The sequence below is a fragment of the Erwinia sp. Leaf53 genome, assembly GCF_001422605.1.
Classification (GTDB): Bacteria; Pseudomonadota; Gammaproteobacteria; order Enterobacterales; family Enterobacteriaceae; genus Erwinia.
The window spans coordinates 400,308-457,978 of the sequence record NZ_LMLK01000023.1 but is presented as its reverse complement, the minus strand read 5'-3'; the positions used below and the strand labels follow the sequence as shown (position 1 = coordinate 457,978).

At 60.4% G+C, this 57,671-nt stretch carries 44 protein-coding genes (2 of these 44 cut by a window edge); 23 read left to right on the top strand and 21 right to left on the bottom strand.

Annotation, left to right across the window (positions count from 1 at the left end; genetic code table 11):
- Window positions 1-18 carry the 3' end of an amino acid ABC transporter permease gene (locus ASF13_RS18295; RefSeq protein WP_056239636.1) on the top strand. The gene continues 891 nt to the left of window position 1, outside the view, so the window shows 18 of its 909 coding nt (coding positions 892-909); its start codon lies beyond the left edge, outside the window; its stop codon occupies window positions 16-18.
- A gap of 2 nt (window positions 19-20) precedes the next feature.
- Window positions 21-815 carry an amino acid ABC transporter ATP-binding protein gene (locus ASF13_RS18290; protein WP_056239634.1) on the top strand — a complete coding sequence of 265 codons (795 nt, stop codon included), beginning with the start codon at window positions 21-23 and terminating at the stop codon, window positions 813-815.
- 381 nt (window positions 816-1,196) lie between these two features.
- Here ASF13_RS18290 and ASF13_RS18285 read toward each other — a convergent pair whose 3' ends face one another.
- From ASF13_RS18285 to ASF13_RS18265, 5 genes are all read right to left on the bottom strand, one after another.
- Complete coding sequence (locus ASF13_RS18285; protein WP_056239631.1) at window positions 1,197-2,849, bottom strand: multidrug ABC transporter permease/ATP-binding protein; 1,653 nt, start codon at window positions 2,847-2,849, stop codon at window positions 1,197-1,199.
- A 93-nt stretch (window positions 2,850-2,942) separates the two neighbouring features.
- On the bottom strand, window positions 2,943-3,581 hold the full coding sequence (gene alkB, locus ASF13_RS18280) for a DNA oxidative demethylase AlkB (RefSeq protein WP_056239628.1): 639 nt from the start codon (window positions 3,579-3,581) through the stop codon (window positions 2,943-2,945).
- 9 nt (window positions 3,582-3,590) lie between these two features.
- Window positions 3,591-4,637: an FAD:protein FMN transferase ApbE gene (apbE, locus tag ASF13_RS18275; protein ID WP_056239624.1), complete on the bottom strand. Its 1,047-nt coding sequence runs from the start codon at window positions 4,635-4,637 to the stop codon at window positions 3,591-3,593.
- Between the two features lie 323 nt (window positions 4,638-4,960).
- The gene (locus ASF13_RS18270; protein WP_056239620.1) at window positions 4,961-5,692 is read right to left on the bottom strand and encodes a hypothetical protein; all 732 of its coding nucleotides are present in this window, start codon (window positions 5,690-5,692) and stop codon (window positions 4,961-4,963) included.
- Window positions 5,677-6,096, bottom strand: coding sequence for a hypothetical protein (locus tag ASF13_RS18265; protein ID WP_056239616.1), 420 nt, complete (start codon window positions 6,094-6,096; stop codon window positions 5,677-5,679). The genes ASF13_RS18270 and ASF13_RS18265 overlap by 16 nt, the downstream gene beginning before the upstream one ends.
- Before the next feature lie 533 nt (window positions 6,097-6,629).
- Here ASF13_RS18265 and ASF13_RS24500 point away from each other — a divergent pair.
- The 4 genes from ASF13_RS24500 to glgX all read left to right on the top strand — a co-directional run bounded on the left by ASF13_RS24500 (window position 6,630) and on the right by glgX (window position 14,339).
- Window positions 6,630-6,782 carry a hypothetical protein gene (locus ASF13_RS24500; RefSeq protein ID WP_156365619.1) on the top strand — a complete coding sequence of 51 codons (153 nt, stop codon included), beginning with the start codon at window positions 6,630-6,632 and terminating at the stop codon, window positions 6,780-6,782.
- 587 nt (window positions 6,783-7,369) lie between these two features.
- Window positions 7,370-9,265: a malto-oligosyltrehalose trehalohydrolase gene (gene treZ, locus ASF13_RS18255; RefSeq protein WP_082502380.1), complete on the top strand. Its 1,896-nt coding sequence runs from the start codon at window positions 7,370-7,372 to the stop codon at window positions 9,263-9,265.
- Window positions 9,262-12,078, top strand: a complete 2,817-nt coding sequence (gene treY, locus ASF13_RS18250; RefSeq protein ID WP_072166429.1) for a malto-oligosyltrehalose synthase — start codon at window positions 9,262-9,264, stop codon at window positions 12,076-12,078. Before treZ ends, treY begins: the two co-directional genes overlap by 4 nt.
- Before the next feature lie 185 nt (window positions 12,079-12,263).
- Window positions 12,264-14,339, top strand: a complete 2,076-nt coding sequence (gene glgX / locus ASF13_RS18245) for a glycogen debranching protein GlgX (RefSeq protein ID WP_056239610.1) — start codon at window positions 12,264-12,266, stop codon at window positions 14,337-14,339.
- Between the two features lie 314 nt (window positions 14,340-14,653).
- On the opposite strand, the gene ompC is transcribed toward glgX, so the two are convergent.
- On the bottom strand, window positions 14,654-15,760 hold the full coding sequence (gene ompC, locus ASF13_RS18240; protein ID WP_056239606.1) for a porin OmpC: 1,107 nt from the start codon (window positions 15,758-15,760) through the stop codon (window positions 14,654-14,656).
- 918 nt (window positions 15,761-16,678) lie between these two features.
- Here ompC and ASF13_RS18235 point away from each other — a divergent pair.
- Genes ASF13_RS18235 through rcsB form a run of 3 tightly spaced genes read left to right on the top strand, consistent with a single transcriptional unit; the run spans window position 16,679 to window position 21,162 of the window.
- On the top strand, window positions 16,679-17,833 hold the full coding sequence (locus ASF13_RS18235) for an MFS transporter (RefSeq protein ID WP_056239603.1): 1,155 nt from the start codon (window positions 16,679-16,681) through the stop codon (window positions 17,831-17,833).
- 16 nt (window positions 17,834-17,849) lie between these two features.
- Entirely contained in the window at window positions 17,850-20,510 is a 2,661-nt protein-coding gene (rcsD, locus tag ASF13_RS18230; RefSeq protein WP_056239601.1) for a phosphotransferase RcsD, read from the top strand.
- Between the two features lies 1 nt (window position 20,511).
- Window positions 20,512-21,162 carry a response regulator transcription factor RcsB gene (rcsB, locus tag ASF13_RS18225; protein ID WP_056239598.1) on the top strand — a complete coding sequence of 217 codons (651 nt, stop codon included), beginning with the start codon at window positions 20,512-20,514 and terminating at the stop codon, window positions 21,160-21,162.
- Window positions 21,163-21,232: 70 nt separating this feature from the next.
- Here the strand turns inward: rcsB and rcsC are convergent, their stop codons facing one another.
- Window positions 21,233-24,079 (bottom strand): two-component system sensor histidine kinase RcsC, encoded by a 2,847-nt coding sequence (rcsC, locus tag ASF13_RS18220; protein WP_056239595.1) that lies wholly within the window; start codon window positions 24,077-24,079, stop codon window positions 21,233-21,235.
- Window positions 24,080-24,176: 97 nt separating this feature from the next.
- Entirely contained in the window at window positions 24,177-25,400 is a 1,224-nt protein-coding gene (locus tag ASF13_RS18215; RefSeq protein WP_056239592.1) for an AraC family transcriptional regulator, read from the bottom strand.
- An 80-nt stretch (window positions 25,401-25,480) separates the two neighbouring features.
- Here ASF13_RS18215 and ASF13_RS18210 point away from each other — a divergent pair, with 80 nt between their 5' ends.
- On the top strand, window positions 25,481-26,491 hold the full coding sequence (locus ASF13_RS18210; RefSeq protein ID WP_056239590.1) for an alpha/beta fold hydrolase: 1,011 nt from the start codon (window positions 25,481-25,483) through the stop codon (window positions 26,489-26,491).
- Window positions 26,492-26,552: 61 nt separating this feature from the next.
- Here ASF13_RS18210 and gyrA read toward each other — a convergent pair whose 3' ends face one another.
- Window positions 26,553-29,210 (bottom strand): DNA topoisomerase (ATP-hydrolyzing) subunit A, encoded by a 2,658-nt coding sequence (gene gyrA / locus ASF13_RS18205; RefSeq protein WP_056239588.1) that lies wholly within the window; start codon window positions 29,208-29,210, stop codon window positions 26,553-26,555.
- 192 nt (window positions 29,211-29,402) lie between these two features.
- Between gyrA and ubiG the strand changes: the two genes are divergently transcribed.
- The 4 genes from ubiG (at window position 29,403) to yfaE (ending at window position 34,384) form a co-directional block, all read left to right on the top strand.
- A complete protein-coding gene (ubiG, locus tag ASF13_RS18200) occupies window positions 29,403-30,134 on the top strand; it encodes a bifunctional 2-polyprenyl-6-hydroxyphenol methylase/3-demethylubiquinol 3-O-methyltransferase UbiG (protein ID WP_056239587.1) in 732 nt (243 codons plus the stop codon).
- A 440-nt stretch (window positions 30,135-30,574) separates the two neighbouring features.
- On the top strand, window positions 30,575-32,860 hold the full coding sequence (nrdA, locus tag ASF13_RS18195; RefSeq protein ID WP_056239584.1) for a class 1a ribonucleoside-diphosphate reductase subunit alpha: 2,286 nt from the start codon (window positions 30,575-30,577) through the stop codon (window positions 32,858-32,860).
- A 120-nt stretch (window positions 32,861-32,980) separates the two neighbouring features.
- Window positions 32,981-34,111 (top strand): class Ia ribonucleoside-diphosphate reductase subunit beta, encoded by a 1,131-nt coding sequence (nrdB, locus tag ASF13_RS18190; protein ID WP_056239582.1) that lies wholly within the window; start codon window positions 32,981-32,983, stop codon window positions 34,109-34,111.
- A 12-nt stretch (window positions 34,112-34,123) separates the two neighbouring features.
- The gene (yfaE, locus tag ASF13_RS18185; RefSeq protein ID WP_056239579.1) at window positions 34,124-34,384 is read left to right on the top strand and encodes a class I ribonucleotide reductase maintenance protein YfaE; all 261 of its coding nucleotides are present in this window, start codon (window positions 34,124-34,126) and stop codon (window positions 34,382-34,384) included.
- A gap of 443 nt (window positions 34,385-34,827) precedes the next feature.
- Here the strand turns inward: yfaE and ASF13_RS18180 are convergent, their stop codons facing one another.
- Together ASF13_RS18180 and paaZ are read right to left on the bottom strand one after the other, a co-directional pair.
- Window positions 34,828-36,021, bottom strand: a complete 1,194-nt coding sequence (locus ASF13_RS18180; RefSeq protein ID WP_056239576.1) for a nicotinamide mononucleotide deamidase-related protein YfaY — start codon at window positions 36,019-36,021, stop codon at window positions 34,828-34,830.
- An 81-nt stretch (window positions 36,022-36,102) separates the two neighbouring features.
- The gene (gene paaZ, locus ASF13_RS18175) at window positions 36,103-38,160 is read right to left on the bottom strand and encodes a phenylacetic acid degradation bifunctional protein PaaZ (RefSeq protein WP_056239572.1); all 2,058 of its coding nucleotides are present in this window, start codon (window positions 38,158-38,160) and stop codon (window positions 36,103-36,105) included.
- Between the two features lie 293 nt (window positions 38,161-38,453).
- Here paaZ and paaA point away from each other — a divergent pair, with 293 nt between their 5' ends.
- Genes paaA through paaX form a run of 8 tightly spaced genes read left to right on the top strand, consistent with a single transcriptional unit; the run spans window position 38,454 to window position 45,244 of the window.
- Entirely contained in the window at window positions 38,454-39,422 is a 969-nt protein-coding gene (gene paaA / locus ASF13_RS18170) for a 1,2-phenylacetyl-CoA epoxidase subunit PaaA (protein WP_056239568.1), read from the top strand.
- Window positions 39,397-39,681: a 1,2-phenylacetyl-CoA epoxidase subunit PaaB gene (gene paaB / locus ASF13_RS18165; protein WP_056239566.1), complete on the top strand. Its 285-nt coding sequence runs from the start codon at window positions 39,397-39,399 to the stop codon at window positions 39,679-39,681. Before paaA ends, paaB begins: the two co-directional genes overlap by 26 nt.
- A 6-nt stretch (window positions 39,682-39,687) precedes the next feature.
- Window positions 39,688-40,449: a 1,2-phenylacetyl-CoA epoxidase subunit PaaC gene (gene paaC, locus ASF13_RS18160; RefSeq protein ID WP_056239563.1), complete on the top strand. Its 762-nt coding sequence runs from the start codon at window positions 39,688-39,690 to the stop codon at window positions 40,447-40,449.
- Between the two features lie 9 nt (window positions 40,450-40,458).
- Window positions 40,459-40,953, top strand: a complete 495-nt coding sequence (gene paaD, locus ASF13_RS18155) for a 1,2-phenylacetyl-CoA epoxidase subunit PaaD (protein WP_056239560.1) — start codon at window positions 40,459-40,461, stop codon at window positions 40,951-40,953.
- Window positions 40,954-40,963: 10 nt separating this feature from the next.
- Entirely contained in the window at window positions 40,964-42,019 is a 1,056-nt protein-coding gene (paaE, locus tag ASF13_RS18150; RefSeq protein WP_056239557.1) for a 1,2-phenylacetyl-CoA epoxidase subunit PaaE, read from the top strand.
- An 8-nt stretch (window positions 42,020-42,027) separates the two neighbouring features.
- Window positions 42,028-42,876, top strand: coding sequence for a 2-(1,2-epoxy-1,2-dihydrophenyl)acetyl-CoA isomerase PaaG (gene paaG / locus ASF13_RS18145; RefSeq protein ID WP_082502384.1), 849 nt, complete (start codon window positions 42,028-42,030; stop codon window positions 42,874-42,876).
- Window positions 42,877-42,936: 60 nt separating this feature from the next.
- A complete protein-coding gene (locus ASF13_RS18140; protein ID WP_056239554.1) occupies window positions 42,937-44,253 on the top strand; it encodes an AMP-binding protein in 1,317 nt (438 codons plus the stop codon).
- Between the two features lie 43 nt (window positions 44,254-44,296).
- Entirely contained in the window at window positions 44,297-45,244 is a 948-nt protein-coding gene (gene paaX / locus ASF13_RS18135) for a phenylacetic acid degradation operon negative regulatory protein PaaX (protein WP_056239552.1), read from the top strand.
- A gap of 65 nt (window positions 45,245-45,309) precedes the next feature.
- On the opposite strand, the gene elaB is transcribed toward paaX, so the two are convergent.
- Complete coding sequence (gene elaB / locus ASF13_RS18130) at window positions 45,310-45,621, bottom strand: stress response protein ElaB (RefSeq protein ID WP_056239550.1); 312 nt, start codon at window positions 45,619-45,621, stop codon at window positions 45,310-45,312.
- A 236-nt stretch (window positions 45,622-45,857) separates the two neighbouring features.
- On the opposite strand from elaB, the gene ASF13_RS18125 reads away from it, so the two are divergent.
- On the top strand, window positions 45,858-47,513 hold the full coding sequence (locus ASF13_RS18125) for a glucan biosynthesis protein D (protein ID WP_056239548.1): 1,656 nt from the start codon (window positions 45,858-45,860) through the stop codon (window positions 47,511-47,513).
- A gap of 33 nt (window positions 47,514-47,546) precedes the next feature.
- On the opposite strand, the gene ASF13_RS18120 is transcribed toward ASF13_RS18125, so the two are convergent.
- The 9 genes from ASF13_RS18120 to nuoG all read right to left on the bottom strand — a co-directional run.
- Window positions 47,547-47,999: a GNAT family N-acetyltransferase gene (locus ASF13_RS18120; RefSeq protein WP_056239545.1), complete on the bottom strand. Its 453-nt coding sequence runs from the start codon at window positions 47,997-47,999 to the stop codon at window positions 47,547-47,549.
- 65 nt (window positions 48,000-48,064) lie between these two features.
- Window positions 48,065-49,516, bottom strand: coding sequence for an NADH-quinone oxidoreductase subunit NuoN (gene nuoN, locus ASF13_RS18115; protein WP_056239542.1), 1,452 nt, complete (start codon window positions 49,514-49,516; stop codon window positions 48,065-48,067).
- Between the two features lie 6 nt (window positions 49,517-49,522).
- On the bottom strand, window positions 49,523-51,043 hold the full coding sequence (gene nuoM / locus ASF13_RS18110) for an NADH-quinone oxidoreductase subunit M (RefSeq protein ID WP_056239539.1): 1,521 nt from the start codon (window positions 51,041-51,043) through the stop codon (window positions 49,523-49,525).
- A gap of 106 nt (window positions 51,044-51,149) precedes the next feature.
- A complete protein-coding gene (gene nuoL, locus ASF13_RS18105; RefSeq protein WP_056239534.1) occupies window positions 51,150-52,988 on the bottom strand; it encodes an NADH-quinone oxidoreductase subunit L in 1,839 nt (612 codons plus the stop codon).
- Window positions 52,985-53,287 (bottom strand): NADH-quinone oxidoreductase subunit NuoK, encoded by a 303-nt coding sequence (gene nuoK / locus ASF13_RS18100; RefSeq protein ID WP_056239530.1) that lies wholly within the window; start codon window positions 53,285-53,287, stop codon window positions 52,985-52,987. Before nuoK ends, nuoL begins: the two co-directional genes overlap by 4 nt.
- Window positions 53,284-53,838, bottom strand: a complete 555-nt coding sequence (nuoJ, locus tag ASF13_RS18095; RefSeq protein ID WP_056239527.1) for an NADH-quinone oxidoreductase subunit J — start codon at window positions 53,836-53,838, stop codon at window positions 53,284-53,286. The genes nuoK and nuoJ overlap by 4 nt, the downstream gene beginning before the upstream one ends.
- A 10-nt stretch (window positions 53,839-53,848) precedes the next feature.
- Window positions 53,849-54,391 carry an NADH-quinone oxidoreductase subunit NuoI gene (gene nuoI, locus ASF13_RS18090; RefSeq protein ID WP_056239524.1) on the bottom strand — a complete coding sequence of 181 codons (543 nt, stop codon included), beginning with the start codon at window positions 54,389-54,391 and terminating at the stop codon, window positions 53,849-53,851.
- Between the two features lie 12 nt (window positions 54,392-54,403).
- A complete protein-coding gene (nuoH, locus tag ASF13_RS18085; protein ID WP_056239521.1) occupies window positions 54,404-55,381 on the bottom strand; it encodes an NADH-quinone oxidoreductase subunit NuoH in 978 nt (325 codons plus the stop codon).
- Window positions 55,378-57,671, bottom strand: the 3' portion of a protein-coding gene (nuoG, locus tag ASF13_RS18080; RefSeq protein ID WP_056239518.1) for an NADH-quinone oxidoreductase subunit NuoG. Its footprint extends 433 nt past the window's final position; the window shows 2,294 of its 2,727 coding nt (coding positions 434-2,727); its start codon lies off the right edge, out of view; it ends in the stop codon at window positions 55,378-55,380. The genes nuoH and nuoG overlap by 4 nt, the downstream gene beginning before the upstream one ends.

Sequence of the window (57,671 nt, the reverse complement as noted above, 5' to 3'; positions counted from 1 at the left end):
ACCCCGTTGAGGAGCTAACCATGTCAGAAGCTATTGCCATTCAGCCGCAGACGACGCGTGGTCATATTTCCATCACCAACGTCAGCAAACACTTCGGCCGCTTTAAGGCGCTGGACGACGTATCGCTGGAGCTGCCGCCGGGTTCGGTGACGGTGATCCTCGGCCCGTCCGGCTCCGGCAAATCCACCCTGTTACGGGCGATTAATCACCTGGAACGGGTGGATGAGGGCTTTATCCGCATCGACGGCGAGTACATCGGCTACCGCCGCAAGGGTGACAGGCTTTACGAGCTGAAGGAAAAAGCGATCCTGAAGCAGCGCACCGAGGTTGGCTACGTATTCCAGAACTTCAACCTGTTCCCGCACCTGACGGTGCTGGAAAACATTATTGAAGCGCCGCTGGTGCACAAAAAGATGAACCGCGCTCAGGCGATTGAACGCGCCGGTGAACTGCTGGACGCGGTCGGCCTGCGCCATAAGGCGGACGCCTGGCCGCGCCACCTCTCCGGCGGCCAGCAGCAGCGTATCGCCATCGCCCGCGCGCTGGCGCTCGACCCACGGGTGATCCTGTTTGATGAACCCACCTCCGCGCTGGATCCGGAGCTGGTGGGTGAAGTGCTGGATACCATCAAAAAGCTGGCCCGCTCCGGCACCACGCTGGTGGTGGTCACCCACGAAATCGGCTTTGCCCGCGAAGTGGCCGACCACGTGGTGTTTATGGTCGACGGCCAGATCGTCGAGCAGGGCAACGCCCGCCAGGTGCTGAACCAGCCGCAGCACCCGCGCACGCGGCGCTTTCTGGATAAAGTGCTGTAACTCCAGTCCCGGCGGCCTCGCCGGGATTTTTTTATTTCCCTCGCGCATAAAAAAACCGGCGGTTCAAAGTGAACAGCCGGTTATAACCATTTGGCAAGACGACGAGAAAGTTCAGGGAAGTTAACGGCGTTTGCAGCGCCGTTAAAAACAGCATACTCCCCTGCTAACCCGCTGACTAATAACAATAGTGGCTGAGGTTATGCGCTCAGCCGCTAGCGCCATTGTGCGCCGTTTACCCGCCCGGTTCCCCCCTGCGGCAGAACGCGTAACGCACTGGTCCAGGTCTGCGGAGCCGCTCGGTTAGCGGGTTAGCAGATTCACGCTTATTCCGGTCTCCGGGTCCGTTCCGTTACCAGCCTGGCAGCCCAGGCAGGTTCACGTTTATTCGCCGGTATCGGTACGCTGTACCGCGTCCAGCGTCGCCAGCTCACGCTCGGCACCGGTCAGCTCGCTGAGCTGGCCGTCGCGCATCTCCAGCAGGCGGTCGGCGTGCTGGAAGTAGTGATCATCGTGGCTGATGGCGATAATGGTTTTTCCCAGCCCCTGCAGCCACGGCAGCAGTTCACGATAGAAGATGCGGCGGAAGTGCGGATCCTGATCGGCGGCCCACTCGTCCAGCAGCAGGATATCGCGCTGTTCGGCGGTGGCCAGCAGCAGCGCCAGGCGCTTGGTCTGCCCCTTCGACAGCTTAAGGTCGAGGATACGGTTGCCGTCCAGCTGGATCTTGTCCTGCATCTTCAGCCGTTCCAGCCACGCCTGCACCTGCTGCGGGTCGGCCGCTTCGCCCTGCTGGCCAATCAGCCGGTCAAACAGGTGCACGTCGGTAAACACCGCCGAGAAGCGGCGGCGATAGTTGTCCAGGTCGTTCAGGTCGACGGGATGCCCGTCGATCAGGATCTGGCCGGAAACCGGCTGGTAGAGGCCGGTCAGCAGCATCGCCAGCGTCGATTTACCGCTGCCGTTGCCGCCGATCAGAAACACCAGCTCGCCGCGGTGCAGGGTCATATCGATCGGACCGATGGCAAAACCGTTGTCACCGTAATGGAACACAATATCGCGCAGCTCAAGCGTCTGCCAAGGCTGTGCCGCCGTTGCCGGCGGGAAGGCCGCGTTATAGGGTTCCAGTCTGAACGTCTCCAGCTTATTAAACGCCACCTGGGCGGTCAGCAGGGTCGGCAGCGCGCCCACCGCAGACAGCATCGGCGTACGCAGGAACAGCAGGGTCAGCGAGTAGGTGGCCGCGACGGCGGTATCCGCCCAGCCCAGGGTATTCGCCAGGAAGAATGCGAGGCCGATCGCCCCCAGCATCATGATGTTCGACCAGTTTACCGCGCTGAGGTGATAGGTGTCGGCGCGGATAATATTGTGGCGGTAGGTGCGCGCGTCTTCGCCGTAGACGTCGTCAAAAATCTGCTGCGCGCGCTGACGGTTCAGCGCCAGCTCTTTGCGGCCTTCAATAATGGTCTGATAGTCGGTGTAGAGGCGGTCTTCGGTCTCGCGCAGCGTGGCCAGGTGGCGGTAGACGCGCGCCACCAGCAGCCAGCCGCCGATGATGGTGATTGCCACCCACACCGAGGTCACCAGCAGCATTTTCGACGACAGCCAGCCCAGATAAGCGGCACAGCCGACGGTCAGGATAATGCCCTGAATCAGCTCCGGCAGGCGCACAAAGGCGATGGTTATCGCCCGCACGTCGCTGGTCAGCGCCGCCAGCAGCTGCGCGCTGCCGATCTGCTCAATACGCTCCACCCGGGTATCGAGGATCCGCTTGATAAACTCGCCGCGCAGTCGATAAACAAAGTGGTGGCCGAGCATGGTCAGCGCCAGCTGCGAGGCCAGCGTCACCGCCAGCAGCAGCAGCAGCAGTCCGAGGAATTTCGGCAGCACGCTGAGCGAGGTGTTCAGATTGACGATCAGTTCGCGGTTGATAAAGGCGATCATACCGATCCCTAACGCCGCACTGAGCAGGCTCAGCACGATGACCGCAATAAACGGCCAGCGATACTGTTTATAAACGACGTGCAGCAACTCCATAAAAACATCCCGGCTGGTAAAAAGCAGCCTGCAGTTTAATGAGATGCTTTTCGATAGCAATAACTATTCGTATTCCAGGAAATCCTGCCGCGGTTAACGGGCGCGGCGGAAGGTCAGATTGTAGCGAAACGCCCCGGCGTCAGGGTGGCTGCCCGGCTTGAGCGGCAGGATGCCGTGGAAGCGCAGCCGCGACGGCCCGCCCCACACCACCACGTCGCCATGCTCCAGCAGCAGCCGCTGCGTGGCATCCGTGCGCTCAAAGCCACCAAAAAGAAACACCGCCGGCAGCCCCAGCGACACCGAGACGATCGGCTGGCGCAGATCGCGTTCATCCTTATCCTGATGCAGCCCCATCTTCGCCCCCGGCTCATAGCGGTTTACCAGGCAGAAGTCCGGGTTAAAGCCGCTGAATCCCGCCTCCCGGGCGCAGCTTACCGCCAGCTCGCGGAACGGCACCGGCATCGGCGGGCAGCGCCCGGCATCGCTGCGCGGCTCAGCGTAGCCATAGCCCCGGCTTTCGGAGGCCCAGCCAAAATCACCGCAGTGGGTCATCGCCGCCGACATCCGCTGGCCGCCCGGCGTAAAGCGGTGCACGAACGGGTTCTGCGCGGCAATCTGCTGCACCTGCGCCAGTATCGCCCCCGCCTGCTCGCGGGCGCGACGGCGCAGCAGCACCGCCCCCTCCGCCAGCGGCTCGGCCCAGGGCTCTTCGTCACCAAACAGATCGAGCATTACCCCTCCTCACTGCCGCGCCGGCGGCTGAATAAATGCGCTGAACTGTGGCGACATCCAGCTGGCAAACTGGTCGCCCTGCTTATAGATCAGATACACCGCCAGCTTCTCGCGCAGCGCCAGCGCCTTTGCCCGCTCGGTGCCCAGCACCATCAGCCCGGTGTCCCAGCCGTCCGCCTCCAGCGCGGTAGTGGCGATCACCGTCGCCGACACCAGCTTATGCTGGATCGGCTGGCCGGTGGCCGGGTCGATCACGTGCGAAATACGCCTGCCGTCCAGCTCATAATAGTTGCGATAACTGCCGGAGGTGCTGATGCCGTGCCCCTGCAGATCCACCACCGCCTGCACCGCGTTCTCCTGGTCAGTGGGTTTCTGGATCGCCACCTGCCAGCCGCGCCCCTGCCCGTTCACGCCCCGGGTCAGCACCGCACCGCCCACCGACACCAGATAGTTATTGATCCCCTCCTGCTCCATCAGCCGCGCCAGATGATCGGTGGCAAACCCCTCGCCAACGGTAGAGAGATCGACATACAGCTGCGGCAGATCCTTCTGCAGATACGCCTGCCCGGCACGGTTAATCACCTGCAGATGCGCCAGCCCGGTCAGCGCCTTCGCCGCCGCAATCTGCGCCGCATCCGGCGTCTTCACCGGCTGCTTATCCGGCCCGAACCCCCACAGATTAACCAGCGGCCCAACGGTAATATCCATCGCGCCCGCCGTCTGCTGGCCGATACGCAGCGCCACCGTCACGATATCCGCCATATTATTGCTTACCGGCCACGGCTCGCTGCCGCGATACTGATTAAACCGGGACAGCAGCGAATCGCTCTTCCACGTCGACAGCTCGCGGTCATCCGCATCAAGCTGCTGCTGCACCGCCTTTTGCAGCGCCTCGCGCCGCTGCGCATCCACCCCGGCCACGCTCACCCGCCAGAAGGTACCCATGGTTTTGCCTTCCAGCACCCAGGATTTCGATTCGGCTTTCTGCTGAGGATAATCACAGCCCGCCAGTAAACACAACACCGCCGCGGCGGCTATCACTACGCCAATACGCATCTTACATACCTTAAAACTGTAGCGAAAATTGACCCGAAGAGAGCCTGAATAACGCGAAAATAAGCAGCATCAACCCATTTGAGCGCGGTTGACATCCCCTGCCATTTTTAGCGCGGCCACTCTGCCATAAATCAGCTGTAACAGTTGTCGATCCGTGCCTTTACACGGTCATACCCGGCATCCGGCGTCATAAGTCAGCCACTATCAGACGTGAAAGACCCGGCATCTAAATGCATGATAACTATAGTTCTTTAGTCGTGTAGAAATTTCCCGTTAACTGATTAAGGAAAAATTGAAAGGTGGAAAAAACCACTGAAGCGGGTTCAGGCAGAGATAATCAGTACGAGATAGTAACAATGGTGTATCGTTCCACTGAACGGATAGGAAGCCCATTTTCCCAAACTGGCCGGATTGAGTTTTCCGATATCCCACGGTACACAACCCCTTACACCAACAGCACCCGGGCCGAGCTCTTCGACATAGCTCTGCTGAGCAACATTGTAAGTATCAACCCGACCAACAACGTTTCTTACGGTAACTGCCCACAGAACGGCACCAAAAGGCGTCTGGCTGTTATCACAAGCCAGGTGACTGTGCAGCAGAGTCAGTTGTCTGTAAACCTGTCCCGCAAGACCTTCACCCGCTTTTTGAGGAGTGACAAATGCCCCCCTGATCTGCTTACCTTCAGCCACCACACCGTCACGAAGTAGGAAAGAAAAATTATCGTAGGCAAAACGAGCTATCGTAATGCTACGCGTTTCATCAATCATTCCCAGATCAAGTATCTGCCTGACAATCTCATCATCATCTTTGCCATCATCTCTGAGTTCATCAATGTACGAAGCGATGAAATCCACAGAGTGAAAACCGACCTCTTCAACCGCAGCAATATGATCAAAGTCTGCACCGTCATAAGTCGTTTCGGTCAATTTGCAAACAATGACATCATCAGGGATTAGGAAGTAGAGGGTATTTGAAACAAAACTCCCGCCATGGAAAGACGGGAGCGTTGAGAGGTCTTTAGCGTAAGTATCGCCGATTAAAGAGGGTGACATTCCTTTTTGCTATCCTTAGCCTTTGTATCGCTGAAATAAATTTTCGTCGCGAAATAGTCCTTCATAAAAGAAGCGACCGACACCTCGATCTGGTGCAGAAGCTCATCACTTACCCACATCTCTGGGTACTGCTTCTTCGGCTTCACGGTAAAACGTAATCTGTCACCGCGAATGGCAACTTCTGCAAATGGTTTCACCACTTTAGTGTCATTCGCACGCTTCATATCGCTTAACAATGTCACAATGAAGTGTTGCGAATCTCTGTGCGTACGGCTGAGCATTCTGCGAACTTCAATAGTGTCAGAAAACAGTGGCCTCGGCTCAATAGTATCAATGACTCGCGTATTATCGCGTATCGTCTGAATTGAGCGCTCGCTCTTAGCCCTGGCTTCGCTATGTAACATACTTCCACCTTAGCCTGATACCCCTGTACCAGGCGAATGTCCTACCCATGTAAGACCCGTCACGCTCGCTGACGCCATCGTCAACTGTTCAATAAATCTACGCCGGGCAACCACACTTTTCAAGTTTTACCTGAAAAGCTCCGATGGTGCGAACTGGCACATTAAGGCGTTTCAACGCCCCCTGAGACGCCATTTAACCCTTTGTTTACCGTTCTTTTTCCCCCACTGGCAAAGGATCGCCCCCGGAACGTTGAGAAAAAGGATCTCATGCGTGGTCACCTGAATGACTGTGTCACTATGGCTGATGTAACTGGCGTTCGCAGCGTTGCAGAAAATCGCCACTTTGTCTGACCCGGCTTTTCCTGCCCGGACCCTGAATATTCTCCCCATTCTGGTGCATCTGCCCTGCCACTGGGCAACCACTTCACTCTGTGCCGCCAACAAACAAAGTCGTTGCCTGCCTACCCTCACCAAAACGCCCTGGCACATATCCTGCTTAATAAGATTATCGCCCACTCACGCCAAGGCCAGCCATGAAAACTCTCCCCCAGCAGAACAACGCCGCCAAAGAAAACCACGCCCGCAACCGCCTGTTGCGCTTCGCCCTCTTCACCCTCGGCGGCATGGCCATTGAAGGCACACCCCCTGCCCCCACAACAGACCACCCCCTCAAATACAAACCTTAATCATAGCCCCCTCATACCCCTGCCCTTCCCCCAGCCCACCCCAAAGCCGATTATCAGGGAGGGCAGCGGGATGAGCCCGGAGCGGGGTAACCCGCGCAGGGTCGCCCGCTGACAGGCCCTACAGGCGACCAGCCCTTGCTTTAGGCCGTAACCCTACCCCCCAGCCCACCCCGAAGCCAATTATCAGGGAGGGCAGYGGGATGAGCCCGGAGCGGGGTAACCCGCGCAGGGTCGCCCGCTGACAGGCCCGAAACTCTCGATCCYACAGGCGACCAGCCCTTGCCCTTGCCTTAGCCTTAGCCCTTGCCTCAAGCCCTTCCCCCAGCCCACCCCAAAGCCGATTATCAGGGAGGGCAGCGGGATGAGCCCGGAGCGGGGTAACCCGCGCAGGGTCGCCCGCTGACAGGCCCTGACAGGCCCGACACTCTCGATCCCACAGGCGACGAGCCCTTGCCCTGGCCTTTGCCCTGGCCCTTGCCCTTGCCCTTGCCCCGAAACGTTTCCCCCCCCTTCCCCCAACTGTACATTTCACCGTCTATCCTTAAATTTCGTCCTTTATCCACATCAGACAACCTCGAGGCCACCGCATGGAATCTGCAACCGTATCCACCAGCTGGGGCGCCGAAACCCTCGCCCCCGACACCGTCTGGTTCCGCCTCTGGGCACCCGGCCACGACCACATCACCCTGCAACTCAACGGTGAAAACAGTGAAATGAACCCGGCCGCCGACGGCTGGTTCGAACTGCAGGTTAGCGGCGTCTCCCCCGGTGCAGAATACCTCTACCTGCTGCCCGACGGCACAACCGTCCCGGACCCGGCCTCCCGCGCGCAAAAGCACGACGTCAACGGCCCCTCCGTGGTAACCGACCCAGACGGTTACAACTGGAAACACTCCGACTGGCGTGGCCGCCCGTGGCAGGAGATTGTCACCTACGAACTGCACATCGGCACCTTCACCCCTGAAGGCACCTTCCGCGCCGCCATCGACAAACTACCGTACCTGGCCGATCTCGGCATCACCGCCATCGAACTCCTGCCGCTATCGCAGTTCGGCGGCAACCGCGGCTGGGGTTACGACGGCGTCCTGCTCTACGCCCCGCACAGCGCCTACGGCACGCCGGATGACTTAAAAGCGCTGGTCGATGCCGCCCACGGCCACGGCATCTCGGTACTGCTGGATATCGTACTCAACCACTTTGGCCCGGAAGGCAACTACCTGCCGCTACTGGCCCCGGACTTCTTCGATAAACAGCGCCACACCCCCTGGGGAGCAGGCATCGCCTATCAGGCTGACGCCGCCCGCCGCTATATCGCCGAAGCCCCGCTCTACTGGCTGCGGGAGTACCGCCTCGACGGCCTGCGCTTCGACGCCATCGACCAGATCGAAGATGACTCGCAGCCGCATATCCTCGTGGAGATCGCCCGGCGCATCCGCGCGGAAATCACCGACCGGCCGATCCACCTGACCACCGAAGACTGCCGCAACATTATCGATCTGCACCCGCGCCACGCCGACGGCAGCGCGCCGCTGTTCACCGCCGAATGGAACGATGATTATCACAACGCCGTGCACGTGCTGGCCACCGATGAAACCCACGCCTACTACGAAGACTTCTCCCGCGAGCCGGAAGCCCAGCTGGCGCGATCGCTGGCCGAAGGCTTCGCTTATCAGGGCGAAGTCTCGCCGCAGAGCGGTGAAGCGCGCGGCGTGGACAGCGGCAGCCAGCCGCCGCTGGCCTTCGTCGATTTTATTCAGAATCACGATCAGGTGGGCAACCGCGCGCTGGGCGAACGGCTGTTAACGCTGGCCGGAGCGGAGCGTACCCGCGTGCTGCTGGCCGCGCTGCTGCTGTCGCCGCACAGCCCGCTGCTGTTTATGGGCGAAGAGTACGGCGAAACGCAGCCGTTCCTGTTCTTTACCGACTTCCACGGCGACCTGGCAGAGGCGGTGCGCAAAGGCCGGGCGAAGGAGTTTGCCGGCCACATCGGCTACGCGGGCGAAGCGGTTCCCGACCCGAATGCGCAGCAAACCTTCGATGATTCGAAGCTGAACTGGCAGCAGGCGGACAGTGAAGACGGCCGCGCCTGGCTGGCCTTCACCCGCCGGCTGCTGCAGTTGCGCCATCAGCATATCGTGCCGCTGCTGGCGCAGGCTGGCGGCAACGCTGGCAAGGTGGTTACCACCGCAGCGGGCCTGGTGGCGGTCAGCTGGACGCTGCCGCAGGGCACGCTGTCGCTGGCCTTTAATATCGGTAAAAAGCCGCAACCGCTGCCCGACCAGCCCGGTAAAACAATCTTCGCCTGGCCCGCCGGTGAAACCGCCAGCGGCAGTTCCGCTGCGCCAGAGCAGGCAGGAAAAGCCAGCGGCAGTTCCGCTGTGCCACAGCAGGCTGGAGAAGCGGCGCCGGCAGGCTCCAGGCCGGGCGGTGAGCTGCCGCCCAACAGCATCCTCGTGCGTTTGACAACAGGGAAGAAAAAATGACCATTCCTACAGCCACTTACCGCATCCAGTTCCGCAACGGCATGACCTTTGACCGCGCGGCGGGCCTGGTGCCCTATATTAAACGGCTGGGCGCCAGCCACCTCTACGCCTCGCCAGTCTTCACCGCGACCACCGACTCCACCCACGGCTACGACGTCACCGACGCCAACGAAATCGACCCGGCCATCGGCGGTCGTGAAGGCTTCGATCGCCTGGTTAAGGCGCTGAAGCAGGCCGGGCTGGGGCTGATTCTGGATATCGTCCCCAACCATATGGCCGCCTCGCTGGAGAACGCCTGGTGGCGCGACGTGATCGAACACGGCGCAGCCAGCCGCTACGCCGGCTACTTCGATATCGACTGGACGCAGCGCCTGACGCTGCCGTTTCTCGGCGACGATTTTGCCACGGTGCTGGAACAGGGCGACATCAGCGTCAAAGCCGATCCGCACAGCGGCCGCCCGGCGCTGGCGTATTTTGACAGTTTTTATCCGTTAACGCCGGCCAGCTGGCAGGGGCAGGAGGCGGCGGTGCTGGCGCTGACCGATAAGACGCAGATCGCCGCGCTGCACGATCGCCAGCCGTGGCGGCTGATGTCGTGGCGCGACGCCCCCGGTGAACTCTCCTACCGCCGCTTCTTCGAAATCACCGGGCTGGCCGGGGTGCGGGTGGAGGATCCTGCGGTATTTGCTGACAGCCACCGGCTGATCCTGGAGCTGGTGCATAGCGGCGCGGTGGACGGGCTGCGGGTCGATCACGTTGACGGGCTGGCCGATCCCAAAGGCTATCTGGAACAGCTGCGCGCGGCCGCCGGAGATGCTTGCTACATCACGGTTGAGAAGATCCTCAGCGCAGGCGAGCGGCTACCGGCGGACTGGCCGGTCTCCGGCACCACCGGCTACGAGTTTATTGAGGCGCTGGCCGACGTGCTGGTCAACGGCCAGCGCATTGACGCGCTGCGCGCCGCCTATCAGCAGCAGGTCGGCCAGCCGCTGAAGATGGAGCAGGAGCTGCGGGCGGCGCGAGCGCTGATGGTCGATCGCAACTTTGCCGGCGAGTTTGCCACGCTGCTCAGCCTGGCCGTGGAAATCGCCGCGGCGGAAGGGGAAGCGCCGGACGATGACGCGATCCGCCACGCGCTGCGCGAGCTGCTGCTGGCCTTCCCGGTCTACCGCACCTACGGCACCGCTGCCGGGCTGCCGCAGGCTGACCAGGCGCTGCTGGCGGGCGTGGTGGAACAGGTCAGTCACGGCACACACGCCGCCGACCCGCACGCGCTCGGCTTTATCGTGCGGCTGCTGCGCGGCGAAGCGGCCACCCGTGCCGAACGGGCGGACAGCTTCCGCACCCGCTTCCAGCAGCTCAGCGGCCCGCTGATGGCGAAATCGGTGGAGGACACGCTGTTCTTCCGCCACAGCATGAACCTGGCGCTGAACGAAGTGGGAGCCGAACCGCTGCCGCGTCGTTTCGATCCGCGGCAGTTTCATCAGGCGATGCGTGAACGTCTGCAGCAGCAGCCGGACGGCATCACCAGCACCTCGACCCACGATACCAAACGCGGCGAAGACGCCCGCGCCCGCCTGTACACGCTGAGTGAAGCCCCGGAAAGTTGGGCGGCGGCGGTGACGCGCTGGCAGCAGCTGAACCACAATGCGGTGCAACAGCTGGCCGACGGCCCGGCGCCGCGCCCGGCCGGCGAGTGGATGCTGTACCAGGCGCTGGCCGGGGTCTGGCCAGCGGAACTGCAGCCTGAAGATGCCGACGGGCTGCAGGCGCTGGAGGAGCGCTTCACCGCCTTCGTTGAAAAAGCGATGCGCGAAGCCAAGCTACGCACCGACTGGGCGGAAACCAACGACGCCTATGAACAGGCGGTGCTCGGCTACGCGCGGCAGTTGCTCAACCCGGCTAACCGGGCATTTCTGCAGGACTTTCACGCCACGCTGCAGCCGTTTATCCGCGCCGGGCTGCTGAACGGCCTGACGCAGACGGCGATCAAACTGACCGCGCCGGGCGTGCCGGATATCTACCAGGGCAGCGAAGGGCTGAACTTCAGCCTGGTCGACCCGGATAACCGTCGCGAACCGGACTTCGCCCGGCTGCAACAGCAGCTGGCAGAGAGCGACCGGGCAGACTTCAGCCCGCTGCAACGGCTGAACGCAGAGCGACAACCGGCAGCCGCCGGCGCTCAGCCCGGCTCAGCCCCGGCGGCCTTACTGAATGGCCAGCTCAAACAACAGCTGGTCGCCGCGCTGCTGGCGCTGCGCAATACTCACCCCGCCCTGTTCCGCCACGGCGACTACCTGCCGCTGACCGTCGACGGGCCAGCGGCAGATCGCTGGCTGGCCTTTGCCCGCAGCGAGGGCGAAACCCGGCTGGTGGTGATTGTGCCGCGGCTGAGGCTGGACGATATCTACCGGGCTGAAGCCGGCGATACCCGTTGCGCTGATGCAGACGATGCGGCGCGGCCCGGCGCTGGCGATACCAGCTGGGCGGATACAGATGAGCTGAGCTGGGCCGGCGCCGGTGACACCAGCTGGGCGGATAAAGACGACCTGAACTGGGCCGGGGCGGGCGATAAGCGCTGGGCCAGTGCAGAAAGCGCAAACGGAGATCAACAGGCGGCAGACGATGAAACAGCCGTTGCGGTTACCCGGCAGGCATCAGAAACACTCACGCTGCCGCCGCAACTGGCGCAGCGCCGCTATCAAAACGTGCTGACCGGCGAGACCAGCCAGCCGGGCAGCACGATTGCGCTGCCTGCCAGCGCAGAACCGGCCTTTATCGTGCTGGTGAGCCTTAACGGGAAGATTAAGTAATGACATTCGCTGGCTGAAAGAGCCTCCTTGTGATCCGACGCTGAGGCCTACGGCGTTGAACACGGGACACGGGCTTCGGGTTCAGCCAGCCTGTTGCTGTGTAGTGCTCGCGAATGGCTGACTCTCAGGAGTTAGCATTTTTATTCTGCTGTTAGCTGAAGTTCTGACCTTCTACGGAGAGAGTTATGTCACAGGGTACGCGTTTTGAAATTACAGCAGGACACGGGGAGCAGCTGGGTGCCAACTACGACGGCCAGGGCGTTAACTTCGCGCTGTTCTCCGCCTGCGCTGAGCGGGTGGAGCTGTGCCTGTTCGACCCCAGCGGCGAAAATGAGATTGCCCGGCTGGAACTGCCGGAGTATACCCACGAGGTGTGGCACGGCTACGTCCCTGGCCTCAAGCCCGGCACATTGTACGGCTATCGCGTTTACGGCCCCTACGATCCGGAAAACGGCCACCGCTTTAACCCTAACAAGCTGCTGCTTGATCCCTACGCCCGTGAACTGGCGGGTGACGTGCGCTGGAACGAGGCGCACTTCGCCTATGACCTGCACCACGAAGACAAAGACCTGACCTTTGATGAACGCGACAGCGCCCCCTTTACACCAAAATGCCGGGTCATCGACCCCAACGAATTTGACTGGCAGGATCACCAGCGGCCCACTATTCCCTGGCCGCAGGCCGTCGTCTATGAAACCCACGTCAAAGGCTTTACCCAGCTCAACCCGGCGCTGCCACCTGCGCTGCGCGGCACCTATGACGGCATGGGCCACAAAGCCTCCGTCGACTACATCAAAAGCCTCGGCGTTACCTCGGTAGAGCTGCTGCCGGTGCACTGGTTCCCGGACGACCAGCACCTGCTGGATAAAGGGCTGAAAAATTTCTGGGGCTACAACAGCCTCGGCTTCTTCGCCCCGGCCAGCCGCTACTTTGGCCCGCGCGGCATCCAGGGCTTCCGCGATATGGTGCGCGCCTACCACGATGCCGGCATTGAGGTGATCCTCGACGTGGTCTACAACCACACCGCCGAAGGCAACGAACTGGGCCCGACCCTGTCGTTCAAAGGCATCGACAACTTCTCCTACTACCGCACCCTGCCCGACCAGCACCGCTACTACATCAACGACACCGGCACCGGCAACACCGTCAACACCTCGCACCCCAGGGTACTGCAAATGATCATGGACTCGCTGCGCTACTGGGCAGAATCGATGCACGTCGACGGCTTCCGCTTCGATCTTGGCACCATTCTCGGCCGCGAACCGGACGGCTTCGACCCGCGCGGCGGCTTCTTCGACGCCATGCGTCAGGACCCGCTGCTCTCGCGCCTTAAGCTGATCGGTGAACCCTGGGACATCGGCCCCGGCGGCTACCAGGTCGGCAGCTTCCCGCCGGGCTGGGCCGAATGGAACGACAAATACCGCGACACCGTCCGCGAATACTGGAAAGGCGATAACGTCACCTCCGACTTCGCCGCCCGCCTGCTCGGCTCCGGCGATCTCTACGACCGCTTCGGCCGCCGACCGTGGGCCAGCGTTAACTTTATCACCGCCCACGACGGCTTCACCCTCAACGACCTGGTCTCTTACAACGACAAACACAACGACGCCAACGGCGAAGACAACAACGACGGCCACAACGACAACCGCTCATACAACTATGGCGCAGAAGGCCCCACCGATGATGACGACATCGTCGCGGTACGCGAACGCCAGAAACGCAACTTCCTCGCCACCCTGTTCTTCTCCCACGGCACGCCGATGCTGCTGGCCGGCGATGAATCTGGCCGCAGCCAGCTCGGCAACAACAACGGCTACTGCCAGGACAGCGAACTCTCCTGGCTTCACTGGGACAACCTCCCCGCCAGCGCCGACGCCCTGCGCGACTTCACCCGCCACCTGATCGCGCTGCGCGCCGCCCAGCCGCTGCTGCGCCGCGAAAGCTGGCGTGACGGCCTTGACATCAAATGGTTCAACGCCGGCGGCGGCTTACAGCAGGACGAACAGTGGGATGAAGGCTCCACCATCGGCGTATACCTCGGCCGCGCCGACCTGCAGCCCGATCCCGGCATCTGGCACGACGTGCTGATGCTCTTCAACCCCTTCGAAGGCAGCGTCCCCTTCCAAATCCCGCAGTTTGGCGAAGGCGGCTGGCTGCTCGAACTCTCCACCGGCGACCACACCCAATCCGGCCAGGCGATCACCAAAGAAAAAGACTTCGAACTGGAGGGCCGCAGCTTCGCACTGTTCAGAAGGCCATAAAATTGACAGCCAATAAAACCGTTAATTATCAGGGAGGGCAGCGGGATGAGCCCGGAGCGGGGTAACCCGCGCAGGGTCGCCCGCATGACCGCCAGACACTCTCGATCAAACAGGCGACATGCCCTAAAAACCACAGCCAAAACAGCCATCAACAATCAGGGAGGGCAGCGGGATGAGCCCGGAGCGGGGTAACCCGCGGAGGGTCGCCCGCTGACAGGCCCGGCACTCTCGATCACACAGGCAACGAGCCCTAAAAAAGGCAGGCGAAAAAAAACCGGGTTGCCCCGGTTTTCATCAAAACGACTGCTAACGCATCAGAACTGGTAAACCAGACCTACCGCTACCACATCGTCAGTATTCACACCGGCATCGCGGGTGAACTGATTCTCGTCCAGCAGGTTGATCTGATAATCAACATAGGTCGACATATTTTTGTTGAAGTAGTAAGTCGTACCCACATCAATGTATTTCTTCAGATTCTGCTTACCGTAACCCTCAACATCGGTACCACGAGAGTTAACAAACGCCAGCGACGGACGCAGACCGAAATCGAACTGATACTGAGCTACCAGCTCCCAGTTATCCGCCTTATCCGCGTAACCGTAAACATCGGCGCTGGTGCTGCTGCCGAAGCGGGTCGCATTGTAAGAACGGGTATACATTGCCGCCAGATAAACGTTGTTAGCGTCATACTTCAGACCACCGGTGTAAGCCGTGGCTTTATCACCGTGACCCAGCGCTGCCGGGCTGTTCTGATCGGTAGTACGGTCAGAAGAGAAGGTCGCCGCACCGATACCAAAGCCGGAACCGATGTCATAAGTGGTAGAAACACCCCAGCCGTCGCCGTTCTGACCCAGCACGTCACGGCCGTTATTCGACTCGGTGGCGCTGCTGTTCTTGCCCTGGTACTGCACGGCGAAGTTCCAGCCGTCAACCAGACCAAAGAAGTTGTTGTTACGGTAGGTCGCCATACCGTTACCACGGGAGAACATAAAGTTGTCTGCACCGTAGGTATCACCACCGAACTCAGGCAGTACGTCGGTCCATGCGCCGATATCGTAAGCCACGCCGTAATTACGACCGTAGTCGAATGAACCGGCTTCGCCAAATTTCAGGCCGGCAAAACCAACACGCGTATAGCTGTTCGCGGTGCCCTGGGACTCAGCGCTGTTCAGCGCAGCCTGATACTCCCACTGGCCGTAACCGGTCAGCTCGCTGGAGATCTGGGTTTCGCCCTTAAAGCCAAAACGCAGGTAGGACTGATCGCCGTCGGTACCGTTGTCATCAGAGAAGTAGTGCAGGCCATCCACTTTACCGTTCAGGTCCAGTTTGTTGCCGTCTTTATTATAGATTTCTGCTGCGCCTGCGGAACCGGCTACCAGCAACGCTGGAACCATCAGAGAAAGAACGCGTAATTTCATTTCATTACCCTCTTGTTATCTGCTTATTTGCCACTGCGTGCTGAAGAGTAAAATTCAGCCTGAAATGTCATGTTAAGCCGTGGAGAGTAATTATCTATCGAGAAAATGATACTAATTTTCCAAAAGTGTTTCAAACATACTTACAAGTATTTCACTTTGTAATTTAAGCGGAACTTTTATGCAGCACAAATTGCAAAGTTATATAGCACTAATAATCAAAAAATAACAATATTCTTATTTTTCAGCAGATTAATCCTAATCATCAACCAGCGCACTGAATGGTAAAATTTTTTCGCGATCTGCCCTTATAATTACCCTGCTATCATCATTTTATTGAGCATTACCTTCATTCACCCCGAATGATTTGTTTTACCCCAGATTCCTGCCGAACCTCGTGTTCGGCTTTTTTTTTGCCGTTTTTTTCAGCATTGTCAACTCAGGTAAAGTTACCCCAGCTGAAAAAATTAAGCATGACTATTTCTGCACAATGTTATTCACCGCACGGATAAATCCGGCAGCAAATAGCGCCATCTTTACCACTTAATTATTACGGTTAAAAAATGGGTTACGGCCAAATTCCCTCGCGCACCTCTTGCGTCGCTTAACGGGATCGCCGCGGCGAAATGCTTCACTCCCCGCCACGCCGCCGACGGCGGCAGACAACCGCCAGCCACCCTCCTGCCCGGCTGTACACTCTGCCCGCATTTCGCCAGGAGTACTCTGGAAATTCTTAATAAGACGACGATTCCGATTAACAGCCCCCCACTTTCGGGTTATTACTTTGCCGCGCACCGGCAGTGGCTGAACGCAGGCCGCAGCGAGCCGATAAACACGCACTGGTTGGGTGGTTTAGCTTCTTTAGCACATGTAAATGTGGTAAAAATCTGGGCTGAATTGGGACAGGCAGAACGGATAAAAATGACCACACTGGATGTACACATTACCGATAAGTCTGCGCGACTGACGCAACGCGCCACGCGCGTCGCCTTTCTCATCGCCGGTATCGGCATGGCCGCCTGGGCACCGCTGGTTCCTTATGCCAAAGATCGTGCCGCGCTCAGCGACGCCTCCTTTGGTACCTTACTGCTGTTTCTCGGCCTCGGATCGATGCTGGCGATGCCGCTGGCCGGGAGCCTTGTCAGCCGCCTCGGCTGCAGGCGGGTGATTACCGCCGGCAGCGCGCTGTTACTGTTGATGCTGCCGCTGCTGGCGGTGCTCTCATCGGCCCTTAGCCTCGGAGCCGCGCTGATGATGTTCGGCGCGGCGATGGGCCTGGTCGACGTGGCGATGAATATTCAGGCGGTAGAGGTCGAAAAGCGCTCCGCGAAGGCGATGATGTCCGGCTTTCACGGTTTCTTCAGCATCGGCGGGATCGTCGGTGCCGGTCTGGTCAGCGCGCTGCTGGCGCTGGGCATGTCGCCGCTGCCCGCGGTGCTGGCGATCGACCTGCTGCTGATCGTGCTGTGGTTCTCCAGCCAGCGCTATTTTCTTAACCGGCCGCTGCACCAGCCGGATGCGCCACTGTTTGTGGTGCCGCGCGGCTGGGTACTGTTCCTCGGTATTCTGTGCTTCATTCTGTTCCTGGCCGAAGGCTCGATCCTCGACTGGGGCGCGCTGTTCCTGACCCAGCATCGCGAGATGCCAACCGCTCAGGCCGGGCTGGGCTATGCGGTGTTCTCGGTGGCGATGACCATCGGCAGGCTGTGCGGTGACCGCATCGTGCACGCCTGTGGCCGCACGGCAACGCTGTTTGTCGGCTCACTGTGCGCGGCGCTGGGCATGCTGCTGGTGGTCGCGGTGCCCGCCGCCTGGGTCTCGCTGCTGGGCTTCCTGCTGGTGGGCTTTGGTGCCTCCAATACCGTGCCGATTATGTTCAGTGCGGCAGGAAACCAGACCGTGATGCCGGTTAATCTGGCGATCTCGTCAATGACCACCATCGGCTACGCCGGGATCCTGGCGGGTCCGGCGCTGGTCGGCTTTATCGCCCAGTGGTCCAGCCTGTCGGTGGCGTTCAGCCTGATCGCCGCGCTGCTGCTGCTGGTCGCCGCCAGTTCACGCAAGATTACCAGCTGACCGGGGAAAATGACGCATGCTGCCCAATAAGTTTCCCGTGACCGCCGGCAACGTCTCGCGCTTCTTTATGCTGTTCACGCTGGTGCTGCTGCTGGCCAGCGGTTTTATGATCGCCAACGCGGTCAACGCCACGCTGACCGCCAAACGCGACGTACTGTCCGATATCACCCACAGCATGCAAAAGCGCATCGACGCCTACCGCTTTGCCACCTGGCAGCTGTATGAAAATCTCGCCGCCACCGCCACCGGCAGCACCGCCGCCACCCTGCAGGAGACCCGCCTGCGCCCGGACGTCTACGCTCTGGAAAAAACCCGGCGTAAAACCGAAGCGCTGATCTTCGGCTCCCACGACAGCAGCACGCTGGAGATGACGCAGAGGATGTCCGGTTATCTGGACCAGCTGTGGGGGGCGGAAAACAGCACCTGGTCGATGTACTTTCTTAACGGCCAGGACAACAGCCTGATCCTTATCTCAACGCTGCCGTTGAAAGAGATGGCCGCACAGACCAAAGACAGCGCCATCAGCAATATTGCCGAAGCGCGCCGCGCGGAGATGCTGCAGCAGGCTAACGCGCTGGATGAGCGCGAGAGTTTCTCGCCGCTGCGCCGTTTCAGCTGGCAGAACGCGCCCTATTTCACCCTGCGCACCACCTTCAACCAGCCGGGACATCTGGCGACCGTGGTCGCTTTCGATCTGCCGGTCAATGATATTATTCCCCCGGCGATGCCGCTGGACAACTTCCAGCTGCGCCAGGACACCACCCCGGTGGCCGAAGGCAGCGACGGCCAGCAGAACAGCGCCAGCACCCGCGTCAGTTGGGTAAGTCCGTTCGTTGAGATCACTGCCCCGCTCTCCAGTACCTCGCTGCAGCTGGTGTACCGCATTCCGGTCACCGGGCTGGCGCTGGAGACGGTGCGCAACCTGATCTGGCCGCTGCTCGCCAACCTTGCTCTGCTGCTGATGTCGGTCGCCGGCCTGCTGCTGCTGCGCCAGCAGTCGCTGCGCCCCAGCGAAAATCAGAGCGCGGAGCTGGACGCGCTGCGCATGCTTAATGAGGAGATCGTGGCGACGCTGCCGGTGGGGCTGCTGGTGTATGATTTTGCCAATAACCGCACCCTGCTGAGCAATAAAATTGCCGAGCACCTGCTGCCGCATCTTAACCTGCAGAAAATCATCAATATGTCCGATCAGCACCAGGGCATCCTGCAGGCGACGGTGAATAATGAAGTGTATGAAATTCGCCACCTGCGCAGCGCCATCTCGCCGCATACGCAGCTGTTTATGATGCGCGATCAGGATCGTGAGCTGCTGGTGAATAAAAAACTGCAGCGGGCGCAGCAGGTGCTGGAGAAGAATCACCAGACGCGTCAGCAGCTGTTACAGAACCTGGGCTTTGCCCTGCAGCGCCCGTTACAGTCGCTGAACGGTGACCTGCAGACGCTGGCCGCCGGGCACGACGCCGCGCTGGCGGAGCGAACGCTTGCCGCCTCACAGGCGCTGAGCCAGCTGGTGGATGACATCGTGCTGCTGAACCAGCTGGAGACGCTGGACTGGGCGCCTAACCCTGCCGCCTTCAGCCCGCGGGCGCTGCTGGATGAGCTGGCGCTGGCGGTCCTGCCGGCGACGCAGCGCAAAGGACTGACCCTGCTGGTCGCCAGCCAGCTGGATGCCGAGCAGCTGCGTTATGGCGATCGGCAGGCGTTAGGCAAGATCCTCTCGACGCTGCTTGACTATGCGGTGACCACCACCGACTGGGGGCGCATCAGCCTGACCCTGGACGCGCCGGGCGATCGGCCCGACCTGCTGACCTTTGAGGTGGTTGATACCGGCAGCGGGCTGCGCGCCGATGAGATCGACAACGCCGATTTCCCATTCCTCGGCGAGACCCAGGCCGACCGCTACGGTCAGGCGTCGGGGATGGCCTTCTTCCTGTGTAAACAGCTGTGCAAACAGCTCGGCGGCCGCTTTGAGGTGCAGGCCACGCCGCAGATCGGCTCGCGCTATAAAATTCAGCTGCCGCTGCCGGCGGCGCCCGCGCCGGAACAGGAAGAGCCGCTGCTGGAAGGCGTTAACGCGCTGATTGATATTACCGTTGATGACGTGCGTAAAATCGTGGTACATCAACTGTCTGCCTGGGGCGCTAACTGCATCACGCCGGATGAGCGTTTCTCAGGTCAGGAACATGATGTTCTGGTGACGGATGACCCGACGCGGCTGACCCGCTGGTCGCTGCTGCTCACCGACGATCAACCCGGCTACACCCGGCTGGCCGACGGCCAGTATCGGGTTAATTTCAACATCAGCAGCGCGATGCAGGATGCACTGCTGCTGTTGATAGAACAGCAACTGGCCGAAGAGGAGCAGGCTGAGCAGCAGGGTGAACAGCCTGATATCGCTCAGCTTGTCGCCAGTGGCTATTTCCAGCTGTTCGTGGATACAGTACCCGATGATGTCATCAGGTTGTATAATGAGGCAGCAAACCAGGATTACAGTGCGCTGTCTCAAACGGCACATCGGCTAAAAGGTGTGTTTGCCATGTTAAATTTGCTACCCGGCAAGCAGCTTTGTGAATCGCTGGAACAGCACATTGAACAATGCAGCGATTCAAACATTAAAAATACCACCAGTGAAATTGACACTTACGTCAATGACCTGCTGCAGCAAGGTAACCCATAAGATGAATAACATGAACGTAATCATTGCCGACGACCATCCTATTGTCCTGTTCGGCATTCGCAAGTCACTCGAGCAGATCGAGTGGGTTAACGTTGTTGGCGAGTTTGAAGATTCTACGGCGTTGATTAACAGCCTGTCGAAACTTGATGCTCACGTGTTGATCACCGACCTGTCAATGCCGGGTGAAAAGTACGGTGACGGCATTACGCTGATCAAGTACATCAAACGCCACTATCCGGACCTGTCGATCATTGTTCTGACCATGAACAACAATCCGGCGATCCTCAGCGCAGTGCTGGATCTGGATATTGAAGGGATCGTACTGAAACAGGGTGCGCCAACCGACCTGCCTAAAGCGCTGGCCGCCCTGCAGAAAGGCAAGAAGTACACCCCGGACAGCGTGGCAAAACTGCTGGAGAAAATCAGCGCCGGTGGCTACGGCGACAAACGCCTGTCGCCGAAAGAGAGTGAAGTGCTGCGCCTGTTCGCCGAAGGCTTCCTGGTGACCGAGATTGCCCGCAAGCTGAACCGCAGCATTAAAACCATCAGCAGCCAGAAGAAGTCGGCGATGATGAAGCTGGGCGTCGATAACGATATCGCCCTGCTGAACTACCTCTCTTCGGTCAGCATGACGCCGGTCGACAAAGACTAACCGGGCAGGCCGCCTGACGGTGGCCCGGGGGGCGGGCGTGATGCAGCCCCTCGGCCCTTATCACCGCCCGTTAACCCCGCGCTTTTCGCACACTCGCAGCATAAAACTTCAGCGACTGCTGCAGCGTCTCCATGGTCACCGGTTTCGACAGACAGTTGTCCATGCCGGCGTCCAGACAGCGCTGCTTCTCTTCCGCCAGCGCATTAGCCGTCACCCCCAGTACCGGGAAGGTGCGCCCCTGTTCGCGCAGGCAGCGGGTCAGGCGATAGCCGTCCATCTTCGGCATATTGACGTCGGTCAGCACGATATCTATCTCGTTGCGGCTCAGCACGCTTAGCGCGTCTTCGCCGTCCTGGGCGGTTTTCACCCGATAACCGAGCGAACCGAGCTGATCGGACAACAGCATACGGTTGATCGGATGGTCGTCGACCACCAGGATCAGAATATCGTCATTGTCAGCATCCCCGCGCGCGTCAGCCACGCTGACCATATAAGGCGACGGCAGCGCCAGCGCCAGACGCCAGATCCGCGCCAGCAGCGCGGGCAGCTCATGGGGGGTGATGGTGCCGTATACCCAGCGGCCGGGGCTCTGCTCCAGCGGGCCATCGTTGTGGCGGCCGTCAAAGCGTACCACCGCGCGCACCGGGTGCGACGGCTCCAGCTCATAGTCGCAGACCACCACGTCATCCGCCTCCCCTTCCCCTGCGTAGAGTGCCACCTGCAGCCCCTGCTGCTGCAGCAGCGCGCTGAGGAAGTCGGCCAGCACCTGGTTGCGCAGCGCCAGCCAGCAGCGTTTGCCCTGCAGCCCTTCCTGCCGCTCGGCCAGCGGCGGATTGCTGCGATAAAGCGGGATGCGGATAATAAACTCGCTGCCCATCCCCGGTTCGGAATCAACCTCGATATCACCGTCCATCATGCTGGTCAGTTTTTCGCAGATCGCCAGTCCAAGACCGGTGCCCTGGAAGTGGCGCTGCACGCCGCTGCCCACCTGGAAGAAGGGATCGAACAGCCGGGTCAGCTCTTTCGCCGGGATGCCGACGCCGGTATCGCGCACGCGGAACGCCAGATAGCCGTCGCGCAGGTAAACGTGCAGGGTAATGCCGCCGGTATGGGTGAATTTGATGGCGTTATTCAGCAGGTTGGAGATCACCTGCTGCAGGCGCATCGGGTCACCGTTAAGCGTCTGAGGGACGTCGCTGTCGATATAGCACCACAGCGTCAGCCGCTTCTTCACCACCATCGCCAGATAGTTGGCGGTGATGTGCGCCACCACTTCACGCGGCGAGAATTCGGCCGGCTCAATTTTCAGCTGCTCCGATTCGATTTTCGAGAAATCGAGGATATCGCTGATGATTTTCAGCAGCAGGCTGGAGGAGTTGTTCATCGCGGTGACCAGCGAATCGACCCCCGGCGGCAGCGATTTGGTCTGCAGCAGGTCAAGATTACCGATAATGCCGTACAGCGGCGTGCGCAGTTCGTGGCTGACGGTGGCAAGGAACATCGATTTTGACTGGCTGGCCTGTTCGGCCGCCTGCGCCATCTCCTGCAGCGACTCCTCCATTTTGACGCGGGCGCTGACGTCCACCAGCACGCAGATCGCCACGTTCTCATTGCGATAGCGCGAATGCACAAAGCTGATCTGCAGGTTGGTATTGCTGCCGGTCAGCACGTCGACAAAGTTCACCTGCTGGCCGCAGATAATTTCGGTCAGCCGCTGGCGGTCTTCCTGGGTCAGCAGGGTGAGATAGTTGTGCGCCAGTTCGTTACTGAGGATGTTGGTGCCGTCGCTGGTGCGCAGAATACAGATGCCCACCGGCGCGGAGGCGACGATTTTACGGTTGAACTGCTCGTGCTCCTCCAGCCGGTAGGCGTTATCCTCGGCGGGCAGGAACATGCGCCGTTCAAACAGCCAGGCGAGGGTAAACAGGATCAGCGCGCTGAACAGGTTGAGCAGCAGCGCGTTGATGATCATGATTTTCAGCCGCTCAATAATCACCTCGGTCGACACCGAATAGACCACGCTGAGCGAGGACGGTAACAGCTTTTTCTTTAAAATCAGCTGATCGTAGCCCGCCACGTAGCCAAACCAGGCGTCGCTGTCCGGCAGGTCGTCCGCGCCGAAGCCGGGGCCGCTGCGCGCCGATGACAGCACCCGCTGATTGTTCTGATCGACCAGCGTCACCGTGACCGGCAGGCTGCCGGCGGTGATAAAGTCATCCATGCGGATGCTCTGTTCAATGCCGAGCAGCGCGGCCACCTTGTTGGCCACGTAAACCGGCATCAGCATATAGTAGTAGCCGTTGCCCGGCTGGCTGCCCGGCGCCACCCAGTAGACGCTGCTCTGCCGCTCCTCGTCATTGCCGTTGCGGTACTTGAGGATGCGATCCTGCAGCAACTTCAGCGCGCTTTGCCGGTCAACCGAAGCGCTGCCGACGCCGAAATCGGCCAGGCACTGGCTCTCGCCGCCGACAAAAAACACCCGGTTGAGATCGTAGGCAGCGGCAAAATTCTCTTTCCAGTAGTGCAGGAAATAGCTCAGCGACTGCAGGGAGTTGCTCCAGGTGCTGCTCATCGCGCTGCAGTCGGAGTCGGCGTACAGCGGATAGAACTGCGGCGCGGTGCCCTTGCCGGGAAACACGCCGTTGAGCACGTCCAGCCCGCTGGTCGAGGCGTTCAGGCGGTTTTCCGCAATAAACTGCAGCTCACGGGTTACGTCCGCCAGGTGGCGGACGTACCACTGCGCCTGGTCGTAGCTGTTGTTGAACTCCTGGCGTACCTGGGACTCTTTTTCGTGCAGCACGTTAATGATGTAAAAGGTGGTTAACAGCGCGCCCAGCGTCCACAGCATCAGCGCCAGCGCGCGAAACAGGTAGCGGGAAATCCTTAACGTTGTTCGAAAAGAGACCGGATATTTCAAGGGAGGAGCCTGGTGACAGCCATAGTGGCCGAATAATAAATAGGAGTGACGCTACAGTAGCGTCAGCCTGGTGAAAAAGCCAGTTCAGCCGCCGCTTTCAGGGGACGATTTCAGCCTGTTCCGAATGCCGGCTGCGCCAGGCCGTTGGCGTAAGGCCGGTGATACGGCGAAATTCGCGGTTAAAGTTCGATTTGGTCTGAAACCCGGCCTGTTCCATAACAACAATCACCGACGCATTGCTTTCCACCAGCAGCCTCATCGCCTCAGCAATGCGCCAGCCGTTGACGTAGTGCGACACGCTCTGCCGGTGCACGGCGTTGATCGCCGCAGAGACCTGACGCGCCGGAATACCGGTTTTCCGTGCCAGCATCAGCAGATTCAAATCGGCGCGCTGATACAGGCCCTCGCGCATCACCCCCTCCACCGCCGCCAGAATCATCGACTGCTGCGCGGCATCACCCCGGCTGGTGCACGCCCTATCCGCCCCCGGAAGCGGCGTCTCGCCCCCGGAAGCCAGCAACGAGCCCGGCGTCTGCGGCATCGCGGGCAGATGCGCAGCGATAGTTTGCGCAGCAGCGGCAACCGGCCGGTGTGCGCCAGCGCAGACGGCTGCGCCCGGGTCCGCGACGTTTGCAGCACCCTCTTCAGCAACTGACGCCGCTGCCTCTGCCCCTGCTGCTTCATCTCCTGCCCTGGCCGCGTGCTTCTCTGCCGGGCCCGGCCCCCCTGCGACTACCGGTGCCAGCACCAGTAATACTGAGAGCACCGCGCAGATCAGCAGGTTACCGCCCAGCAACAGGCCGCCGGTCCCCGCTCCAGCGGCAAAGTCGAACAGCAGCGTAACGGTGATGTCGAGCAGCGCCACCGCCACCAGCAGCCAGGCGGCGATGCGCCAGCCGGTGACCGTTAACGCGCTGTGGCTGAACGCGAGCGGATAAAACGCGTCGCTGCCGCCGCGCAGGCGGTGCAACATTGCGGCGGCGCAGCCCAGCCAGACGGCGGGCAGCAGCGGATCGATCGCCTGCGGCAGCCACGCCACCGCCGCCGCCATGGTCAGGATCGCCCCGGCAGCAGCAAGGTAACGCGGCCGCCGGCCCATCGCCTGCGCCAGCGCGGCGCGGCACAGCAGCGGCAGCGCGGTGGCGGTCACCGGCAGCAGCCGCGGCCAGCCGTTAGCATCCGGCAACGCCACCAGCCCGGCGTTCAGCGTGTGAACCAGGCAAATCAGCAGCAGCGCTCGCCACGGCCACCCCGTCGCCCGCCGTTGTAACAGCAGCAGCAGGCAGACCAGGCTGAGCAGAAAATTAACCGGTATCAGCATGGGACTCTATCGCGATCGAGGACGCCACGCGTCCGTAAACTTCTGATAATAGGCTTCTTTATACACAAGGAATCCAAAAAATGCGCGTAATAATTGTCTTACTGCTGCTGATTACCAGCTTCACCAGCCACGGTTATAGTGTGGGCAGCCAGCTTGAAACTGTCAGCAACGGCCAGCATGGCCGCCCGTTAAAAGTGAGGATTTTCTACCCCAGTGCCGACGCGGGCGTCCCCACGTTGCAGGGGGCGAATGCCGTTTTTGGCGGATTCAGTGCGATTGAGCATGCTCATCCTGCGGACGGACGTTTCCCATTGATCGTGCTGAGCCACGGCAGCGGCGGCAACAATACCAGCCTCGCCTGGCTGGCGGTGCCGCTGGCGGCCCGCGGGGCGATCGTCATCGCCGCCAGCCACCCCGGCAGCACCACCGGCGACTCGCGGCCGCAAACCGACCTGACGCTGCAAATCCGCGATCTCAGCCAGCTGATTAGCCACTATCTGCAGGCCCCGGCCTGGCGGCCTTACATCGACCGCAACAACGTCGGTGCCATCGGCCACTCTAAAGGCGGCTACAGCGTGCTGGCGCTGGCCGGGGCGCAGGTGACCCGCGAGAGCCTGACCCGCTACTGTCAGCAGATGCCGCAGATGCCGGACTGCCAGTTTTACCAGCGCGGCGGCGTGCAGCGCGAGCAGACCGACAATGCCCGGCTGGCGGCCAGCTACCGCGATACGCGGGTGAAGTGGATGGTGGCGCTCGATCCGGGCATGAGCTACGCCTTCACCCCGGCCAGCCTGCAGAGCATCAGCGTGCCGCTGCGGGTGATTGCCGCCGGCTACTACATCCGCGCCACCGGCGATATGACGCTGGGCGCAGAACGGCTCCCCCTGCCGGTAACGGTGCTGAAAGACGCCGGACATTACGATTTCCTGCCGCTGTGCCAGCCGACGGCGCAGAAGATTTTAGCCGGGGAGGAGGAAGGGGAAGCCTTTATCTGCGAAACGCCCGCGGCAGAGCGAGAACTGATCCACCGCCAGACGATTGCGGCAGTCGGGGCGCTGATGCAGCGCGTCACGCATTCGGGAGGGAAATAACAGGCATAAAAAAGCCGGTTCAGCTGAACCGGCTTTTTATCAACGCTCGCAGGGTGAACGATTACTCGTCGTCTGCCTCAGCGGCGTCGTCATCGGCGTCGGCCGCATCGTCTTCCGCGTCCACTTCCGGGGCGATCTCGTCATCCCCTTCCGCCACGCTGCCGTCGATGGCGTCCAGCTCTTCTTCTTCCACCGGTTCCGCCACGCGCTGCAGGCCGACCACGTTCTCGTCTTCAGCGGTACGGATCAGGATCACACCCTGGGTGTTACGGCCCACCACGCTGACTTCGGAAACGCGGGTACGTACCAGAGTACCGGCGTCGGTAATCATCATGATCTGATCGCTGTCGACCACCTGCACCGCGCCGATCACCGGCCCGTTACGTTCGGTGACTTTAATCGAGATCACGCCCTGAGTCGCACGCGACTTGGTCGGGTACTCGCTGTTGGCGGTACGCTTACCGTAACCGTTTTGCGTCACGGTAAGGATTGCCCCCTCGGCACGCGGTACGATCAGCGACACCACGCTGTCGCCTTCGGCCAGCTTGATGCCGCGTACGCCGGAAGCGGTACGGCCCATGGCGCGCACGGCGGTTTCTGCAAAGCGCACCACTTTACCGGCCGCAGAGAACAGCATCGCCTCGTCCTGGCCGTTGGTCAGCGCCACGCCGATCAGCTCATCGTCGTCACGCAGGTTCACCGCGATAATGCCGGCGCTGCGCGGACGGCTGAACTCGGTCAGCGCGGTTTTCTTCACGGTACCGCTGGCGGTAGCCATAAAGATGTTGAAGCCTTCCGCATACTCGCGCACCGGCAGGATCGCGGTGATACGCTCGTTGGCTTCCAGCGGCAGCAGGTTGACGATCGGACGTCCACGTGCGCCACGGCTGGCTTCCGGCAGCTGGTAAACCTTCATCCAGTACAGGCGGCCACGGCTGGAGAAGCACAGAATGGTGTCGTGGGTGTTGGCCACCAGCAGACGGTCAATAAAGTCTTCTTCTTTAATACGCGCGGCCGACTTGCCTTTACCACCACGGCGCTGGGCCTCGTAGTCGGTCAGCGGCTGGTACTTGACGTAGCCCTGATGCGACAGGGTTACCACCACATCTTCCTGGTTGATCAGGTCTTCGATGTTGATGTCCGCGCTATTGGCGGTGATTTCAGTACGGCGTGCATCGCCAAACTGGTCGCGGATCAGGATCAGCTCTTCGCGGATCACTTCCATCAGACGATCGGCGCTGCCAAGGATATGCAGCAGCTCGGCGATCTGCAGCAGCAGATCCTTGTACTCGTCCAGCAGCTTCTCGTGCTCAAGGCCGGTCAGCTTCTGCAGACGCAGGTCGAGGATCGCCTGGGCCTGCTGTTCGGTCAGGTAGTACTGGCCGTCGCGGATACCGTACTGCTCTTCCAGCCACTCCGGACGCGCGGCGTCATCACCGGCACGCTCCAGCATGGCAGAGACGTTGCCCAGCGCCCACGGGCGCGCGATCAGGCCGGCCTTCGCTTCGGACGGGCTGGCCGCACGGCGGATCAGCTCGATAATCGGGTCGATGTTGGCCAGCGCCACCGCCAGGGCTTCGAGGATGTGCGCACGGTCACGCGCTTTACGCAGCTCAAAGATGGTACGGCGGGTGATCACCTCACGGCGGTGGCGGACAAAGGCTTCCAGAATGTCCTTCAGCGGCATGATTTTCGGCTGGCCCTGGTGCAGCGCCACCATGTTGATACCGAACGAGGTCTGCAGCTGGGTCAGTGAGTAGAGGTTGTTCAGCACCACTTCACCGACCGCATCGCGCTTCACTTCGATCACGATGCGCATGCCGTCTTTATCGGACTCATCGCGCAGGGCGCTGATGCCTTCCAGACGTTTCTCTTTCACCAGCTCGGCGATTTTCTCGATCAGGCGCGCTTTGTTGACCTGATACGGGATCTCATGCACCACGATGGTTTCGCGGCCGGTTTTGGCGTCCACTTCCACTTCGCCACGGGCGCGGATGTAAATCTTGCCGCGGCCGGTGCGGTAGGCTTCTTCAATTCCGCGGCGGCCGTTGATAATCGCGGCGGTCGGGAAGTCAGGGCCCGGGATGTGTTCCATCAGCCCTTCGATGCTGATGTTCTCATCGTCGATATAGGCGAGGCAGCCGTTGATCACTTCGGTCAGGTTGTGCGGCGGTATATTGGTCGCCATCCCCACCGCGATACCGGATGAACCGTTGATCAGCAGGTTAGGGATTTTGGTCGGCATCACTTCCGGGATCTGCTCGGTGCCATCATAGTTTGGCACAAAGTCGACGGTCTCTTTTTCCAGGTCCGACAGCAGTTCGTGAGCGATTTTTGACATGCGCACTTCGGTGTAACGCATGGCCGCCGCGGAGTCGCCGTCCACGGAACCGAAGTTACCCTGGCCGTCGACCAGCATATAGCGCAGCGAGAACGGCTGTGCCATACGCACGATGGTGTCATACACCGCGCTGTCACCGTGCGGGTGATATTTACCGATGACGTCGCCGACAACACGGGCGGATTTTTTATACGGCTTGTTCCAGTCATTACCGAGCACGTTCATGGCGTAAAGCACACGGCGGTGTACCGGCTTCAGACCATCACGGACATCTGGCAACGCACGGCCAACGATGACCGACATTGCATAATCCAGATAAGAGTTCTTTAACTCTTCTTCGATATTGACCGGTGTAATTTCGCGGGCCAGGTCGCTCATGGAGGCGCTTTCCTTACTGTTAATTCCCGGATTCAAAGGTGCGAAAGTATATCACAATGCGTCCAGGTGGTGAACGGAAAGCGGCGGTTTGGCCGCTTTATTGCATTCCCGCCCGGGTGGCTGGCGTTGCGCCGCCCACCGCCGCGTGGAAAGATGTATACTTCAGCAAATTTTGGCAGGAGTAAGAACCGAATGACGACGGAAAAACACCCGGCTGGCGCCAACGTAGACGCCAGCGAGATCGCAAAATTTGAGGCAGTGGCCTCACGCTGGTGGGATCTGGAGGGGGAATTTAAGCCCCTGCACCGTATCAACCCGCTGCGCCTCGGCTGGATTGGCCAGCATTCGGGTGGGCTGTTTGGTAAGAAGATCCTCGACGTCGGCTGCGGCGGCGGCATCCTCGCCGAGAGCATGGCGCGTGAAGGGGCCAACGTCACCGGGCTGGATATGGGGGCCGAACCGCTGCAGGTGGCGCGCCTGCACGCCCTGGAGAGCGGCGTCAGCATCGACTACGTGCAGCAAACCGTCGAAGAGCACGCGGAGCAGTTCGCCGGCCAGTACGACGTGGTGACCTGTATGGAGATGCTGGAGCACGTGCCGGACCCGCGTTCGGTGGTGCACGCCTGCGCGCGGCTGGTAAAGCCCGGCGGCGAGGTGTTTTTCTCCACCATTAACCGTAACAGCAAGGCGTGGCTGATGGCGATTATCGGCGCGGAGTACGTGCTGCGCATGGTGCCGCGCGGCACCCACGATATTAAGAAATTTATCCGCCCCGGCGAGCTGCTGAACTGGGTGGATGAAACGCCGCTGCGCGAGCGCCATATCATCGGCCTGCACTACAACCCGCTGACTAACCACTTTAAGCTGGCCCCCGGCGTCGACGTTAACTACATGGTGCACACCCACCGCGAGCTGGCGGATTAACCCGCAGCGGGCGGATCCTTCCGCCCGTTTATTTCGCCGCCCTGCCGACGCCGGTTAGCAGGGCGAACCTGTTTACCCTGCTGGCTCCCTGCCCGGTCACCCCACGGATATGCTGGCTTTTGCCGTCCCATTAGTCGATTCGCGAAGAATGCGCAAGAATTCCGCGATCGAACTTTTTGTGCAAAATAATTCTCTGCCCATTGACATCAACCTGGAGCCTTTAGATACGCGGACTTAGCCAAATACCCCGTCACCCGCCCTCAAAACCCTGCGAAAATCAAGCCTTGTTAAGCATGGGGAAAACCCTAAAATATGCCCCATCTAGTGACAACAACTTCTTCCAACCCCTACATATAGTGTTTATCCACAGAGTTACTCACAATGAGCAGGCTGTGTATAAACGTGGGGATTATTTGCTATAAGGACAGGTAAAACGCGACATGAATCAGAGTCTGCTTGTAACCAAACGCGACGGCCGCACCGAACGCATCGATCTCGACAAAATCCACCGTGTGCTCGACTGGGCTGCCGAAGGGCTGCAAAACGTCTCCGTCTCTCAGGTTGAACTGCGTTCACATATTCAGTTCTATGAAGGCATCCGCACCTCTGATATTCATGAAACCATCATCAAGTCTGCCGCCGACCTGATCTCGCGTGACGCGCCGGACTACCAGTACATGGCCGCGCGCCTGGCGATCTTCCACCTGCGTAAAAAAGCCTACGGCCAGTTTGAGCCGCCGGCGCTGATTGACCAGGTGAAACGCATGGTCGATATGGGCAAATATGACCGTCACCTGCTGGAAGACTACAGCGTGGAAGAGTTCGCCGAGATGGACGGTTTTATTGACCACTGGCGCGATATGAACTTTTCCTACGCCGCGGTCAAGCAGCTGGAAGGCAAATATCTGGCGCAGAACCGCGTCAGCGGTGAGATCTACGAGAGCGCGCAGTTCCTCTACATCCTGGTCGCCGCCTGCCTGTTCTCCGGCTACCCGCGCGATACGCGCATGAGCTACGTTAAGCGTTTCTACGATGCGATCTCCACCTTTAAAATCTCGCTGCCGACGCCGATCATGTCCGGCGTGCGTACCCCGACCCGCCAGTTCAGCTCCTGCGTGCTGATCGAGTGCGGCGACAGCCTGGACTCGATTAACGCCACCTCCAGTGCGATCGTGAAGTACGTTTCCCAGCGCGCCGGTATCGGCATCAACGCCGGCCGCATTCGCGCGCTGGGCAGCCCGATCCGCGGCGGTGAAGCCTTCCATACCGGCTGTATCCCGTTCTACAAACACTTCCAGACCGCCGTTAAGTCCTGTTCACAGGGCGGCGTGCGCGGCGGGGCAGCCACGCTGTTCTACCCGATGTGGCATCTGGAAGTGGAAAGCCTGCTGGTGCTGAAAAACAACCGTGGCGTGGAAGGCAACCGCGTGCGCCATATGGACTACGGCGTGCAGCTGAATAAGCTGATGTATCAGCGCCTGCTGAAAAACGAAGATATCACCCTGTTCAGCCCGTCTGACGTGCCGGGCCTGTACGACGCCTTCTTCGCCGACCAGACGGAGTTTGAGCGCCTGTACACCAAATACGAAAAAGACGACAGCATCCGTAAGCAGCGTATCAAAGCGGTTGAGCTGTTCTCGCTGATGATGCAGGAGCGCGCCTCCACCGGTCGTATCTACATTCAGAACGTTGACCACTGCAATACCCACAGCCCGTTTGACCCGACCATCGCGCCGGTGCGTCAGTCAAACCTGTGCCTGGAGATCGCGCTGCCGACTAAGCCGCTGCTGGACGTGAACGACGAGAACGGTGAAATCGCCCTCTGTACGCTGTCGGCGTTTAACCTCGGTGCCATCGACAGCCTGGACGACCTGCAGGAGCTGGCCACCCTCGCCGTGCGTGCGCTGGACGCGCTGCTCGACTATCAGGATTATCCAATCCCGGCCGCCAAACGCGGTGCCATGGGTCGCCGTACTTTAGGTATTGGCGTGATTAACTTCGCCTACTACCTGGCGAAGAACGGCGTGCGTTACTCCGACGGCAGCGCCAATAACCTGACGCATAAAACCTTCGAGGCGATCCAGTACTGGCTGCTGAAGGCCTCCAACGATCTGGCGATCGAACAGGGTGCCTGCCCGTGGTTCAACGAAACCACGTATGCGCAGGGCATTCTGCCGATCGACACCTACAAGAAAGATCTGGATGCGATCAGCGACGAGCCGCTGCACCTCGACTGGGAAGCGCTGCGTGAGTCAATCAAAACCCACGGCCTGCGTAACTCCACGCTGTCGGCGCTGATGCCGTCTGAGACTTCGTCGCAGATCTCCAACGCCACCAACGGTATCGAGCCGCCGCGCGGTCATATCAGCATTAAGGCGTCGAAAGACGGCATTCTGCGTCAGGTGGTGCCGGAGTATGAGCGCCTGAAAGACCAGTATGAGCTGCTGTGGGAGATGCCGAACAACGACGGCTATCTGCAGCTGGTTGGCCTGATGCAGAAATTTATCGATCAGGCGATCTCTTCCAACACCAACTACGACCCGACGCGCTTTGCCAACGGTAAGGTGCCGATGAAGCAGCTGCTGAAAGATCTGCTGACCGCCTATAAGTTCGGCGTGAAAACGCTGTACTATCAGAACACCCGCGACGGCGCGGAAGATGCGCAGGACGATCTGGCGCCATCGATTCAGGATGACGGCTGCGAAAGCGGCGCCTGCAAAATCTGATACAGCTGAACAGGGCCGGGGCAACCCGGTCTCTGTACGTGATACCGTCGGCCGGGCTCTCCCGGCCGCTATCTTTTCATACCGGCCGGCGTTTCCGGCATCAAGACACTGGAACTACTGATGGCTTACACCACGTTTTCACAGAATAAAAATGACCAGCTGAAAGAGCCGATGTTTTTCGGCCAGTCGGTTAACGTTGCCCGTTTCGATCAGCAGAAATACGACATTTTTGAAAAGCTGATCGAAAAACAGCTGTCGTTCTTCTGGCGTCCGGAAGAGGTGGATGTTTCCCGCGATCGCATCGATTATCAGGCGCTGCCGGACCACGAAAAACACATCTTTATCAGCAATCTGAAGTATCAGACCCTGCTGGATTCGATTCAGGGCCGCAGCCCGAATGTGGCGCTGCTGCCGCTGATTTCAATCCCGGAGCTGGAAACCTGGATTGAGACCTGGGCGTTCTCTGAGACCATTCACTCGCGCTCTTACACCCATATCATCCGCAACATCGTTAACGATCCGTCGCTGGTGTTTGACGATATCGTCACCAACGAGCAGATCCTGTCGCGCGCCAAAGATATTTCCGGCTACTACGACGATCTGATCGAGATGACCAGCTACTGGCATCTGCTGGGTGAAGGTACCCATCAGGTGGGCGATAAGACCGTTACCGTTAACCTGCGCGCGCTGAAGAAGCAGCTCTATATCTGCCTGATGAGCGTCAACGCGCTGGAAGCGATCCGCTTCTACGTCAGCTTTGCCTGTTCGTTCGCGTTTGCCGAGCGCGAGCTGATGGAGGGTAACGCCAAGATCATCAAGCTGATCGCCCGTGATGAGGCCCTGCATCTGACCGGCACCCAGCATATGCTTAACCTGCTGCGCAGCGGCGAAGACGATCCGGAGATGGCGGAGATCGCCGCCGAGTGCCGTCAGGAGTGCTATGACCTGTTTGTGCTGGCGGCCGAGCAGGAGAAGGAGTGGGCGGAGTATCTGTTCAGCGGCGGTTCGATGATCGGCCTGAACAAAGATATTTTGTGGCAGTACATTGAGTACATTACCAATATCCGTATGAATGCGGTGGGGCTGGATCTGCCGTTTAAGACCCGTTCTAACCCGATTCCGTGGATCAACTCCTGGCTGGTGTCGGATAACGTGCAGGTGGCACCGCAGGAAGTGGAAGTGAGCTCTTATCTGGTCGGCCAGATCGATGCGGAAGTGAACACCGACGATCTCAGCGATTTCGAGCTGTAAGCGGCCCGTTCGATGTCCCGTTCGTTGATTACGCTGCGTGCTTCGGGTACGCAGCTGGAGTGTCAGGGTGAGCACCCTTCCCTGCTGGCAACGCTTGAAGCACAGCAGATCTGCGTGGAGTATCAGTGCCGTGAAGGTTACTGCGGTTCCTGTCGCGTGCAGTTGCTGAAGGGCCAGGTGAGCTATGCTGAGAAGCCGCTGGCGTTTGTGCAGCCGGGGGAGATTTTACCCTGCTGTTGTCGGCCGCAGGGTGATATTGAGATCGATCTCTGATCGGCACCTTGTGCCATTCCGTTTCCGGACCAGGTGGGCTGTGCTCGCTGGAAAAGCTTAAAAGCTTAAGGCAGCGCCTGTTGGAGCAGTGTGCTCGGCTCAGGGAGCCTGTACACTCCGCAAAGACGCAAAAAACGTCGTCCCTGACGGCTCAGCGCGGGCCTTCCCTGGCCCGCGATGCTTTGCTCCGTGTACAGGCTCCCATCGCTTTATGTTCTGAGTCGTCTTTTGGAGAAAACCGTTAAGTCTGTGCACGGCTCAGGGAGCCTGTACACTCCGCAAAGACGCAAAAAACGTCGTCCCTGACGGCTCAGCACGGGACATCCCTGTCCCGTGATGCTTTGCTCCGTGTACAGGCTCCCTTCGCTTTACGTTCTGAGTCGTCTGTAGGGAAAAATCAGCATTCAGCATTCAGCATTCAGCATTCAGCAATGATTCATTAACTATGAGAGCGTTTCCACCACGTCGATCCAGCCGTGGCCGGTGGTGACGCTTTGTTCGTTCAGCCAGCGGCGCAGCATGTTCATCGCCAGCATGGCGACCATGTCCTGTCGCGCTTTCAGAGCGTACCGGCTGACGTTGAAGCGCACTTTCTGCGCGTGTGTCCCCTGCGGGGTGTGCAGCGCAAAACCCAGTAAGTCGTCATGGATGCCGCCGACCACCAGCCCCAGTTCGGCCCCGCTTTCCAGCGCCAGCTGCTCTGCGCGGGCGGCCAGTTCGGCCAGCGTTTCCGGCTGGGTGGGCAGGATGTTACCTGCGGCCAGTTCGTTGCCGCCGGAGGCCAGCTGCCACTGCAGCAGGCCGGCGGTAAACTGCTCGCTGACGCTCAGGCGCAAATCGCGTTCATGCAGACGGCGCGCCAGCTGTTCCGGCAGCGTTTCGAAGCCTTCAAAAATGACGCTGTCGCCGGCCAGTTCGCGTACCTGTTGCCAGAATGCTTCCATCTCGGCCAGTCTTGACGCCGGGCCGTTCAGCTTCAGTTCGATGATCGGCATCGATGCGCGGTAGCCCATCACCAGTCCGTCAGGCAGCGACAGCGCTTCGATCTCTGAGGCCAGGTCGCTTTCGCCGCGGCCAAAGGTAGTCATGCGCAGGCACAGCGGCGGTTCGGGCAGCTGGAAGCGCGCTTTCAGGCGCGGCAGGATCTGATCGGTGACCATGACCTTGTATTCCGACGGTACGCCCGGGGTGAAGAAGATCCAGCAGCGGTTCAGCTCAATCGCAAAGCCACAGGCGGTGCCAACCGGGTTATCGATCATTTCGGCACCAAGGGGGATTTCAGCCTGTTTGCGGTTGCTCGGTGCCATCACCTTGCCCCGGCTGGCAAAGAACGCCTCCATTTTTGCCAGCCATTCGGCGTGAATTTGCAGTGGAACGCCTGCCGCCGTGGCGGCGGCCAGTGCGCTGAGGTCGTCGCTGGTCGGGCCGAGGCCACCGTTGACGATCAGCACGTCGGCGACCTTGCTGCGTTCAGTCAGCACCTGCACCAGCTCCGGCAGGCTGTCGCCCACCGTCTGGCGGCTGGTCATCGGCAGGCCGTGCTCAAACAGCAGCGCAGCCAGCCAGGCGGCATTGGTATCGACGATCTGCCCGTGCAGGACTTCGTCACCCGTAGCGAGCATTTCCACTCTGATCATTGTTTTCTCCGGTAGGGTCGTTTTTTTCACTTTAAGAACAGCTTAGGAGAAAAACAATGGCTGCTGTGCAATTAAAGCGACTCAGGCCGACGGTACCCGCTGCGCCACCAGAGTGAGGATGCGGTAAAGCGCGACGTGCTGCTGGTGCTGGTTAAAGACCTGTACGTCCCACGCCACCACGCCACAGGGCGGTTCGTCCGTTTTGGGGGCTTTTCTTCTCTTGCTCAGGCAGGTCAGCTGCGCCTGCAGGGTATCGCCGATTTTAACCGGATGGGTAAAGCGCAGCGCTTCCAGCCCGTAGTTGGCCAGCACCGGGCCGACCCCGGCATCGACAAACAGCCCGGCGGCGGCGGCAACCACAAAGTAGCCGTGTGCCACCCGCTCACCAAACAGCGACTGCGCGGCGGCGGTTTCGTCAGTGTGGGCATAGAAACGATCGCCGCTGAGGTTGGCAAAGTTGACGATGTCAGCTTCGGTAATCGTGCGCCGGGCGGTCAGCACGCCGTCGCCCGGCTGCAGCTCCTCAAAGTGTTTGCGGAACGGGTGGCGGTGGTCGGTGTGCAGCGGCGCGCCGCGCAGCCACTGGCCGCCCACCGCCGCCAGCATCAATGGGCTGCCCTGCACGGCGGTGCGCTGCATATAGTGTTTGACCGCCCGCAGCCCGCCCAGCTCCTCGCCACCGCCGGCGCGCCCCGGGCCGCCGTGAACAAGTTGCGGTAACGGCGAGCCATGGCCGGTGGACTCTGCCGCTGCCGCCGTGTCCAGTACCAGCAGGCGGCCGTGGGCACAGGCGACAGCCCTTACTGTCTGTGCCGCCAGCGCCGGATCGGCGGTGACCAGCGTCGCCACCAGGCTGCCCTGGCCCATCAGCGCCAGCGAAATCGCCTGTTCACGGCTGGCGTAACTCATCAGCGTGGCCACCGGGCCGAACGCCTCCACACCGTGTACTGCCTCGTTGTGCAGCGGGTCACGGCACAGCAGCAGGGTGGGCGGGTAAAAGGCACCCGCCGGGTTGCTGCCCTCGCTCAGCTCCAGTTGCGCCAGCGAACCGCCACACAACGCCTCGCAGCCGCTACTCAGCAGCCGGTCAACCTGCTGCTGCACCGCCTCACGCTGGGCGTGGCTGGCCAGCGCGCCCATGCTGACCCCGGGTAGCGCCGGGTCACCCACCACCACCGCAGCCAGCGCCTCAGACAGCGCCTGCTGTACCGCTGGCAGCTGCGTTTCAGGCACCAGAATGCGGCGGACAGCGGTACATTTCTGACCGGCCTTGCTGGTCATTTCGCGTACGACTTCATCAATAAATAGTGAGAATTCAGCCATTTTTGGCGTCACGTCATCGCCGAGGATGCAACAGTTCAGCGAATCCGTCTCCATACTGAACGGAATGGATTTCGCCAGCAGGCCAGGATGAGCCCGCAGTTGCCTGCCGGTCTGCGCCGACCCGGTAAACGTGACCACATCCTGATAATCGAGATGGCTGAGCAGGTCCCCCACCTCACCGCAGATCAGCTGCAGCGCCCCCTCCGGCACCAGCCCGCTGTCGGTAATCAGCCTGACCAGACCCTGCGCCAGCGGTGCCGAGGTACTGGCAGGCTTGACGATCGCCGGCATCCCGGCCAGCCAGCAGGGAGCCAGTTTCTCCAGCATCCCCCAGCAGGGAAAGTTAAAAGCGTTGATATGCAGCGCCACGCCCTGACGGCTGCTCAGCAGATGCCGGGCAACAAACTGCCCCTGTTTTGACAACGGGATAGCGTCGTCTTCCAGCCACAGTGTGTCCTCCGGCAGTTCGCGACCGGCGAGGCTGGCATAGGTAAACAGCGTACCGATGCCGCCCTCAATGTCCACCCAGCCATCGCGGCGGCTGGCCCCGGTGCGGGCCGAAAGGGCATAAAGGCGCTCTTTGTTGGCCAGCAAAAATTTTGCCAGTGCCTTCAGCATCTGCCCACGCTGCAGAAAAGTCATCGCTACCAGCGCCTGGCCACCGTGCAAACGCCCGTAAGCCAGGCTTTCCACCAGGGGCAGCCCCGCGCTGCACAGTTGATAATCGGCTTCACCGCTTAATGGATGGTTAAACCGGCGGGCGTTGCCTTTACCGAACGCCCAGATGCCACACAAATAACTGGTCACATTTTCCATTCTTCCTCCACCAATACCATTTAATGATACTTATCATTTTTATGGTGTATCACATTACAGCAAAATCTAACCAGCGCTGTTTTTGCTAAAAATGGAAAACGCATTTTTAATGCACTTGTCATTTAAAAAATTAAATCACTGTTAAATATCGTTTTTTAAAAATATTTGTGAAGCGCGATCGTAAAACCACATTTCCTGTGTGGATCAGGGAAGGCGCTGCTCGTAGAGTGGATAAATGATACTTATTTTTTCATTTAACACCGAATAGTGAATCAAATTAAATGGAGAGCACGATGGATAACGCCGACCTGCAGAGGCGATTTGACGCCGCCATCGCCGACGAGCGGGCGATCGAACCCCGCGACTGGATGCCTGATGCCTACCGCCAGACACTGATCCGCCAGATTGGCCAGCACGCCCATTCTGAGGTGGTCGGCATGCTGCCGGAGGCGAACTGGATCACCCGCGCGCCCAGCCTGCACCGTAAAACAATTCTGCTGGCCAAAGTGCAGGATGAAGCCGGGCACGGGCTTTACCTCTACAGCGCCGCCGAAACCCTCGGCTGCAGCCGCAGCGAGCTGTATCAGAAGATGCTGGCGGGCCGGATGAAATACTCGTCAATTTTTAACTACCCGACCCCGGAATGGGCCGATATCGGGGTCATTGGCTGGCTGGTCGATGGCGCGGCCATTGTTAATCAGGTGGCGCTGTGCCGCACCTCTTATGGCCCCTACGCACGGGCGATGGTGAAAATCTGCAAGGAGGAGAGTTTTCACCAGCGCCAGGGCTATGACGCCTGTCTGGCGCTGGCCTGCGGCACGCCGCAGCAGCGCGCCATGCTGCAGGCAGCCATCAATCGCTTCTGGTGGCCGGCGCTGATGATGTTTGGCCCCAGTGACAAAGACTCCACCCACAGCGCGCAGAGCCTGGCATGGAAAATAAAGCGCCACAGCAACGACGAGCTGCGGCAGAAATTTATTGATAACACCGTACCGCAGCTGGAGGCACTGGGAATGACCGCCCCCGATTCGGCGCTGCATTTTGATGAGGCCAGCGGTCACTATCGTTTTGGTGAGATCGACTGGCAGGCGTTTTATGCGGTGATCGCCGGCCACGGCATCTGCAATTACGAGCGGCTTGCGGCCAAAAACCTGGCCTGGCAGGCGGGCAGCTGGGTGCGCGAAGCTGCACTGGCCCACGCTACAAAACATCCATCCCACGCTGCAGGAGCACCTAATGACTCAGGAATGGCCGCTGTATGAAGTTTTTATCCGAAGCCAGCAGGGGCTGGCTCATCGCCACGTCGGCAGCCTGCACGCCGCCGACGGGCAGATGGCGCTGGAAAACGCCCGCGATGCCTACACACGGCGCGGGGAAGGCAGCTCGGTATGGGTGGTGCCTTCCGCGCAAATCTGCGCCTCACAGCCGGAGGATCGCGGCGCATTCTTTGACCCGGCTGACGATAAAATCTATCGCCATCCGACCTTCTTCCCGCTGCCTGATGGCATCAAAAATATGTGAGGCCGGATGAACCTTCCACAGGATGACCTGCTGCACTACGTGCTGCGTCTGGCGGATACGCCGCTGATCCTCGCCCAGCGGCTGGGCGCCTGGTGCGGCCACGCGCCGGAGCTGGAGATTGACCTCGCACTGTCCAACATCGCGCTGGATCTGCTGGGCCAGGCGCGGAATTTCTATCAGTATGCCGCCGGACTGGCCGGGCCGGGCTGGGATGAGGATCGCTTCGCTTTTCAGCGCGACGAATCCGCGTTCAGTAACCTGCTGCTGGCCGAGCAGCCTAACGGCGGTTTCAACGACACGCTGGTGCGCCAGTTCCTGCTGGATGCGTGGCACCACTGCCTGTACCGGCAGCTCAGCCTCAGCCGTGATGCGTCGCTGGCAGCGATAGCAGCCAAGGCGCTGAAGGAGGTCACCTATCACCTGCGTTTCAGCAGCGGCTGGATGATCCGGCTCGGCGACGGCACCCTGCAAAGCCATGACAGAATGCAGCAGGCGCTGAACGGGCTGTGGCGCTTTACCGCTGAACCCTTTCTCAGCGATGCAACCGAGCAGCGCCTGCTGCAGCAAGGGATCGCGCCCGATGCGGCCGCACTGCAGGCGGCCTGGCATACGCTGACCGCCCCGGTGCTGCAGGCCGCCACCCTGACCCCACCGACTGAGGCGGCCTGGCGCCACGGCGGTAAACAGGGGCAGCACAGCGAACATTTTGGCTATCTGCTGGCAGAGATGCAGTTCCTGCCACGCAGCCAGCCTGGCTGCTGCTGGTAAGGGGGGACGATGAAGATCACGCAAATGACTCTGCAGCATCCTGCTGTTGCCGGTATCTGGCGCTGTCTGCGGCAGATCCCCGACCCGGAGCTGCCGCTGTTATCCATTACCGAGCTGGGGATGATCCGCGCGGTCAATGCAGCTCCGGCTGGCTGGCAGGTGGTGCTGACACCCACTTACTCCGGCTGCCCGGCCACCAGGTTCCTGCAGGACGACATCCGCCAGCGGCTGCAGCAGGCAGGGTATCCGTCGGCCGAGGTGGTGGTTAGTCTGCATCCGGCCTGGAGCAGTGACTGGATCAGTGAGACTGGCCGCCGCAAGCTGCTGGAGGCTGGCATTGCGCCGCCCCACCGCTGTGCGGCAGCGACGATCTGCCCTGTTGCCTGCCCGCGCTGCGGCAGTCTGCACACCGAACAAATCAGTGAGTTTGGCTCTACCGCCTGTAAAGCGCTGTACCGCTGCTGCGCGTGCCGCGAACCCTTTGATTACTTCAAGTGTCTGTGAGGGGAAAACGATGTCACAGTTTCATCATCTGACGGTAGAGGCCATTGAACGACAAACGGCCGATGCCGTGGCCATTACCTTTGCCCTCCCTCCGGGCGCGGCGGAGATCTGGCGCTTCACGCCCGGCCAGCATCTCACCCTGCGCGCCCGCGTTGATGGCGAAGATCTGCGCCGCTGTTACTCCATCAGCTCCGCGCCAGAAGATAACCGGCTGCAGATTGGCGTCAGGGCGGTGCCGGGCGGCCGCTTTTCACAGCATCTGCACCGGCATCTGCACCCCGGCGACACGCTGGACGTCATGCCGCCACAGGGGCAGTTTGGCTACCGGCCCCGTCCCGGGCACCAGGGTGATTATCTGGCACTGGCGGCAGGGTCAGGCATTACGCCGTTGCTGGCGATTATCAGCAGCACGTTGCAGCAGGAGCCCGACAGCCGCTTCACGCTGGTTTACGCCAACCGCCATACGCAGTCGGCGATGTTTCGCCAGACGCTGGCCGATTTGAAAGATCGCTTTCTGCAGCGGCTGCAACTCTTCTGGCTGTTCAGCCAGGAAAGCTCGGACAGCCCGTTACTCAGCGGGCATATCGACGCCGGTTACCTGGCGCAGCTGCATGCCCTGATCGGGCTGAACCACTTTCAACAGGCGTTTATCTGCGGCCCGACGGCGATGATGGACAACGCACAAAGCGCGCTGGGACAGGCCGGGATCGCCGCACAGAATATTCACCGCGAACAGTTTGATGCCGGCCACCAGCACCCGTTACCCATCCGCACCAGCCGTGATCAGCGCTGCGACGTGGAAATTCTGCATGACGGCCGCCGCCAGAAAATTGCCCTGCAGCCGCAGGACCGCAGCATTCTGGACGCTGCGCTGCGCCAGGGGATCGACCTGCCCTTCGCCTGTAAGGGCGGGGTTTGCGCCACCTGCAAATGCCGCCTGAAATCCGGCGACGTGACGATGGAGGTCAACTACAGCCTCGAACAGGATCAGCTGAACGCAGGCTATATCCTCAGCTGCCAGGCATGGCCGAAAGGCGACGGCGTGGTGCTGGACTTTGACGTTTAGGAGCCATGATGAACGAGACACCGAATTCACCACAGGCCAGCGCTGACGGCGGGCAGCAGGCCGGCGAACATCAGCCGCCGGTGCTTGCACGGCTGACGCACGGCGTGCTGCAACTTACCCTTAACCGCCCGCAGCGGCTGAACAGTTTTAATCCCGCGATGCACCTGGCGCTGGCCGCCGCGCTGGAACGCGCCGAAACCGACGACGCCGTGCGCTGCGTGCTGCTGACCGGGGCCGGCCGGGCGTTTTGCGCCGGGCAGGATCTCAGCGACCGCCGTACTCGCCCGGGCGATAACCCCGCCGACCTCGGGCTGTCGGTTGAAAAACACTATAACCCGCTGATCCGACGGCTGACCGCGCTGCCAAAGCCGGTGGTCGGCGCGATTAACGGCGTGGCAGCCGGAGCCGGGGCCTCGCTGGCGCTGGCCTGCGATCTGACGCTGGCCGCACGTTCGGCCAGCTTTCTGTTTTCATTCTGCCGCGTAGGGCTGGTGCCGGACAGTGGCGCCAGCTGGTTTCTGCCGCGCAAAGTGGGTTACGCCCGGGCGGCGGGTATGGCCCTGCTGGGCGATAAGATCGGCGCAGAGCAGGCCCTGAACTGGGGGTTGATCTGGCAGGTGTGGGAGGATGACCAGCTGGAAAACGCCTGCATGCAGCTGGCGCAGCGTCTGGCCGGGCAGGCAACCGCCGCGCTGGGTATGACCAAGCGGGCACTGCAGGCAGCGGCCACCCACACCCTCAGTCAGCAGCTGGATCTGGAGCGCGACCTGCAACAGCAGGCCGGGCGCAGTGACGATTACCGCGAAGGCGTCAACGCTTTCCTGACAAAGCGGCAGGCACACTTCAGCGGAAGATAGCAGCCAACACGCCGCGCGGGGTCAGCACGGCAATCACATCATCTATCAGGGAGAGACAAAATGAGCAGCCTGGTTCCAACCCTTGATCCGATCGAATATGCCTCACGCGAGGCACTGGAAGCCCTGCAGCTGGAGAGGCTGAAGTGGACACTGCATCACGCCTGGGAAAACGTGCCGATGTACCGGAAAAAGTTTACCGCGGCGGGCGTACACCCCGGCGATTTACGGCAGCTGAGCGATATCGTTAAGTTCCCTTTCACCTCCAAGCAGGATCTGCGCGACAACTATCCTTTTGCCACCTTTGCCGTCCCCTCCGAGCAGATTGTGCGCCTGCACGCCTCTTCCGGCACCACCGGAAAACCGACGGTGGTGGGTTATACCGCCGCCGACCTGGCGCGCTGGTCCGGGCTGGTGGCTCGCTGCCTGCGTTCGGTGGGAGTAACCTCACGTGATAAGGTCCATATTGCTTATGGCTACGGCCTGTTCACCGGGGGGATGGGGGCGCACTACGGTGCGGAAAAACTCGGTGCCACGGTGATCCCGGCTTCCACCGGACAGACTGAAAAGCAGGCGCAGTTGATCCTCGACCTGCAGCCGGACGTAATAATGGCGACCCCGTCTTACTGTCTGGCGCTGACCGATGAGCTGGAGCGGCGCATGGGGGGTGATGCGCGCGGCTGCTCGCTACGGCTGGGGGTGCTTGGCGCCGAGCCATGGAGCGCCGCACTGCGCGGTGAGATCGAGAGCCGGCTGGGGATCACAGCCTGTAATATCTATGGCCTCTCCGAAGTGATGGGGCCGGGGGTGGCGATTGAGTGCGATGGCCCGGATGCCGGCTCCACCATCTGGGAAGATCATTTCTATCCTGAAGTCATCGATCCTCTGACGCTGGAACTGCTGCCTGCCGGAATACGCGGTGAGCTGGTTTTTACCAGCCTGAGCAAGGAAGCAATGCCGGTGATCCGCTATCGCAGCCACGATATGAGTTCTCTGTTGCCCGGCGGCAGGAGGCCGATGCGGCGCATGGCCGCTATCAGCGGCCGCTCGGACGATATGCTAATCGTGCGGGGTATCAACATTTTTCCCTCCCAGCTTGAAGAGCAGATTATGCGCTGCCCTGGCCTCTCCTCCCATTATCTGCTGGAAGTGAGCCGCAGCGGCAATCTTGACCACCTGGCGCTGCGGGTGGAGAGAAAGACGACGCTGGATGCCAGCCGCAGTGATGAAACCGCGAAGCAGCTGCAGCACCATATTAAATCGCTGATTGGCATCAGCGCGCAGGTCAGCGTGGTTGAACCGGGTACGTTGCCGCGTTCCGAGGGAAAAGCGGTACGGGTTGTCGATAGCAGAGGAACACAGGACGCTGTACCGCATTGAATATGCTAAGGTAAAGGTTGTTTCCGTCCGCAACGGGGCACTGATGCCTGATAAACTCGATAGTTTTATTCGCCACTCGCTGGCCGTACAGCCGCTGAGCGGTACTTCGCTAATTATCTCTCTGTACGGTGATGCGCTGAGTCAGCGTGGCGGCGAGGTGTGGCTGGGTTCGCTGAGCGCGCTGCTGGCGCCACTGGGCTTCAGTGACCGCTGGGTGCGCACCGCCGTTTTTCGACTGCAGAAGGAGGGCTGGCTGGAGGCGGAAAAAGCCGGACGCCGCAGCTATTACCGACTTTCTGAACACGGCCTGCAACAGTTCCGCCACGCGGAAAGCAAGATCTATCAGGGCGAACCCGCTTTATGGAACGGCGAGTGGGATCTGCTGCTGCTGGAAGGGGTGGAAAAAACCGTACGCGCCCGCCTTCGGCAGTCTCTGGGCTGGCTCGGCTTTGGGCAGCTGAGTACAACGCTGCTGGCCGCCCCGGCAGACATCCGCCGCGACGTCACCGCCCTGCTCAGCGAACTCCCCGGGGGCGAGAACACCATCTGGTTCCGCGCACAGTCTGCCGGTGAACGTTCTGCCGGTTGTCTGAAGCGTCAGGTGGCGAACAACTGGGCGCTGGATGAGATGGCAGCGCACTACCAGCAGTTTATTGACGCGTGGCGCCCGCTGATGCTGATGCTGCGCGATCGACAGCAGCCGGTCAGTGAACAACAGGCTTTTGAGCTGTGCCTGTTGCTGATCCATGCCTGGCGCCGGGTGGTGCTGCGCGATCCACAGCTGCCTGACGCACTGCTTCCGCCGCAGTGGCCGGGGCATACGGCACGCCATCTGTGCATCAATCTTTACCGGCGTCTTGCATTACCGGCTACGCGGCGGGTCAGTCAGCTGGCAGAAAGTCGAATTGGCGAGTTGCCACAACCGTGCGCGGCATTTTATCAGCGCTTTGGCGGTCTGGAGTCTGTGGGTCATCAGCAGGCAACTGCTTAAGAAGGGGGAAGCGGAACAGATCGGGGGCAGAATAACGGCGCCCCGCAGGGCGCAGTTTGTGCAGCTTAGCGGCGTGCCAGCAGCAGGCCAACGACCAGCCCAACGGTGGCACCAACGCCAATCCCCTGCCAGGGTTTGTCATGCACGTACTCGTCGGCACGGGATACCGCCTGGCGGGCGCGGTAGTAGTAGCTGTCCGACGCGTTACTGATGCGCGTTTTTACTTCATCCAGCGACTTTTCGGCTTTGGCCTTCAGCTCAACGTACTTCTGATCGGCCGGATCGCCCGACGATTTCAGCACCTCTTCCAGCGTTTTGGTCAGCAGCGCCAGGTCATCATCCAGGCGATTGTCATTAGGTTCATTTGATACAGACATCTTTCATCCTCCGTGGTCGAATTAATTGTCGCATTCACATTAACTATAGACCGTTTTTCGCCGATGAAATCACTGCGGTTACAGGATTTATCTGATAAATTCTGCGTGAACTGAATCAAACCCTGAGCAAGCTGTCGTAACTCCCTGTACCCGGAAGCCTTCCGGTTATGCGAATGTGTATTTTACATGCACGACAGTCACTACAAACTCGTTCACCTGAGGAAATATTTTCCGGCATGAATCGTAGAATGTTTATGAAAGCGTCAATGGCATTCGCAACCCTGAGCGGGATGTCCGGCTTATCCACCCTGTTCTCCCAGGCCGCCTGGGCAGAGAGCGATATTGCCGACGGCACCGCGGTGCGTTTTGATTTCGACGTGCTGAAAAAGCTGGCCGCAGACCAGGCGAAACATGCCTGGAGCGGCGCACCGGCCCCGCTGCCGGACACGCTGGCGACCCTGACCCCGCAGGCCTATAACGAAATCCAGTACGACGCCGGCCACTCGCTGTGGAACGGCCTGGATAACCGACAGCTTGACGTTCAGTTCTTCCACGTCGGCATGGGCTTTAAGCGCCGTATCCGCATGTTCTCGGTAGATGGCGACCGGCAGGCCCGAGAAATCCACTTCCGCCCGGAGCTGTTTAACTACAACAACGCTCACGTGGATACCAAACAGCTGGAGGGAAAAACCGACCTTGGCTTTGCCGGCTTCCGCGCCTTTAAAAAACCGGAACTGGCTAAACGCGACATCGTCTCGTTCCTCGGCGCCAGCTACTTCCGCGCCGTAGATGAAACCTTTCAGTACGGTCTCTCCGCGCGCGGCGTGGCCGTCAATACTTTCACTAACGGCAAGGAGGAGTTCCCGGACTTCACCGCCTTCTGGTTTGAAACGCCAAAGGCGGAAGACACCACCTTTACCGTTTACACCCTGCTGGACGGTGCCAGCTGCACCGGTGCCTACAAGTTCATCATTCACTGCGAAGAGAAACGCGTGGTGATGGAGGTGGAAAAACACATCTACGCGCGTAAGGATATCGAGCAACTGGGTATCGCGCCGATGACCACCATGTTCAGCTGTGGCAATAACGAACGCCGCATGTGCGACACCATTCACCCGCAGATCCACGACTCCGATCGCCTGGCGATGTGGACCGGCAGCGGCGAGTGGATCTGCCGCCCGCTCAACAATCCGCAGCGCCTGACCTTCAACGCCTATCAGGATGAAAACCCGCGCGGCTTTGGCATGTTGCAGCTGAATCACGATTTCCAGGATTACCAGGACGTGATTGGCTGGTACAACAAGCGCCCGAGCCTGTGGGTGGAGCCGACGGACAAGTGGGGCAAAGGTGCGGTGGCGCTGATGGAGATCCCAACCACCGGTGAAACGCTGGATAACATCGTCTGCTTCTGGCAGCCGGCCGAGCCGATCAAGGCCGGCAGCGCGCACAGCTACAGCTACAAGCTTTACTGGAGCGGCCTGCCGCCGGTACGCAGCGGCCTGGCGAGGGTGAACGCCACCCGCACCGGCATGGGCGGCTTCCCGGAAGGCTGGGCACCGGGTGAACACTACCCGAACGTCTGGGCGCGCCGCTTTGCGGTGGACTTCGTCGGCGGTGACCTGAAAGCTGCCGCGCCGAAGGGGATTGAGCCGGTGATTAATATCTCATCCGGCACCCTTAAACAGGTGGAGATCCTCTACGTCGAACCGATTGACGGTTTCCGCATCCTGTTTGACTGGTATCCGGACAGCGACGCCACCACCCCGGTGGATATGCGCCTGTTCCTGCGTACCAAAGACGATACGCTGAGCGAAACCTGGCTGTATCAGTACGCGCCGCCTCCGCCGGACAAACGCAAATACGTTGATGACCGGATTATGACCGCCGGTTAAACGATCGACAGGCGGCTGCGGCCGCCTGTTTTATTATCCGCGCAGCATATCGATGTGCGGAATGCCGTCCTCGTCGTACACCTCTCCCGTCGCTACAAAACCCGCGCTGCTGTAAAAGCGTTGCAGGTGCGCCTGCGCCGAAAGAAACTGCGGCTGCTGCGGCCAGTGGCGTTCACAGCAGGCTATCGCATGTTTGATTAACCGGCTGCCGAGGCTCAGGCCGCGCGCCTCGCTGCTGACGATCACCCGACCGATTTTCACCGGCTCGCCGGCGGCCTGTGGCGCGAGAATGCGGGCGTACGCCAGCAGCCGGTCTTGATACAGCCCGAGCAGATGGCGGTTGCCCCCCAGCAGATCGGCCCCATCAATATCCTGATAGACGCACCGCTGTTCAACCACAAACACCTGGCTACGCAGCGCCAGCAGCTGGTAAAGCCGGGCGGCGGTCAGCTCGCCGTGGTGCAGATCCTGCCACTCAATTTCCATCGTTTCCTCGCAAAAAAAATCGGGCCACAGGGGCCCGATTGTTATCGATATCCGAACGTTTTATCTCACGGCGTCGCCAGCTGCACCAGCGAAATCAGCGGCTGCGGGTAGACGCCCAGCAGCAGCACCAGCACGGCGGAGATCAGCACCACGATACCGCCCGCGGTAGTGGCCCAGTTCGCCGGGGTGTCGCGCTGCATCAGTTCCGGGCCGGCCAGATACAGGCTGACGGTAACGCGCAGATAGTAGTACAGGCCGATGGCGCTGCCGAGCACCAGCGCGCCGGTCAGCCACCACAGGTGCGCCTGCACGCCGACGGCGATCACGTAGAACTTACCGATAAAGCCGAGAGTCATCGGGATACCGGCCAGCGACAGCATCATCACGGTCATCACCGAGGCCAGGATCGGGCGATGCCAGAACAGGCCACGGTAGGAGTAGAGTGAATCGGCATCCGCACCGCGATACGGGCTGGACATCAGCGTCACCACGCCGAACGCGCCGAGGCTGCTGAACAGGTAGCCGGCCAGATAAACGCCAACCGCTTCCAGCGACAGCCCCTGCGACTGCACGGCGATCAGCGCCACCAGCAGATAGCCGAGGTGGGCGATCGACGAGTAGCCGAGCAGGCGCTTGATGTTACGCTGCGAAATCGCCATCAGGTTACCGAACAGCATGGAGGCAACGGCAATAATACCCAGCACGGTGCGCACGCCTTCGCTGTCGACGGCCGGCGCGTTGATAAACAGACGCATCAGCACGCCGAAGATGGCAATTTTGCTGGCGGTGGCCAGGAAGGCGGTAACCGGTGCCGGAGCACCCTGATACACGTCCGGCGTCCACAGGTGGAACGGCACCAGCGACAGCTTAAAGCCGAAGCCGACGATCATCAGGCCAATACCGGCCAGCAGCAGCGGCTGCTGGACCAGGCTGTCGTTAAGGCTCTCACCGAGCGCGACGAAGCCCAGGTTGCCGCTGTTGGCATACACCAGCGCCATACCGAACAGCAGGAAGGACGACGCTGCGGCAGACAGGATGGTGTACTTAATCGCCGCTTCCAGCGACCGGTTCTGCTGGAAGGCGTAGCCCACCAGACCGAACAGCGGCAGCGACAGCAGCTCAATACCGATAAACAGCGCCGCCAGGTGGTTGGCGCTGGCCAGCACCACGCCGCCCAGCGCGGCAATCAGCACCAGCAGGTAGAACTCTTCTTTGTTATCCGGGTAGGTGCTCAGCCACGGATAGGCGAAGGTGCAGGTCGCCAGGCTGGCGAGGATCACCAGCCCGGTGTAGAGCATCGAGTAGCTGTCCACCCGCAGCAGCGGGGTGACGTCCATTGGCCCTGCCTGGCCGACAAAGTACAGTGAGAACAGCGCCAGGTTAAGACCAATCACCGCCAGCGTCGCATTGACGAAGTGGTTGCGTCGCCACGCAATGGACAGCATCACAACTACCACCGTCAATCCGACGATCAGCAGCGGTAGAAGCGCGATCAAGTGTTGAGGAGTTATTGTCATGGCGAATTACGGCCTTGTAGTTGAAATTGAAGCGGTAAACCACTGCTGGATATTACTCATCGCAGCGTGGGAGGTGTCCAGAATCGGCTGCGGGTAAACCCCCACCAGCACCAGCAGAACCACCAGGACCATAATCATCAGAAACTCACGTGGCGACATGCTGCGCAGTGGCGTATCTGACTTAGGCGCACCGTAGTAAGCGCGCTGCATCATGATCAGTGAGTAAACCGAGGCAAACACCAGACCGAAGGTGGCAATAACGATAATCACCGGTGCGCTCTGGAAGCTGCCGGTCAGGATCATAAACTCACCGACAAAGTTACCGGTGCCCGGCATGCCGAGGTTGGCCACCGCGAAGAACAGTGACAGACCCGGCAGCCATTTGATGCGAGACCACAGGCCGCCCATCTGGCGCATATCACGGGTGTGCAGGCGCTCATACAGCTGGCCGCAGAGGATAAACAGCGCCGCCGCCGACAGGCCGTGGGCGATCATCTGCACCACTGCACCCTGGAAGGCCAGCTGGCTGCCGGTGTAGATAGCAATTAGCACGAAGCCCATATGCGAGATCGAGGTGTAGGCGATCAGACGTTTGATATCGTACTGAGAGAACGCCATCCACGCACCGTAGAAGATGCCAATGATACCGAGCCACATGGCAATCGGTGCGAACTCGGCCGACGCGTTCGGGAACAGCGGCAGTGCAAAGCGCAGCAGGCCGTAGGCGGCGGTTTTCAGCAGGATCCCGGCCAGGTCAACGGAACCGGCGGTCGGTGCCTGGCTGTGCGCGTCCGGCAGCCAGCCGTGCAGCGGCACCACCGGCATTTTTACCGCGAAGGCGATAAAGAAGCCGAGCATCAGCAGGTATTCCACGCCGTGCGACATTGGCGTCTTCAGCAGCAGCTCGTAGTTGAACGTCCAGACATTGGTAGCGCTGTAGTGCACAAACACCAGCGCCAGAATGGCGATCAGCATGATCAGGCCACTGGCCTGGGTGTAGATAAAGAACTTGGTGGCGGCGGTAATTCGCGTCTTGCCGTCGGAAGCCTTGTGGCCCCACAGCGCGATCAGGAAGTACATCGGCACCAGCATCATCTCCCAGAAGAAGAAGAACAGGAACATGTCGATGGCGAGGAACACACCGATCACGCCGCCGAGGATCCACAGCAGGTTGAGGTGGAAGAAACCGTGCCACTTCTCAATCTCGTTCCACGAACAGAAGATCGCCATCACGCCCAGCAGGCCGGTCAGCACGACCATCAGCAGCGACAGGCCGTCCAGCGCCAGGTGGAAGTTAATGCCGAAACGCGGGATCCACGGCACGGAGAATTCGGATTGCCACTGCGGCAGCCCGGTCGCCTGGGTCAGTGAGTAACCGCCCTGCAGCCACAGCTGCAGTGACAGGACCAGCGTCAGTCCCATCGCGATCAGTGCTATCCAGCGCGGTGCTTTCGGTCCGAAACGTTCGAACTGCCAGGCCAGCAGGCCACCGACGAAGGGTAGTATAATGAGCCAAGGTAATAACATGGCGATCTGTTCCCTTTAATGAATCTGAACGGGCCGATGACGCCCAACTTTCAGTTTGTTTTTAAGCCATCTTTTCGGGGGGGAAAGCCCCCCCACTCACTAACCTTTACAGCACCATCAACAGGCCCAGCACCACCACGGCACCGATGCTCATCGCGGCCAGATACCAGCGCAGATATCCGTTCTCACTCACCAGCAGCCCTTTGTTACTCAGGCTGGCCAGCCCTGCCGGGATGTTCATCAGCGAGTTCAGCGGGTCGCGTGAGAGCAGCCGGGCAATAAGCAGGTAAGGCTTAACGAAGACTTTGTCGTACAGCCAGTCGAAGCCCCAGGCAGCAAACCACCAGGTGGAGAAGAAACGACCCGGCGCGCTGTTGGCGATGGAGGTCACCAGCGAGCGTTTGCCCAGCCACAGCGCCGCGGCCAGCAGAATACCGACAATCGCCACCACGCCGGAACCGATCTCGAGCCACAGCACGCTGCCGTGCGCCAGCTCGGTGGTTTCCGGCAGTACGCCGCGCAGCGGTGGCACAATCAGCGCACCGATAAAGGTTGAGAGCACCAGCAGCACCAGCAGCGGCAGGTGATGGGTAATCCCCTTGCCCGCGTGCGCGTGGATCTTCTCTTCACCGTGGAAGGTGATGAAGATCATGCGGAAGGTGTAGAGCGACGTCATAAAGGCCCCGGCCAGGCCGGCGACCATCAGGTTGAGATGACCGTTAGCCAGCGCACCGGCAAGGATCTCATCCTTACTGAAGAAGCCGGCAGTGATCAGCGGCAGTGCCGACAGCGCCGCGCCGCCCACCAGGAAGCAGGTGTAGACCAACGGAATGCTCTTACGCAGGCCGCCCATCTTGAAGATGTTCTGCTCGTGGTGACAGGCAAGTATCACCGAACCGGACGAGAGGAACAGCAGCGCTTTAAAGAACGCGTGCGTCATCAGATGGAAGATAGCCGCGTCCCACGCCTGCACGCCCAGCGCCAGGAACATGTAGCCAATCTGGCTCATGGTCGAGTAGGCCAGCACGCGTTTGATGTCGGTCTGCACCAGCGCGGCAAAACCGGCCAGCAGCAGCGTTACCGCACCAATAATGCCAACCAGGTGCAGAACGTCCGGCGTTAACAGGAACAGGCCGTGGGTACGGGCAATCAGGTAAACGCCGGCGGTGACCATGGTCGCCGCGTGGATCAGGGCAGAAACCGGGGTCGGACCCGCCATCGCATCGGCCAGCCAGGTCTGCAGCGGCAGCTGAGCGGATTTACCGACCGCGCCGCCCAGCAGCATCAGGGTAGCCCACTGCAGCATGTGGTTGTCAGCGGCGAAGTGCGCCGGTGCCAGTTCTACCACCTCACGGAAGTTCAGCGTGCCCAGTTCGTTCCAGAGGATGAACAGCGCAAACGCGAGGAACACGTCACCGACGCGGGTGATGACGAAGGCTTTCATCGCCGCCGCACCGTTGTTCGGGTTGGTGTAGTAGAAGCCGATCAGCAGGTAGGAGCAGAGGCCCACGCCTTCCCAGCCGAGATACATCAGCATCAGGTTATCGGCCAGCACCAGAACCACCATGCTGGCGATAAACAGGTTGGTATAGGCGAAGAAGCGCGAGTAACCCTCTTCCCCACGCATATACCAGGAGGCAAACATATGGATAAAGAAGCCGACGCCGGTGACCACCGACAGCATGGTCAGCGACAGGCCGTCCAGCGTCAGGTTAACGTCAATCTTAAAGTTGCCGACCTGCATCCAGGTCCACAGCGCCTGGTTAAACACCTGCTGACCGTTGTTGAAGAAATCCACGCCGGCATACAGGGTGACCAGCGCCGCCAGGCCCACCGAGCCCATACCGACGGTTGCTGACAGGTTCTCGGACCAGCGGCCACGGGAGAACGCCAGCAGCAGGAAGCCGATCAGCGGAAACAGGACTGTTAAATAGAGAAGGTTCATCCGCGCATCTCGCTCACTTTATCAATGTTGAGGTTCTGGCTGCGGCGATGAAGCTGCAGCAGCAGCGCCAGGCCAATGCTGGCCTCCGCTGCAGCCAGGCTGATCGCCAGGATAAACATCACCTGGCCGTCTGCCTGGCCCCAGTAACTCCCCGCCACCACGAACGCCAGTGCCGCAGCGTTAATCATGATTTCGAGGCTAATCAACATAAACAGCAGGTTGCGGCGGATCATTACCCCGGTCAGGCCGAGGACAAACAGGATCGCCGCCAGAATCAGGCCGTGCTGCAGAGGGATCATAGCTGCTCCTCTTTACGATTTTTAGCCGCGTCAGCCGGGCGGTTGCTGAGCACCTCGCCCGCACGCTGTTCACGTCCGATGTGATACGCCACCACCAGACCGGCCAGCAGCAGCATTGACGCCAGCTCGACCGCCAGCACGTAAGGTCCGAACAGGCTGATACCGACCTGTTTCGCGTCGATCATCGTGCCTTCGATGCCCTGGTCATTCACCGTGCGGATGGCATAGACAATCACCGTCAGCAGCACCAGCGACAGCAGGCCCGGGCCTGCCCACATGCCCGGCTTCAGCCAGTCACGCTCCTGCTGCACTTCGGCACCGCCGAGGTTCAGCATCATCACCACGAAGACGAACAGCACCATAATGGCACCGGCATAAACGATAATCTCCAGCGCACCGGCGAAATAGGCACCGAGTGAGAAAAACACGCCGGAGACCGCCAGCAGTGAGACGATCAGGTACAGCAACGCATGTACCGGGTTGGTGTGGGTGATCACGCGCAACGTCGCGACCACCGCCACCAGACCACACAGATAAAACGCAAATTCCATGCCTGGCTCCTTAAGGTAACAAGCCTTTGACGTCGATGGGTGGAGCTTCGTTTTCAGCGGAGCCTTTATCTTTACCGTCGATCGCCATACCCGCCATCCGGTAGAAGTTGTATTCCGGGTATTTGCCCGGGCCGGAGATCAGCAGGTTCTCTTTTTCATAGACCAGATCCTGGCGTTTAAACTCACCCATTTCGAAGTCCGGGGTCAGCTGAATCGCCGTGGTCGGGCAGGCTTCTTCACACAGGCCACAGAAGATGCAGCGCGAGAAGTTGATGCGGAAGAACTCCGGATACCAGCGGCCATCGGCCATTTCGGCCTTCTGCAGCGAGATACAGCCCACCGGGCAGGCAACCGCACACAGGTTACAGGCCACGCAGCGCTCCTGGCCGTCCGGATCGCGCGTCAGCACGATACGGCCACGGTAACGCGGCGGCAGATAAACCGGCTCTTCCGGGTACATCATGGTTTCACGTTTCGCGAAGGCGTTCAGGCCAATCAGCCAGATACTGCGTAACGTGGTGCCGAAACCAACGGCAAGTTCTTTTAATGTCATGTTCTTAACCCCTTACTGCGCCGTGTACAGAATCACTGCGGCGGTAGCCAGCAGGTTCAACAGCGTCAACGGCAGACAAACTTTCCAGCCGAACGACATTACCTGGTCATAGCGCGGACGCGGCAGAGCAGCACGAATCAGAATAAACATCATCATGAAGAAGGCCGTTTTAATAGCGAACCAGAAGATCGGTGGCAGCCACGGACCGTGCCAGCCGCCGAAGAACAGCGTCACAATCAGCGCGGAGACGGTGACGATACCGACGTATTCACCGACGAAGAACAGGCCGAACTTCATACCGGCATATTCAATGTGGTAACCATCGGCCAGTTCCTGCTCTGCTTCTGGCTGGTCAAACGGGTGGCGGTGACACACCGCAACGCCGGCGATACAGAAGGTCATAAAGCCGAGGAACTGCGGGATCACGTTCCACAGGTGAGTCTGGCTGTTAACGATCTCAACCATGTTGAACGAGCCGGCCTGCGCCACCACGCCCATCAACGACAGGCCGAGGAACACTTCGTAGCTCAGGGTCTGCGCGGAGGCACGCATCGCACCCAGCAGCGAGTATTTGTTATTACTCGACCAGCCGGCGAACAGCACGGCGTACACCGCCAGGCCTGCCATCATCAGGAAGAACAGCAGGCCGATGTTCAGGTCTGCGCCCATCCAGGTGGAGGTAACCGGCACGATCGCCATCGCCAGCAGCAGCGAGGTAAAGGCGATCATCGGTGCCAGGGTAAAGATCACCCGGTCGGTAAACGGCGGGATCCAGTCCTCTTTAAAGAACATTTTGATCATGTCGGCCACCAGCTGCAGCGAACCGCCCCAGCCGACACGGTTAGGTCCGTAGCGGTTCTGGAACAGGCCGAGCAGGCGACGTTCGCCGAAGCTCATAAAGGCACCGCAGCCGACCACCACGAACAGGATCACCAGCGCTTTACCCACGGCGATCAGCACATCAATCACTTCCGGTGTCAGCCAGTTCATTGGACTGCCTCCTGCAGATTGTCAATTTCAGCGCCCGACAGGAACGGCGGGATGCCCGGCAGACCGAGCGGCAGACCCACCTGCCCTGCCTGCAGCTGGCTGGAGAAGCGTACCGGCAGACGCAGCTGCTCACCCTGACAGGTAAACTGCAGCACCGCACCGGCATTAACGCCCAGCTTCGCGGCGTCCTGCGGGTTGACCACCACGCAAGGCGCGGCCATACGCTGCTGGATAACCGGTGCACGCTGGGTCATCTCCTCACTGCCAAACAGCTGGAAGTAAGGGGCGACGCGCCAGCTGTTCTCACTACCGGTAAAGGATGCCGGTACGTTATCGAACCATGCCAGCTGGCCTTCGGCCGCTTCGAACAGACGCACGCCTGGATCGCCGTTACGCAGTTTACCACCCACTTCCGCCTGGAATTTATTCCATGCCTGCGGTGAGTTCCAGCCTGGTGCCCAGGCAAACGGGATCTGCGAGCGCGCGGCGCCCGGCTGGTTGTTCCCTTCCATTGAGAAGGCAAACATGGTGTCTTTATCCTGCGGCTGACGCGGTTCATGCACGCTGATGTTGGCGCGCATCGCGGTTCGGCCGCTGGAGCGGTGCGGTGAACGCGACAGCTTCTGACCACGAATACGGAAACTGGCATCCGGCGCGGCGTCTTTGATCGCAGCCAGCTGCGGCAGTGCCGCCACACAGGCGTCAATCACGTGATCCAGCTGGCTCCAGTCCACTTCGCGGCTGTTGATGGTGCTCTGCAGGGAATGCAGCCAGCGCCAGCTCTCCAGCATCTGTACTTTTTCGTCGTAGTAAGCCGGGTCATACACCTGGAAGAAGCGCTGTGCGCGGCCTTCCTGGTTAATCACCGTGCCATCGCTCTCGGCAAAACTGGCCGTAGAGAGGATCAGGCCGGCCTGTTCGGTGGTTTTGGTGCGCTGATGGTCGATAACGATCACGTTGGCGGTGTTGCTCAGCGCCGCGTCAACCTGCGCTTTCGGCAGGTGGCGATAAAGGTCGTTTTCCAGCACGATAGCCGCATCGGCTTCACCGCTGGCCAGCTGGCTCAGCGCTGCGTCAAGCGTCTGACCGCCGATCAGACCGACACCGATGCTGTTTGTTGCCGTTGGCAGCAGGGTGATACCGACGTCGGCACCGCGCCCTTTCAGCGCTTTCGCCACGTTGGCCGCCGCCTGAATCACCGCTTCACTGCCGGCGTTGGTGCCGGAGATGATCAGCGGTTTACGGGCACCGGCCAGCGCCTGCACCACGACGTCGATTTTACCAGCGAGAGACTTATCAAGATCGCTCACCGCCGGTGCGCTGGCGTCCAGCTCATGGGCGATAGCGAAGCCGAGGCGCGCCTGGTCTTCTACCGGGGCGCGATAGCTCCACGCGGCGATGTCATCCATGCGGGTTTCGTCAACGTTAGTAATAAACAGCGGGTGTTTGGCGTTCTGTCCGATGTTAAGGATCGCCGCAATCTGCCAGTCGGCGACTTTCTGCGCCGCGGCCATATCACGGGATTTCCCCTTCACCGCCTGACGAACGGCCAGCGCAATGCGCGCGCCGGTCTGGGTCAGATCTTCACCCAGCACCAGTACCGCATCGTAGCTTTCAATATCGTGCAGCGATGGCGTGTGAATACCACCGTCGCGCAGGATGCTCAGCATCAGCTCCAGACGCGCCTGCTCGCCCGCCGGGATGCCGGTAGAGAAGTTCTCAGCGCCGACCAGGTCGCGCAGCGCAAAGTTGCTCTCAACGCTGGCGCGCGGGGAACCGATACCGATTACCTTCTTCGCCTGGCGCAGCACATCGGCGGCCCCCTGCATCGCCTGCTCGGCGTTGAGGGCGATCCAGTCGTTGCCACGACGCTGCAGCGGCTGGCGCGGACGATCTTTCAGGTTTACGTAACCGTAACCGAAACGGCCCCGGTCACAGAGGAAATAGCTGTTAACGGTGCCGTTGTAGCGGTTTTCAATGCGGCGCAGCTCGCCATAGCGCTCGCCCGGGCTGGTGTTACAGCCGATGCTGCACTGCTGGCAGATGCTTGGCGCGTACTGCATGTCCCACTTACGGTTATAACGCTCGGAGTGGGTTTTGTCGGTGAACACGCCGGTCGGGCAGATTTCTACCAGGTTGCCGGAGAACTCGCTCTCCAGCACGCCATCTTCCGGGCGGCCAAAGTAGACGTTATCGTGCGCGCCGTACACGCCGAGGTCGGTGCCGTCGGCGTAATCTTTGTAGTAGCGCACGCAGCGGTAACAGGCGATGCAGCGGTTCATCTCGTGAG

Bases quoted from the DNA above. Each gene is read 5' to 3' on its own strand.
- yfaE (WP_056239579.1), top strand. From the start codon at position 34,124: ATGTCCCGTTCGTTGATTACGCTGCGTGCTTCGGGTACGCAGCTGGAG.
- nuoN (WP_056239542.1), bottom strand. From the start codon at position 49,516: ATGACAATAACTCCTCAACACTTGATCGCGCTTCTACCGCTGCTGATC.
- nrdB (WP_056239582.1), top strand. From the start codon at position 32,981: ATGGCTTACACCACGTTTTCACAGAATAAAAATGACCAGCTGAAAGAG.
- nuoK (WP_056239530.1), bottom strand. From the start codon at position 53,287: ATGATCCCTCTGCAGCACGGCCTGATTCTGGCGGCGATCCTGTTTGTC.
- paaE (WP_056239557.1), top strand. From the start codon at position 40,964: ATGTCACAGTTTCATCATCTGACGGTAGAGGCCATTGAACGACAAACG.
- ubiG (WP_056239587.1), top strand. From the start codon at position 29,403: ATGACGACGGAAAAACACCCGGCTGGCGCCAACGTAGACGCCAGCGAG.
- ompC (WP_056239606.1), bottom strand. From the start codon at position 15,760: ATGAAATTACGCGTTCTTTCTCTGATGGTTCCAGCGTTGCTGGTAGCC.
- rcsB (WP_056239598.1), top strand. From the start codon at position 20,512: ATGAATAACATGAACGTAATCATTGCCGACGACCATCCTATTGTCCTG.
- nuoH (WP_056239521.1), bottom strand. From the start codon at position 55,381: ATGAACTGGCTGACACCGGAAGTGATTGATGTGCTGATCGCCGTGGGT.
- paaD (WP_056239560.1), top strand. From the start codon at position 40,459: ATGAAGATCACGCAAATGACTCTGCAGCATCCTGCTGTTGCCGGTATC.
- nrdA (WP_056239584.1), top strand. From the start codon at position 30,575: ATGAATCAGAGTCTGCTTGTAACCAAACGCGACGGCCGCACCGAACGC.
- ASF13_RS18210 (WP_056239590.1), top strand. From the start codon at position 25,481: ATGCGCGTAATAATTGTCTTACTGCTGCTGATTACCAGCTTCACCAGC.
- gyrA (WP_056239588.1), bottom strand. From the start codon at position 29,210: ATGAGCGACCTGGCCCGCGAAATTACACCGGTCAATATCGAAGAAGAG.
- nuoL (WP_056239534.1), bottom strand. From the start codon at position 52,988: ATGAACCTTCTCTATTTAACAGTCCTGTTTCCGCTGATCGGCTTCCTG.
- ASF13_RS24500 (WP_156365619.1), top strand. From the start codon at position 6,630: ATGAAAACTCTCCCCCAGCAGAACAACGCCGCCAAAGAAAACCACGCC.
- ASF13_RS18140 (WP_056239554.1), top strand. From the start codon at position 42,937: ATGAGCAGCCTGGTTCCAACCCTTGATCCGATCGAATATGCCTCACGC.
- paaC (WP_056239563.1), top strand. From the start codon at position 39,688: ATGAACCTTCCACAGGATGACCTGCTGCACTACGTGCTGCGTCTGGCG.
- elaB (WP_056239550.1), bottom strand. From the start codon at position 45,621: ATGTCTGTATCAAATGAACCTAATGACAATCGCCTGGATGATGACCTG.
- treY (WP_072166429.1), top strand. From the start codon at position 9,262: ATGACCATTCCTACAGCCACTTACCGCATCCAGTTCCGCAACGGCATG.
- apbE (WP_056239624.1), bottom strand. From the start codon at position 4,637: ATGCGTATTGGCGTAGTGATAGCCGCCGCGGCGGTGTTGTGTTTACTG.
- nuoJ (WP_056239527.1), bottom strand. From the start codon at position 53,838: ATGGAATTTGCGTTTTATCTGTGTGGTCTGGTGGCGGTGGTCGCGACG.
- ASF13_RS18235 (WP_056239603.1), top strand. From the start codon at position 16,679: ATGACCACACTGGATGTACACATTACCGATAAGTCTGCGCGACTGACG.
- paaA (WP_056239568.1), top strand. From the start codon at position 38,454: ATGGATAACGCCGACCTGCAGAGGCGATTTGACGCCGCCATCGCCGAC.
- ASF13_RS18125 (WP_056239548.1), top strand. From the start codon at position 45,858: ATGAATCGTAGAATGTTTATGAAAGCGTCAATGGCATTCGCAACCCTG.
- treZ (WP_082502380.1), top strand. From the start codon at position 7,370: ATGGAATCTGCAACCGTATCCACCAGCTGGGGCGCCGAAACCCTCGCC.
- ASF13_RS18265 (WP_056239616.1), bottom strand. From the start codon at position 6,096: ATGTTACATAGCGAAGCCAGGGCTAAGAGCGAGCGCTCAATTCAGACG.
- paaG (WP_082502384.1), top strand. From the start codon at position 42,028: ATGAACGAGACACCGAATTCACCACAGGCCAGCGCTGACGGCGGGCAG.
- glgX (WP_056239610.1), top strand. From the start codon at position 12,264: ATGTCACAGGGTACGCGTTTTGAAATTACAGCAGGACACGGGGAGCAG.
- ASF13_RS18120 (WP_056239545.1), bottom strand. From the start codon at position 47,999: ATGGAAATTGAGTGGCAGGATCTGCACCACGGCGAGCTGACCGCCGCC.
- rcsD (WP_056239601.1), top strand. From the start codon at position 17,850: ATGCTGCCCAATAAGTTTCCCGTGACCGCCGGCAACGTCTCGCGCTTC.
- ASF13_RS18180 (WP_056239576.1), bottom strand. From the start codon at position 36,021: ATGATCAGAGTGGAAATGCTCGCTACGGGTGACGAAGTCCTGCACGGG.
- nuoM (WP_056239539.1), bottom strand. From the start codon at position 51,043: ATGTTATTACCTTGGCTCATTATACTACCCTTCGTCGGTGGCCTGCTG.
- ASF13_RS18290 (WP_056239634.1), top strand. From the start codon at position 21: ATGTCAGAAGCTATTGCCATTCAGCCGCAGACGACGCGTGGTCATATT.
- nuoI (WP_056239524.1), bottom strand. From the start codon at position 54,391: ATGACATTAAAAGAACTTGCCGTTGGTTTCGGCACCACGTTACGCAGT.
- ASF13_RS18215 (WP_056239592.1), bottom strand. From the start codon at position 25,400: ATGCTGATACCGGTTAATTTTCTGCTCAGCCTGGTCTGCCTGCTGCTG.
- paaB (WP_056239566.1), top strand. From the start codon at position 39,397: ATGACTCAGGAATGGCCGCTGTATGAAGTTTTTATCCGAAGCCAGCAG.
- paaZ (WP_056239572.1), bottom strand. From the start codon at position 38,160: ATGGAAAATGTGACCAGTTATTTGTGTGGCATCTGGGCGTTCGGTAAA.
- ASF13_RS18270 (WP_056239620.1), bottom strand. From the start codon at position 5,692: ATGTCACCCTCTTTAATCGGCGATACTTACGCTAAAGACCTCTCAACG.
- alkB (WP_056239628.1), bottom strand. From the start codon at position 3,581: ATGCTCGATCTGTTTGGTGACGAAGAGCCCTGGGCCGAGCCGCTGGCG.
- ASF13_RS18285 (WP_056239631.1), bottom strand. From the start codon at position 2,849: ATGGAGTTGCTGCACGTCGTTTATAAACAGTATCGCTGGCCGTTTATT.
- paaX (WP_056239552.1), top strand. From the start codon at position 44,297: ATGCCTGATAAACTCGATAGTTTTATTCGCCACTCGCTGGCCGTACAG.